At 59.3% G+C, this 57,671-nt stretch carries 48 protein-coding genes and 4 tRNA genes (1 of these 52 running past the window's edge); 32 read left to right on the forward strand and 20 right to left on the reverse strand.

Features of this window, described 5'->3' with window-relative positions; translation table 11 throughout:
* Positions 1–450: 450 nt before the first annotated feature.
* On the reverse strand, positions 451–927 hold the full coding sequence (locus K3G63_RS18705) for a DUF4293 domain-containing protein (RefSeq protein WP_220615667.1): 477 nt from the start codon (positions 925–927) through the stop codon (positions 451–453).
* Positions 928–1,018: 91 nt separating this feature from the next.
* Between K3G63_RS18705 and K3G63_RS18710 the strand changes: the two genes are divergently transcribed.
* From K3G63_RS18710 to K3G63_RS18730, 5 genes are all read left to right on the forward strand, one after another.
* A complete protein-coding gene (locus K3G63_RS18710; protein WP_220615668.1) occupies positions 1,019–2,218 on the forward strand; it encodes an acetyl-CoA C-acyltransferase in 1,200 nt (399 codons plus the stop codon).
* Positions 2,219–2,260: 42 nt separating this feature from the next.
* Positions 2,261–2,800, forward strand: coding sequence for a GNAT family N-acetyltransferase (locus tag K3G63_RS18715; RefSeq protein ID WP_220615669.1), 540 nt, complete (start codon positions 2,261–2,263; stop codon positions 2,798–2,800).
* A 98-nt stretch (positions 2,801–2,898) separates the two neighbouring features.
* The gene (gene truA, locus K3G63_RS18720) at positions 2,899–3,690 is read left to right on the forward strand and encodes a tRNA pseudouridine(38-40) synthase TruA (protein ID WP_220615670.1); all 792 of its coding nucleotides are present in this window, start codon (positions 2,899–2,901) and stop codon (positions 3,688–3,690) included.
* A gap of 114 nt (positions 3,691–3,804) precedes the next feature.
* A complete protein-coding gene (locus K3G63_RS18725; RefSeq protein ID WP_220615671.1) occupies positions 3,805–5,577 on the forward strand; it encodes an ABC transporter ATP-binding protein in 1,773 nt (590 codons plus the stop codon).
* Positions 5,578–5,651: 74 nt separating this feature from the next.
* On the forward strand, positions 5,652–6,176 hold the full coding sequence (locus tag K3G63_RS18730) for a hypothetical protein (RefSeq protein WP_220615672.1): 525 nt from the start codon (positions 5,652–5,654) through the stop codon (positions 6,174–6,176).
* A 136-nt stretch (positions 6,177–6,312) separates the two neighbouring features.
* On the opposite strand, the gene K3G63_RS18735 is transcribed toward K3G63_RS18730, so the two are convergent.
* Both K3G63_RS18735 and K3G63_RS18740 read right to left on the reverse strand, forming a co-directional pair.
* Positions 6,313–6,386: transfer RNA gene (locus K3G63_RS18735), tRNA-Pro, on the reverse strand.
* 115 nt (positions 6,387–6,501) lie between these two features.
* Positions 6,502–6,575 (reverse strand) — tRNA-Pro (locus tag K3G63_RS18740).
* Between the two features lie 294 nt (positions 6,576–6,869).
* On the opposite strand from K3G63_RS18740, the gene K3G63_RS18745 reads away from it, so the two are divergent.
* A complete protein-coding gene (locus K3G63_RS18745; protein WP_220615673.1) occupies positions 6,870–7,277 on the forward strand; it encodes a T9SS type A sorting domain-containing protein in 408 nt (135 codons plus the stop codon).
* Positions 7,278–7,407: 130 nt separating this feature from the next.
* Here the strand turns inward: K3G63_RS18745 and K3G63_RS18750 are convergent, their stop codons facing one another.
* Positions 7,408–9,192 (reverse strand): ABC transporter ATP-binding protein, encoded by a 1,785-nt coding sequence (locus tag K3G63_RS18750; protein ID WP_220615674.1) that lies wholly within the window; start codon positions 9,190–9,192, stop codon positions 7,408–7,410.
* A 545-nt stretch (positions 9,193–9,737) separates the two neighbouring features.
* Here K3G63_RS18750 and K3G63_RS18755 point away from each other — a divergent pair.
* The 8 genes from K3G63_RS18755 (at position 9,738) to coaE (ending at position 16,627) form a co-directional block, all read left to right on the forward strand.
* Positions 9,738–10,829: a Glu/Leu/Phe/Val dehydrogenase dimerization domain-containing protein gene (locus K3G63_RS18755; RefSeq protein ID WP_220615675.1), complete on the forward strand. Its 1,092-nt coding sequence runs from the start codon at positions 9,738–9,740 to the stop codon at positions 10,827–10,829.
* A 99-nt stretch (positions 10,830–10,928) separates the two neighbouring features.
* Positions 10,929–12,113 (forward strand): transcription antitermination factor NusB, encoded by a 1,185-nt coding sequence (gene nusB / locus K3G63_RS18760; RefSeq protein ID WP_220615676.1) that lies wholly within the window; start codon positions 10,929–10,931, stop codon positions 12,111–12,113.
* 128 nt (positions 12,114–12,241) lie between these two features.
* On the forward strand, positions 12,242–12,553 hold the full coding sequence (locus K3G63_RS18765; protein WP_220615677.1) for a YtxH domain-containing protein: 312 nt from the start codon (positions 12,242–12,244) through the stop codon (positions 12,551–12,553).
* 250 nt (positions 12,554–12,803) lie between these two features.
* Positions 12,804–13,808, forward strand: a complete 1,005-nt coding sequence (locus K3G63_RS18770) for an isocitrate/isopropylmalate dehydrogenase family protein (RefSeq protein ID WP_220615678.1) — start codon at positions 12,804–12,806, stop codon at positions 13,806–13,808.
* Positions 13,809–14,027: 219 nt separating this feature from the next.
* Positions 14,028–14,552: a DUF1573 domain-containing protein gene (locus K3G63_RS18775; protein ID WP_220615679.1), complete on the forward strand. Its 525-nt coding sequence runs from the start codon at positions 14,028–14,030 to the stop codon at positions 14,550–14,552.
* Positions 14,553–14,657: 105 nt separating this feature from the next.
* Complete coding sequence (gene yajC / locus K3G63_RS18780) at positions 14,658–14,978, forward strand: preprotein translocase subunit YajC (RefSeq protein WP_220615680.1); 321 nt, start codon at positions 14,658–14,660, stop codon at positions 14,976–14,978.
* A 62-nt stretch (positions 14,979–15,040) separates the two neighbouring features.
* Positions 15,041–16,003 carry a hypothetical protein gene (locus K3G63_RS18785; RefSeq protein WP_220615681.1) on the forward strand — a complete coding sequence of 321 codons (963 nt, stop codon included), beginning with the start codon at positions 15,041–15,043 and terminating at the stop codon, positions 16,001–16,003.
* A 30-nt stretch (positions 16,004–16,033) separates the two neighbouring features.
* Positions 16,034–16,627: a dephospho-CoA kinase gene (gene coaE / locus K3G63_RS18790; RefSeq protein ID WP_220615682.1), complete on the forward strand. Its 594-nt coding sequence runs from the start codon at positions 16,034–16,036 to the stop codon at positions 16,625–16,627.
* A 161-nt stretch (positions 16,628–16,788) separates the two neighbouring features.
* Here coaE and K3G63_RS18795 read toward each other — a convergent pair whose 3' ends face one another.
* Together K3G63_RS18795 and K3G63_RS18800 are read right to left on the reverse strand one after the other, a co-directional pair.
* Complete coding sequence (locus K3G63_RS18795) at positions 16,789–17,961, reverse strand: GNAT family N-acetyltransferase (protein WP_220615683.1); 1,173 nt, start codon at positions 17,959–17,961, stop codon at positions 16,789–16,791.
* 71 nt (positions 17,962–18,032) lie between these two features.
* Positions 18,033–19,670 carry a hypothetical protein gene (locus K3G63_RS18800; RefSeq protein ID WP_220615684.1) on the reverse strand — a complete coding sequence of 546 codons (1,638 nt, stop codon included), beginning with the start codon at positions 19,668–19,670 and terminating at the stop codon, positions 18,033–18,035.
* Between the two features lie 75 nt (positions 19,671–19,745).
* On the opposite strand from K3G63_RS18800, the gene K3G63_RS18805 reads away from it, so the two are divergent.
* Entirely contained in the window at positions 19,746–21,035 is a 1,290-nt protein-coding gene (locus K3G63_RS18805) for a hypothetical protein (RefSeq protein WP_220615685.1), read from the forward strand.
* Positions 21,036–21,218: 183 nt separating this feature from the next.
* Here the strand turns inward: K3G63_RS18805 and K3G63_RS18810 are convergent.
* A tRNA-Val gene (locus tag K3G63_RS18810) sits at positions 21,219–21,293 on the reverse strand.
* A gap of 23 nt (positions 21,294–21,316) precedes the next feature.
* Positions 21,317–21,391: transfer RNA gene (locus tag K3G63_RS18815), tRNA-Val, on the reverse strand.
* A gap of 204 nt (positions 21,392–21,595) precedes the next feature.
* Between K3G63_RS18815 and K3G63_RS23105 the strand changes: the two genes are divergently transcribed.
* Both K3G63_RS23105 and K3G63_RS22920 read left to right on the forward strand, forming a co-directional pair.
* Positions 21,596–24,061, forward strand: coding sequence for an AsmA-like C-terminal region-containing protein (locus tag K3G63_RS23105; RefSeq protein WP_220615686.1), 2,466 nt, complete (start codon positions 21,596–21,598; stop codon positions 24,059–24,061).
* Positions 24,062–24,241: 180 nt separating this feature from the next.
* Positions 24,242–25,147: a TerB family tellurite resistance protein gene (locus K3G63_RS22920; protein ID WP_259404569.1), complete on the forward strand. Its 906-nt coding sequence runs from the start codon at positions 24,242–24,244 to the stop codon at positions 25,145–25,147.
* Positions 25,148–25,240: 93 nt separating this feature from the next.
* Here K3G63_RS22920 and K3G63_RS18835 read toward each other — a convergent pair whose 3' ends face one another.
* Positions 25,241–26,386 (reverse strand): mechanosensitive ion channel family protein, encoded by a 1,146-nt coding sequence (locus K3G63_RS18835; RefSeq protein WP_220615687.1) that lies wholly within the window; start codon positions 26,384–26,386, stop codon positions 25,241–25,243.
* Between the two features lie 107 nt (positions 26,387–26,493).
* On the reverse strand, positions 26,494–27,723 hold the full coding sequence (locus K3G63_RS18840; RefSeq protein ID WP_220615688.1) for a Glu/Leu/Phe/Val dehydrogenase dimerization domain-containing protein: 1,230 nt from the start codon (positions 27,721–27,723) through the stop codon (positions 26,494–26,496).
* Positions 27,724–28,054: 331 nt separating this feature from the next.
* Between K3G63_RS18840 and K3G63_RS18845 the strand changes: the two genes are divergently transcribed.
* Positions 28,055–28,363 carry a helix-turn-helix transcriptional regulator gene (locus K3G63_RS18845; protein ID WP_220615689.1) on the forward strand — a complete coding sequence of 103 codons (309 nt, stop codon included), beginning with the start codon at positions 28,055–28,057 and terminating at the stop codon, positions 28,361–28,363.
* Positions 28,364–28,475: 112 nt separating this feature from the next.
* On the opposite strand, the gene hemA is transcribed toward K3G63_RS18845, so the two are convergent.
* Positions 28,476–29,747, reverse strand: coding sequence for a glutamyl-tRNA reductase (gene hemA / locus K3G63_RS18850; protein WP_220615690.1), 1,272 nt, complete (start codon positions 29,745–29,747; stop codon positions 28,476–28,478).
* A gap of 276 nt (positions 29,748–30,023) precedes the next feature.
* Between hemA and K3G63_RS18855 the strand changes: the two genes are divergently transcribed.
* Positions 30,024–31,211, forward strand: a complete 1,188-nt coding sequence (locus K3G63_RS18855) for an ATP-binding protein (protein WP_220615691.1) — start codon at positions 30,024–30,026, stop codon at positions 31,209–31,211.
* A gap of 87 nt (positions 31,212–31,298) precedes the next feature.
* On the opposite strand, the gene K3G63_RS18860 is transcribed toward K3G63_RS18855, so the two are convergent.
* The 3 genes from K3G63_RS18860 to K3G63_RS18870 form a co-directional block, all read right to left on the reverse strand.
* Complete coding sequence (locus K3G63_RS18860) at positions 31,299–32,438, reverse strand: carotenoid 1,2-hydratase (RefSeq protein WP_220615692.1); 1,140 nt, start codon at positions 32,436–32,438, stop codon at positions 31,299–31,301.
* Between the two features lie 51 nt (positions 32,439–32,489).
* Complete coding sequence (locus K3G63_RS18865) at positions 32,490–33,245, reverse strand: carboxypeptidase-like regulatory domain-containing protein (RefSeq protein ID WP_220615693.1); 756 nt, start codon at positions 33,243–33,245, stop codon at positions 32,490–32,492.
* A 130-nt stretch (positions 33,246–33,375) separates the two neighbouring features.
* Positions 33,376–34,089, reverse strand: a complete 714-nt coding sequence (locus K3G63_RS18870) for a carboxypeptidase-like regulatory domain-containing protein (protein ID WP_220615694.1) — start codon at positions 34,087–34,089, stop codon at positions 33,376–33,378.
* A 291-nt stretch (positions 34,090–34,380) separates the two neighbouring features.
* Between K3G63_RS18870 and K3G63_RS18875 the strand changes: the two genes are divergently transcribed.
* Positions 34,381–36,144: an amino acid permease gene (locus tag K3G63_RS18875; RefSeq protein WP_259404570.1), complete on the forward strand. Its 1,764-nt coding sequence runs from the start codon at positions 34,381–34,383 to the stop codon at positions 36,142–36,144.
* Between the two features lie 97 nt (positions 36,145–36,241).
* The gene (locus K3G63_RS18880; protein ID WP_220615695.1) at positions 36,242–40,930 is read left to right on the forward strand and encodes a DUF3320 domain-containing protein; all 4,689 of its coding nucleotides are present in this window, start codon (positions 36,242–36,244) and stop codon (positions 40,928–40,930) included.
* 175 nt (positions 40,931–41,105) lie between these two features.
* On the opposite strand, the gene K3G63_RS18885 is transcribed toward K3G63_RS18880, so the two are convergent.
* The 3 genes from K3G63_RS18885 to dusB form a co-directional block, all read right to left on the reverse strand.
* Entirely contained in the window at positions 41,106–41,480 is a 375-nt protein-coding gene (locus K3G63_RS18885) for a hypothetical protein (protein ID WP_220615696.1), read from the reverse strand.
* A gap of 404 nt (positions 41,481–41,884) precedes the next feature.
* Positions 41,885–42,844, reverse strand: coding sequence for a DMT family transporter (locus K3G63_RS18890; RefSeq protein WP_220615697.1), 960 nt, complete (start codon positions 42,842–42,844; stop codon positions 41,885–41,887).
* 87 nt (positions 42,845–42,931) lie between these two features.
* Entirely contained in the window at positions 42,932–43,921 is a 990-nt protein-coding gene (gene dusB / locus K3G63_RS18895; protein ID WP_220615698.1) for a tRNA dihydrouridine synthase DusB, read from the reverse strand.
* Positions 43,922–44,043: 122 nt separating this feature from the next.
* Here dusB and K3G63_RS18900 point away from each other — a divergent pair, with 122 nt between their 5' ends.
* From K3G63_RS18900 to K3G63_RS18915, 4 genes are all read left to right on the forward strand, one after another.
* Positions 44,044–45,072, forward strand: coding sequence for a CPBP family intramembrane glutamic endopeptidase (locus K3G63_RS18900; RefSeq protein ID WP_220615699.1), 1,029 nt, complete (start codon positions 44,044–44,046; stop codon positions 45,070–45,072).
* Positions 45,073–45,116: 44 nt separating this feature from the next.
* Positions 45,117–46,061, forward strand: a complete 945-nt coding sequence (locus tag K3G63_RS18905) for a phosphatidate cytidylyltransferase (protein ID WP_220615700.1) — start codon at positions 45,117–45,119, stop codon at positions 46,059–46,061.
* Positions 46,062–46,386: 325 nt separating this feature from the next.
* Positions 46,387–47,676 carry a Glu/Leu/Phe/Val dehydrogenase gene (locus tag K3G63_RS18910; protein WP_220615701.1) on the forward strand — a complete coding sequence of 430 codons (1,290 nt, stop codon included), beginning with the start codon at positions 46,387–46,389 and terminating at the stop codon, positions 47,674–47,676.
* A gap of 255 nt (positions 47,677–47,931) precedes the next feature.
* Positions 47,932–48,612: a phosphatidylserine decarboxylase family protein gene (locus tag K3G63_RS18915; RefSeq protein WP_220615702.1), complete on the forward strand. Its 681-nt coding sequence runs from the start codon at positions 47,932–47,934 to the stop codon at positions 48,610–48,612.
* 102 nt (positions 48,613–48,714) lie between these two features.
* Here the strand turns inward: K3G63_RS18915 and K3G63_RS18920 are convergent, their stop codons facing one another.
* The 3 genes from K3G63_RS18920 to ribD form a co-directional block, all read right to left on the reverse strand.
* A complete protein-coding gene (locus K3G63_RS18920) occupies positions 48,715–49,284 on the reverse strand; it encodes a dihydrofolate reductase family protein (RefSeq protein ID WP_220615703.1) in 570 nt (189 codons plus the stop codon).
* A gap of 111 nt (positions 49,285–49,395) precedes the next feature.
* Entirely contained in the window at positions 49,396–49,878 is a 483-nt protein-coding gene (locus tag K3G63_RS18925) for a GAF domain-containing protein (protein ID WP_220615704.1), read from the reverse strand.
* A 130-nt stretch (positions 49,879–50,008) separates the two neighbouring features.
* The gene (gene ribD / locus K3G63_RS18930) at positions 50,009–51,049 is read right to left on the reverse strand and encodes a bifunctional diaminohydroxyphosphoribosylaminopyrimidine deaminase/5-amino-6-(5-phosphoribosylamino)uracil reductase RibD (RefSeq protein WP_220615705.1); all 1,041 of its coding nucleotides are present in this window, start codon (positions 51,047–51,049) and stop codon (positions 50,009–50,011) included.
* Between the two features lie 108 nt (positions 51,050–51,157).
* Here ribD and prmC point away from each other — a divergent pair, with 108 nt between their 5' ends.
* The 7 genes from prmC to rfbA form a co-directional block, all read left to right on the forward strand.
* On the forward strand, positions 51,158–52,030 hold the full coding sequence (gene prmC, locus K3G63_RS18935; protein ID WP_220615706.1) for a peptide chain release factor N(5)-glutamine methyltransferase: 873 nt from the start codon (positions 51,158–51,160) through the stop codon (positions 52,028–52,030).
* A 123-nt stretch (positions 52,031–52,153) separates the two neighbouring features.
* Positions 52,154–52,750 (forward strand): acyltransferase, encoded by a 597-nt coding sequence (locus K3G63_RS18940; protein ID WP_220615707.1) that lies wholly within the window; start codon positions 52,154–52,156, stop codon positions 52,748–52,750.
* A gap of 75 nt (positions 52,751–52,825) precedes the next feature.
* Complete coding sequence (locus K3G63_RS18945) at positions 52,826–54,121, forward strand: nucleotide sugar dehydrogenase (protein ID WP_220615708.1); 1,296 nt, start codon at positions 52,826–52,828, stop codon at positions 54,119–54,121.
* Between the two features lie 123 nt (positions 54,122–54,244).
* Positions 54,245–55,270 (forward strand): UDP-glucose 4-epimerase GalE, encoded by a 1,026-nt coding sequence (gene galE, locus K3G63_RS18950; protein ID WP_220615709.1) that lies wholly within the window; start codon positions 54,245–54,247, stop codon positions 55,268–55,270.
* A 91-nt stretch (positions 55,271–55,361) separates the two neighbouring features.
* The gene (gene rfbB, locus K3G63_RS18955; protein WP_220615710.1) at positions 55,362–56,414 is read left to right on the forward strand and encodes a dTDP-glucose 4,6-dehydratase; all 1,053 of its coding nucleotides are present in this window, start codon (positions 55,362–55,364) and stop codon (positions 56,412–56,414) included.
* Positions 56,415–56,524: 110 nt separating this feature from the next.
* Complete coding sequence (locus K3G63_RS18960) at positions 56,525–57,532, forward strand: SDR family oxidoreductase (protein WP_220615711.1); 1,008 nt, start codon at positions 56,525–56,527, stop codon at positions 57,530–57,532.
* A 92-nt stretch (positions 57,533–57,624) separates the two neighbouring features.
* Positions 57,625–57,671: the start of a glucose-1-phosphate thymidylyltransferase RfbA gene (gene rfbA / locus K3G63_RS18965; RefSeq protein ID WP_220615712.1), read on the forward strand. The gene runs 832 nt beyond the window's last position; the window shows 47 of its 879 coding nt (coding positions 1–47); it begins with the start codon at positions 57,625–57,627; the stop codon falls past the right edge of the window.

A 57,671-nucleotide genomic window follows, 5' to 3' on the forward strand; every position in this document is an offset into this window, starting at 1 on the left:
GTTAAGCCCCGGTGCGCCTATGGTACTGCCTTCATCGGTGGGAGAGTCGGTCGCCGCCAACCCTATGCCTTCCACGGCCCCCCGCGACTTCGTGCTGCGGGGGGCCGTGTTGCGTTCCCCCCCCCCCCGGCAGCGTGGCAGCGCTCAGGCTCTAAGGGGCCCCTCCTGGCCCGGCCGCAGCCTCCGGCCTGGGAGAAGCCTGCATATATTGTTTATTAGTACAGGTAGTTATTGCAGGCTTTAATAACTGCTGACAAGCTAAAGTCAGCCTATATATAGGCTGACTTTGTAGAATCAGAATATGCCCCCATACTGCGGCTAATAAATGCTTCCATAATACCTTCGCTTCGTAGCTGTAGGAACTGGAACCAGTCTATCCCAGCATTAAAAAAGCCCTTTCCTATACATTATATGGAGAGGGCTTTTTTAATGCTGGGATAGAGCAGCAAATTACCGTAATCGGTCCATGCTACGGACTAGTTGCTCGTCGCGACGGATGAAACGATTAGCTAGAAGGTTGAGTAGCAGAGCCAAGGTAGGGAGGTAGAAACCGGCTTCGAAGTTGCCGGGTATCTTCACATTAAGAAGACGCTCCCCAATCCCGGAGTAATAAAATCCTGCCCCGATGCTGCCTACTATTAGAAGAAAGTTTACCATGCCAAGCTTAAGCTGGTTGAATCGGTTGCGGTACTGAAAAATTTCCAGGAGTGCTACCACCGCAGACAAAGCTGATAAGGCCGCAATAGGCCAGGAGTTAATAGGAACTGACCTGCCAGCACCAGACCCGGCATAGGAGAGTTTGGTAGCAGTCAGGACAAGTGTTTGCTGGCTAGCTGGGTCAGTTTTGCTCCAGATGGGGAGGAACAGTACGCTTAGCATAGCCAAGGCCAGCAACAGAAGGAACACGCTTTGGATTCTTTGTATCATCTTTGTGTTTTGCAAGTTCTGCCCACCATTACACTCGCTGGCAGGTGGGCAAAAGTAGCCAACAACAACCGGAAAAACCGCATTCTATACAATGCCTACTGCATACATCGTGGACGCCGTCCGCACCCCGATTGGTAAGTTTGGCGGCGCTTTAAGTAGCGTCCGTCCCGACGATATGGCTGCTCACGTGCTGCGTGAACTGTTGCGTCGGAACTCTTCTCTTGATAAGACAGCTATTGAAGATGTGCTGATTGGCGCTGCAAACCAAGCCGGGGAAGACAACCGCAATGTAGCCCGAATGGCTGCCTTGTTAGCCGGGCTGCCTATCACGGTGCCTGGAGTAACTCTCAACCGCCTTTGTGCCTCAGGGCTACAGAGCATTATGGACGCCGCGCGAGCCATTAAGGCTGGTGAAGGGGAGGTGTATCTGGCCGGAGGAGCCGAAAGCATGACGCGGGCACCTTTTGTGATGGCAAAGTCGGCTACGGCTTTTGCGCGTGATTTTACGGCGCATGATACTACCCTGGGATGGCGCTTTGTGAATCCGAAGCTAGCCAAGATGCACCACCCTTACGCTATGGGGGAAACGGCTGAGAACGTAGCGCGGAAATATGGTATCAGCCGGGAAGAGCAGGATCAGTTTGCTTTCAACTCGCAGCGCAAGTACCAGCGAGCATTCGAGAAGGGGCGGTTCCGGCGGGAGATTGTGCCCGTTTTCATTCCACAGCCTAAGGGGGATACGGCATTATTCGACCAGGATGAGCCACCACGGTTATCTAGCTTAGAGAAGCTAGCTACACTTAAACCAGCTTTTCAGGTGGATGGTACCGTAACGGCAGGCAACTCGGCGGGCATTAACGATGGAGCCGCCGCCGTATTGCTGGTTGACGAGACGGCGTTAAAGCAGTATAACCTGAAGCCTCTGGCACGGGTAGTAGCGTCAGCAGTAGCGGGCGTCGATCCGGCGTATATGGGGCTAGGTCCGGTGCCGGCCACACGCAAGGTATTACAGCGAGCAGGCCTGACTCTGAATGACATTGATCTTATTGAGCTGAATGAGGCATTTGCAGCGCAAAGCATTGCCTGTATCCGAGACCTAGAGCTTAACCCTGATAAGGTGAACGTGAACGGTGGCTCTATTGCAATTGGTCATCCGCTCGGGGCAAGTGGCTCCCGAATTACTGCTACGCTGCTACACGAGATGCAACGCCGCGATGATGTACGCTACGGGCTGGCTACCATGTGCGTAGGGGTAGGGCAGGGTGCCGCCGTGATTTACGAAAAGCTGTAAGTAAGACGCCACGTTGGGCCTGGCCCAATGCTGCGCTTTCCTATGTCAGCCTCCGTACTCGCGCCCGTGCTTCCCCTGCCTCTCAGCAGCGCCCGACTGCGCCCCTGGAGGCCATCGGATGCAGCTGCTCTGGCGCGTTATGCCAACGACCGAAAGATCTGGCAAAACTTACGTGATACCTTCCCGCATCCTTACACGGCCGAGGATGCAGCCTACTTCCTCGCGCTGGTGGCTGATAATCATCAGGATCTGCATTTAGCCATTGACGTGGCGGGCGAAGCTGTTGGAAGTATCGGAATACACTTCAAAACGGACGTGCGGCGACGCTCAGCCGAAATAGGCTACTGGCTGGCCCGAGAGCAGTGGGGGCAAGGCCTCGCCACGGCGGCAGTCCGGGTGCTGAGTGACTATGTGTTGGCGCATTTTGACATCTGTCGCCTGTACGCGGTTGTGTTTGCTTCTAATCCAGCTTCCGGGCGTGTGCTGGAAAAGGCGGGGTATGAGAGGGAAGCCTGCATGAAGCGCAGCATTGTAAAGAACGGGCAGATGCTGGATTCTTTTCTGTACGCACTGGTAGTATAGAAAACCTGCGCTGACGTAGTTGCCTATCGAAGCCGCTTTCCGGCAGATCCCAATACGCCTAGCTCATTACTAGTTCTTCTTACCCTCTACGTACCCACGTGCGCTATTTTCTTCATTTGGCTTACGATGGCACCCAGTATCACGGCTGGCAGATTCAGCCTGGCGTTATAACGGTGCAGCAGCAACTGGACCGTTGCCTCTCCCAAGTATTGCGGCAGCCGGTGTACTCCCTAGGCAGTGGCCGCACTGATTCCGGGGTTCATGCCAGCCATCAGGTGGCTCATTTCGATGCAGAGTTGGCATCTGAGCTCGATGTGCCTACGCTTCTGTACCGCCTCAACCGGGCCTTACCCCGCGACATTCGGGCCCAAGCCCTGCACCCCGTGCCGATTAATGCGCACGCCCGCTTCGATGCGGTGGCCCGAACCTATGAATACCACGTGCGGCTCACGCCCGACCCATTTGCACCCAACTTCAGCCTTTATCTGGACCGGGCCCCCGACGTAGCGGCCATGAACGAGGCAGCGGCGCTGCTCCTGGGCACCCACGACTTTACCAGCTTCTCGAAGGTGAAAGGCAGTGAGAAGCACTACATCTGCACGTGCTTTGAAGCGGGCTGGCACGAGGTACCCGGTGGTCTGGTATTCCGAATCCGGGCTAACCGTTTTGTGCGAGGCATGGTGCGGCTCGTGGTCGGAACGCTGCTTACAGTAGGCCGCGGAAAGATGAGCCCTGAGGCATTTGGAGAAACGTTTCGCAGCCTCAACCGGGTGCATGCCAGCGGCGCCGCCCTCGCCAACGGGCTATTTCTCTGCCGAGTGGAATACCCGGCGGAACTGTTGCAGCATGTAGCACTACCTGCCGGTTTGCCGTACTTCTCACAAGTATAGGCCTCCAAAGCCGATAAGAGCGGCGCGGCTGGATTAGTTACCACTAACTCCTAGCGCCTTAGTACAAATGCGCTTCTAGCCTGTTACTACCTCACCCACCTCCTCTCACACTATATGGAGCAAGCTACAACGGCTACTAAAAGCGGTAATATCTTCGACTGGCAGGTACTGCGCCGGCTAGTGGCATACGTGCGGCCGTATCAGAAAATTTTCTACTTCCTGATCTTCCTCACAGTGGCCACGGCCGTGCTGGGTACGCTACGGCCCTTCCTGATTCAGCGGATGGTTGACGTGACGATTGAGCAGGGCGACTGGGCGGGGCTAAACCGCATGTTTGGGCTGCTGTTGGTGCTGCTGGTGGCTCATGCCATTGTCAGCTACCTGCAAACTTATTTCGGCGGCTGGCTGGGGCAGTACATCGTACGTGACATTCGCGTGGATCTCTACAAGCATATTCTGGACCTGCGGCTGAAATTCTTCGATAAAACTCCCATCGGGGTTCTGGTAACGCGCAATATTTCCGACGTAGAAACCCTTTCCGACGTGTTTAGCGAGGGGCTGGCCGCCATGATTGGCGACATCCTGCAGCTGGTATTCATCGTGTCGTTTATGTTCTACATTGACTGGCGCCTGACGCTGGTGAGCCTGTCGGTAATTCCTCCCTTGCTGTTCAGCACCTACGTGTTCAAGGAAAAGGTAAAGAAATCGTTTCAGGAAGTACGCACGGCCGTGGCTAACCTGAACTCCTTTGTACAGGAACACCTGACGGGCATGAACGTGGTACAGATCTTCAACAACGAGGAGCGGGAGTTGCGTAAGTTCAAAGCTATTAACCAGGAACATACGCGGGCCAACATCCGGTCCGTGCTGTACTACAGCATATACTTTCCTGTGGCCGAGGTGCTGGCCGCCGCCGGTGTTGGACTCTTGGTGTGGTATGCGGCGCAAGGGCAGATAGAAGGCACTATTTCCAAGGGGGCCCTCATTGCCTTTATCATGTACAATGCGCTGTTCTTCCGGCCTATCCGCCAAATTGCCGACCGGTTCAATACCCTGCAGCTAGGGCTGGTGAGCACAGAGCGTTTGCTAAAGCTGTTGGATAGCAAAGAGCTGATTGCCGATAATGGCACGTATACCCCCACCAACCTGCGCGGCGACGTAGATTTCGAGCACGTGTGGTTCGCGTACAACGACGAGGAATGGGTACTGCGCGACGTCAACTTTTCTATCAAAGCCGGCCAGACGTATGCCTTTGTGGGAGCTACCGGGGCAGGTAAAACCAGCATTATTAATCTGCTGAGCCGCTTTTACGAAATCAACAAGGGGACCATTCGTATTGATGGCCTCGATTTGCGCGAGTATGATCTGAAGGATCTGCGGCGCCATATTGGAGTAGTGCTGCAGGACGTCTTCCTGTTTGCCGGTACCATCCGCGACAATATCACGCTGGGCAAAACTGACATTACCGATGCGCAGATCTGGGAAGCGGCCGACTTGGTAGGAGCCCGCCGCTTTATTGAGCGCCTGCCCGGGGCTCTCGACTATCAGGTGATGGAACGCGGGGCTACGCTTTCTGTGGGACAGCGCCAGCTCATCAGCTTCGTGCGGGCTATGGTGTATCAGCCGCGAATTATCATTCTGGACGAAGCGACGTCCTCTGTTGACTCTGAAACTGAAGAGCTGATTCAGGAAGCCATTGACAAACTCATGCAGGGCCGCACTTCTCTGGTAATTGCTCACCGCCTGAGCACGATTCAGAAAGCTGATCAGATCATTGTGCTCGATAAGGGTGAAATCAAGGAAGCAGGCACGCACGAGGAGCTATTGCGCCATCAGGGATTTTACGCTACCCTCTATCAAATGCAGTACAAAGGAGTGCTGTCGTAGGCAAGTGAGGCAGGTGTATTCTGATACTTATCTTTGGGAGTACTCTTTACTCCATTGGTCTTCTCTTCAACTGCATGAATAAGATTTTCCTGGCGCTGGCCCTTGTATTGGTTGTCGGTTTCTCGGTAGCATATTGGAAGATGGGCGGCCTTAAGGCGCCTACTATTGCCGTAGAAACCACCACGCAGCCTTACTTCCTGGCGGGCCGCTATTACGAAGGCCCCGCTAATGATGAAGCTTTCGGCGACCTGACCCGCCAAGCTTATCAGCTGCGCAAAGAGGGTAAGCTCCGGGGCGACTTTGGGAATATCTTTTATAACAGCCCTGAAACATCCCGCGATGCAGCCAAGGTGTTCGTGGGTATTGTGGTGGCCGATACTGCTTCGCAGCAACTGCCTGCTGACTACCGTTACCGAACCTTTGCGGCAGGGCAGAAGGTAGTACACGCCCAGATCGATGCTAGCTACCTAGTGGCTCCCGACAAGCTGTACTCAGGCATTAAGGAATACGCGGCGGCTAATAAGCTTACTCTGCAGAATGTGTACCTGGAGCGTTTCCCCGAAAAAGGAGAGCCCGAAGTACTAGCGGTTGTGAAGTAGTAGTTCCCAATACGTACCCGTCCGTTCCGTATCTGTTGGGATGGGCGGGGTTCTAACAAGGAGCCGGTGAGGGCATAAAAAAACCGCCTGCCGAACCAGAGTTCCGCAGGCGGTTTCAAAGAAGAGAATACCAGTGTCGGGGTGGCAGGATTCGAACCTACGGCCTCTACGTCCCGAACGTAGCGCGCTACCGGGCTGCGCTACACCCCGAAATTCTGCGCTAGCCTGTGCGCAGACGAGGTATTCTGTTTGTTTTTCAGCTTAGCCGCCTAAAAAAGCCGCCGAACCTAAGTTCAGCGGCTTTCCCGGACAGTAAACTGTTCCGTCGGAGTGGCAGGATTCGAACCTACGACCTCCAGCACCCCATGCTGGCGCGATACCAGGCTACGCTACACCCCGATAGAATTGTGGCACAAATGTAAGCAAGCCATCAACGTTTTTGCAAGCTTTGCATTACTTTTTTCTTTTAACGGGCAAATCATTTTTAGTTTCTATGTGGGCTAAAAAGAGTACTGGCTTATCTTTGTGCTAGTTAAGTGGAAGTGGGTGCGGACGGCTTATACACTAAAAAATTGGCTGGCGCGCTTCTTGCTTCTGCCGTACCACGGCTGGGTGCGTCTTAGCCCGGGTTGGAATGGGGCTGCGTGCTTTTGTAGGCGGCGTATCGATTACAGTCTTTTATTAGAAACGCGTATGAAAACTTTTACTTTCTGGGGGGGCTTGCTGATACTGCTTGCTTTCGGGCAGCGTGCTGCACACGCGCAAACCAAAGCAGCGGCCTCTGCTACGGCTGTTACAGCCGCTACGCCGCCAGCCCTTATCACGGATAAGATGGCTGACCCAACACCTAATACCGAGGCATTAAAAGTACGGGCCGAAGCCAACCCGCTTACCAAACGACTAACGGTGCGTACTAATGCTACCGGGCCAACCCGGATAGAGCTCAACGGTACGGATGGACGTCCCATCATTACCCGCGACTTGATTTCGGGCGAGGACGCGGCCGTATTGGATGTGAGCGGCTTATCGGCCGGGACTTACATTGTACAGTGCACCTCCGGCGAGCGGCGGGGGCTGAAACGAGTAGTAGTAGGGCAGTAGAACACCCGTTGTTGTGAAGCCAGGCTCTTAGCAAACAAAGCCCCCGCGTGCAGTGCGGGGGCTTTGTTATAGGGTAGCTGGGCTTCTATTCCTGTCCCGGCAAGTTGCTGGTAACTTGCGCCATGCCAGCTTACGCTTCCTCGTTTTGCAACTGCCGTTCGTAGAGTGCCCGGTAAAGGCCGTTCTCGTTTTGCATCAGGGCTTCGTGGGTGCCGTGCTGCACAATCTGGCCATCGTCGAGCACCAGGATTTCGTCGGCGAGCTTCACGCTGCTGACCCGATGCGAGATTATAAGGCTGGTACGGTTGTGCATAATGCGCTGCAGAGCACCCAGAATGGCGTTTTCGGTATTGGTATCCACCGCCGACAGGGCGTCGTCCAGAATCAGGATTTTGGGCTCCTTTACCAGAGCCCGGGCGATGCTCACGCGTTGCTTCTGGCCACCGGAGAGGGTAATGCCCCGCTCTCCTACTTTCGTATCGAAGCCTTCGGGAAAGCGCGCAATGTTTTCGTACACGTTGGCATCTTTGGCGGCCTGGAGCATTCGTTCCTCGTCCGGTGCATCGAGGCCGAAGTTAATATTGTTGCGGATGGAGTCGGAAAACAGAAACACATCTTGGGGCACGTACCCAATCTGGCTGCGTAGAGAGTGAAGCGACAAGTCGCGCACATCTATTCCATCAACCAGGATGCGGCCGCTGGTCACGTCGTACAGGCGCGATAATACTGCGGCCACGGTGCTTTTGCCGGCACCGGTGTTGCCAATAACAGCCAGTGTTTGCCCCGGTCGGATGCGGAACGATACGTCGCGCAGGGCCTGAATACCGGTATCGGGATAAGTGAAGGTAACGTGGTCGAAAACAATGTCGCCCTTAAGGTCCAACTCCAGATTCTGGCGTGATACAATATCGGTTTGCTGGTGCATAAATTCGTTGATGCGCGCCTGCGAGGCTTCGGCGCGTTGCACCAGGGAGCTGGTCCAGCCCAGGGCAGTTACGGGCCAGGTAAGCAGGTTTACGTAAATCAGAAACTCGGCAATGCTGCCAGTAGTGATAGTGCCGCGAATCACTTCCTGCCCGCCCAGCCATACTGTAAAGATGGTGCTCAGGCCAACCAGAAACAGAATCAGGGGAAAGAACAGCGAGTTCACGAAGTTCAGGCTCAGCGACTTTTCCTTATAGTGCTCCGACGCCTCGGCAAACTGCCGGTGCGAGTCCTCTTCCCGCACAAACGACTTCAGCACCCGAATGCCTGAAAAGGCCTCCTGCACGAACGTCGTCATGGAAGCCAGAGAACGTTGAATCTCGTCCGACTTCTTTTCGATCAGGTTATTGACGTAAAATATGCTCACGCTCAGGATGGGTAGCGGTAGCAGCGTGTAAATAGTCAGGCGTACGTTCACCATGAACATCAGCGGCACAATGAGCACGAACAGAATCACCAGCTGCATGAAATACATCAGGGCCGGCCCGATATACATGCGCACCCGCCCGACGTCCTCCGAAATCCGCGACATCAGGTCGCCGGTGCTGTGGCGGCGGTAGAAGCTCAGGGGCAGACGCTGGTAGTGCTGGTAGATTTCATTTTTCTGGTCATTCTCTACGTGCCGGCTCATCACAATGAGGGTCTGGCGCATGAAAAACAGAAAGATGCCTCGCAGCAGCGCCATTACCAGAATCAGCACTCCGTAGAGCAGCACATTGCGCCCGAATAGCTCGTACACCTCGCTTTGGGCCCGGGTGCCGGCGTAGAGGTGATAAAGGTCGATGCCTTCGCTTACCAGATCAAAAGCATAACGCACAATCTGGGCTGGGAAGATGGCGAGCAGTGTGCTCAGCGCCACAAACAGCACCCCACCCAGGAAGTGCCATTTATAGCGCAGCAAGTATACGTTGGTAGCGGAAAGGGCGCGCACAGAGCAGAAAATTAGAAAGTGGAAAGACAGCCGACCGGCGTCTGGCGTTGCGGGAGGGGTAGTGCCTCATCTCACTGACGGAAACCAGGGCCCGATGGCTACTACCAAACAGATTTGTAATAACCCGAGCAAATGAATAGGAGTTTGGCAACTAGTAAGTTAAAATACTAGGCAAGGGGTTTGGTGGGGCCATGTGTACCCGTCTAACCTATTCGTTGCCAAAGTTCTAAACTCCCGGAAAAGACGGTTTACGGATGGTTGAAGTCGGAAAATCGGAGTACTTTTGCACCCGCATTGCGGGAAGCCTCTACGGAAAAGAAGCTGCGTACGTACCATTGCACAACGAGGAAACAGCCACTGAGAGCCGTCATTCGTTTAACGTACTACACAGCAAGGTTTTCGGGGGCTGCTGCAAAGGTACACTTGGTGAGGTGCTGAAACAGGGCAACAGGAAAGTTTGCGTGGCAATAACGCAAACGGGACCGTTGAGACACCGGCCTCGCCAGCGCACTATTTCTCCTCTTCACCACCTCACCACCCAAGGCATGGTAGAAACGAAAGTGTTGACCGAAACGTCGGTCTTCGGGCAAGTTGCCGAGTATCAGCATGAGCAAGTCGTGTTTTGTCATGACCACGAGACGGGCCTGCGTGCCATCATCGGCATCCATAACACAGTGCTGGGCCCGGCCTTGGGCGGCACGCGCATGTGGCACTATACCTCCGAGGCAGAGGCCCTGAACGATGTGCTGCGCCTTTCGCGGGGCATGACGTACAAGGCCGCCATTTCGGGTCTGAACCTAGGTGGGGGCAAGGCCGTTATCATCGGCGACGCCAAGACTATGAAGACCGAGGCCCTACTGCGCAAGTTTGGCCGCTTTGTGCAGAACCTCAACGGAAAGTACATTACGGCCGAGGATGTAAACATGACCACCAAGGACATGGAGTACATTCGCATGGAAACCAAGCACGTGTCGGGCTTGCCTGAGAGCATGGGCGGCAGCGGCGACCCCTCGCCCGTGACGGCCTACGGGACCTACATGGGCATGAAAGCCGCCGCTAAGAAAGCCTTCGGCTCCGACTCGCTACAGGGCAAGCGCATTGCGGTGCAAGGCGTGGGCCACGTGGGTACCTACCTGCTGGAGTATCTGCAGAAAGAGGGCGCCCAACTAGTGCTAACCGACTACTACGAAGACCGCGCCCTGCAGGCCGGTGCCCGCTTTAGTGCCAAAGTGGTGGGTCTGGACGAAATTTACGACCAGGAAGTGGACATCTACTCGCCCTGCGCCCTGGGTGCTACCCTCAACGACGACACGCTTCGCCGCCTGAAGTGCCAGGTAGTAGCGGGCTGCGCCAACAACCAGCTGGCCGATGAGAACGTGCACGGCCCTGCTCTGGTAAAGCAAGGTATCATCTATGCTCCCGACTTCCTCATCAACGCCGGTGGCCTGATTAACGTGTGCTCCGAGGTACAGGGGGGCAACCGCCAGTCGGTGATGACTCAGACCGAGCGTATCTACGATATTACCACCCAGGTTCTTGCTAAAGCTGAGCAGGAAGGCAGCCACCCCCAGGCCGCCGCTACCCGCCAGGCTGAGGAGCGCATTGCCGCCATTGGCAAGGTTAAATCAACATACTAAACAGCGAGTGAGTGAATGAGTGATTGAGTGCAGTGGTTGTTCCCATACGCTATTCGCTACCTCACTCATTCACTCATTTACTCATTCACTTCTCACAGAATGCTCAACCGTCGCACGCTTCGCATCAAGGTCATGCAGGCCCTGTACGCCTACCATCAGGCCGTCGGGTCCGATTTTTCATTGGCTCTTGACCAGATTGCGGATGCCTTCGCGCCCGATTTGAACTCACCAGAGCCGCAGGACCGCAAGCAGTTGCAGGGCCAGCGCAAACTGGCTGAGGTCATTTTTAAAGAGTGGCACAAAACGGGAGCGGACCCCGAAAAATCCGACGACGCGGACGTAGACGCCGCCGTGCAGGACGCCATTACGTTCTACCAGAAGGCCGTAGCCAAGGACGCTTCTTACTACGGCGGGCAGATGGTGCACGCGGCCGAAAGCATTCACGACCAATACCTGCACCTGCTCAACATTCCGGAAGCCCTGCTGCAGGTAATTGAGGAGGAGAAAATCCGTGACTCGCGCCGCTTTACGGCGGCCAAGGAGCCTCTGCTGGATACCACGCGCCTGCAGGAAAACCCGGTGCTGGAAAAGCTCATGAACAACCGGCAGCTGCAGGACCTGACGATCCGCCGGTCCGTGAAGTGGCACGGCGAGGACGAGTTGGAAGCCCTGCGCAACGCGTGGCGTAATGAGATGAAGCAGGATCCGGAACTGCTGAGCTATCTGGCCGCACCCGCCGGCAACTACCAGGAGGACCAGGAAATTCTGAAGCACCTCTACAAAACCTACGTGTTCAAGGGGGAAAGCCTGCCGGCCTACATTGAGGAGGACGACCTGAACTGGGAGGAAAACCGCCCCATTGTGAAAAACCTGGTGGTGAAAACCATTAAAATGCTCGATGAGTCGGCCGACGAGAATCTGGTGCTTATGTCACTGTCCGCCAACTGGCAGGAAGACAAAGAGTTTGCCGAGAGCCTGTACAAGCAAACCCTACAGGACGACGAGAAATACGAGAAGCTGATTGCCGAATCAGTGCAGAACTGGGATGTGGAGCGCGTGGCCCTCACCGATAAGATCCTGCTGAAAATGGCCCTCTGCGAGATGCATCTGTTCCGGGCTATTCCGGTGAAAGTGACCATCAACGAGTACATCGAAATTAGCAAGATGTACTCCACGCCCAAGAGCAAGCAGTTTGTGAACGGGATTCTGGATAAATTGGCGCAGGATCTGACGGCCAGCGGAGCCATCCGCAAATCGGGCCGCGGGCTGCTGGACAATCAGTAAGCTCACGGACCGGGTGAGGTAGGAGAAGCAGATAATATTCTGAATTTTCTATATCCTGCGCCCTCGTTCTACGTATTTATCTCGACTCCCTACCTTCTTTTCCACCCTCGTACTCATTTCTCTCCATCATGGGTAGCAAAACCACCACCGGCATTCTATGCTTCGCCGGCGGCGCCCTCACCGGGGCCGTTATCGGACTTCTGTACGCCCCTGAAAAGGGCCGTGAAACTCGCAGCTGGCTGAGCTACCAGTTGGAGAAATACCGCGAAACCCTCGCCGACCTGACCGAGAACCTAGTGACCAGCCGCGCCGACCAGGGCCCCAGCTCCGCCAAGAGTGAAGGCCAGCGGGTAATTCAGGACGCCAAGAGCAAGGCCGAGCAGTTGCTGGGTGATGTTGATCAGCTTATTAACCAGATCAACTCGCGGAAAACGATTTAACCAAATGCAGTAACGTACGGATGTGCTGATGCGCTGATAGGCAGGTAGCTGCCGGCAGCACATCAGCACATCTTCATTTTTAGTACCCGCCAAGGATGGGTACCTTTGCGCAACATGGTGGGACGCCAGTACCGGGTAGCTTTGCGGCCGGCTGGCGGTACTGAAAGAGCGTGCCTGCTACCTTCAGCAGCGGCCCCTAACTTCTCAGTTTGCCTGCCCCAGATTAGCCCATTAACCCCAACTCAATAGAATGCATCTCATCACTCTCATTCCCGGCGACGGCATTGGCCCCGAAATCACGAAAGCAGTAACCGATATTTTCGCGGCGGCGCAGGTGCCGGTGCAGTGGGAGGAGCAGAACGCGGGCCAGACGACCTTCGACCAGTCGGGCGAGCTGCTTCCGCAGGCTTTGCTCTCGTCCCTGGAAAAGAACAAGGTAGCGCTGAAAGGCCCCATCACTACGCCCGTAGGCAAAGGCTTCCGCAGTATTAACGTAACGCTGCGCCAGAAGTACGACCTCTACCAGAACGTGCGCCCCTCGAAAACCACCGAGGGCATCCAGACGCGCTACTCGGGCATCGACCTGGTGCTGTTCCGCGAGAACACCGAAGGCCTGTACGCCGGCCTGGAAGTGTGGGATGAGCACAACGGCATTGGCGACTCTATTGCCCGCGTAACCGTGGCAGGCGCCCGCAAAATCTGCCGCGCCGCCTTTGCCTACGCCGCCAAGCACGGCCGCAAAAAGGTAACGCTGGCTCACAAGGCTAACATCCTGAAAGTGCCCGGCAAAATCATGCTGGACGCTGCTCAGGAAGCCGCCCGCGAGTTTCCGCAGATTCAGTACGAAGACAAGATCATTGACAATATGTGCATGCAGCTGGTCGGTAAGCCCGAGCAGTTTGATGTGATTGTGACCACCAATCTGTTCGGCGATATTCTTTCCGACCTGTGCGCTGGTCTGGTGGGTGGCCTGGGGGTAGTAGCCGGCGCCAACATCGGCGACGAGATGGCCATTTTTGAGGCTGTGCACGGCTCCGCGCCCGACATTGCCGGCCAGGGCAAGGCCAACCCCACTGCCCTGCTGCGCTCGGCCCTGATGATGCTGCACCACATTGGGGAGCATGAGCACGCCAACAACATCGAGCGGGCCCTGGAAGCTACCCTGAAGGACAAGCAAAAGTGCACCGGCGACCTGGGCGGCTCGGCTTCGACCAGCGAATTCGCGCAGGCTATCATCGAAAACCTGAACAAATAAGACCCCAGATTCAGCGGTTGAGCTAAACGGACTAGACGGATAGGAGAACAGATAGAAAGAAGCCCAAGGCCACCTGCTATAGCGCCTATCCGTTCTATCCAGCAAGGTATCCGCTGTATCTGTGGGCTATCTGCGGTTAATGCCGTACTTTCACGAACGGTAAACGTCTTTTGTAGTAAGCGACTGACCTGCACACGTCAGCGCCTTTTTCTGACCACCATGAAACGCAATCTGTTTTCAGCTTTTCTGTTCTCTGGCGCCCTGCTGCTAGGGGCTTGCAACAATAACAAAGGTGAAGTTGGCGCCGAGGGCATGAATGCCGCCGCTGCCAACGCCAACGAGGCCGTGGCGAACCCCGTGGTGGACAACCCGAACGTGACCAACGAAACCGAGGCCCCTAACCCGAATGCTCCGGTAATGACCTTCGCCGTAGCCGACCACGATTTCGGCGACATCAAGCCCGGCGAAGTGGTAAAGCACACGTTTGAGTTCACTAACACCGGCAAGTCGCCGCTGCTGATTGAAAACGCCACGGCTTCTTGCGGTTGCACTACCCCCAACTGGACGAAAGAGCCCATTGCCCCCGGCGCTAAAGGCACCATTGATGTGCAGTTTGACTCGCACGGTAAAATGGGCATCCAGAACAAGGAAGTGGCTATCCAGGCCAACACCCAGCCCAGCATCACCAAAGTAGTTATCAAAGCCAACATTCTTTCCGACGGCCAGAATGGCCCGACTCGCTAGGTCTGGCCTGCCCGTAACAGAAGTTAGAAAGTAAAGCAGGAGCTGGCGCCGCTAGCCGGGCTTTATCTTTCTAACTTCTTTGTTTTCCCGCTGATATTTCTGCTCATGTTTGCCACCCTTCTTCTCCAAGTCGCCCCTTCTGCTACCAGCGGCCTGATTTCCTACCTGCCCCTCGTGGCTATGGTAGTAGTAATGTACTTCTTCATGATCCGGCCTCAGCAGCGGCGCTCCGCCGAGGCCAAGAAATTCCGCGCGTCGCTGGGGAAGGGTGCCAACGTGGTAACCATTGGCGGCCTGCACGGCAAAATCGTGGACGTGAGCGAGGAAACCGTAACGGTAGAAGTAGACAAAGGCGTGCGTCTACGCTTTGATCGGGCTTCCATCGCCCGGGAGGTGGTTAGTAAGAGCCCGTCTCCGGCCGCCTAACGCCTCGTGTCGGGATGCCGCCGCAGCCGGCGGCCGATTTGTTCACTTTAGCTGCTTGCCTTGTGCCATCTGTTCGTCCGGGCCGTGTACTGCGCTGGTTTATGTACCCGTTCTACGGGCAGGAGCGGAGCTATTGGCGGGCCGTTACGGTGTGTTTTCTGGCGGCCAGCACCTTCTGGCTGCTCAATGCTCTGAATAAAACGTACACTACCCGCATTACCTACCCCCTGGCCTGGCGCTACGACGAAAGCCGGTTTATTCCGGTACAGCCCTTGCCCCGGGAGGTGCCCGTGAACGTTACGGGGCGGGGCTGGAAGCTGCTGCGCCGCCAGCTGATGCTGGACGTGAAGCCGGCCGAGCTGACCCTGAGCACGCCCACCACCACACGCTACGTCACGGCGCGCACTATTCGGCCGGCGTTGCAGCAGGCCATGGAAGGACTACAGTTCAACTACCTGCTTTCCGATACGCTGTGGGTAGAGCTAGACCGCCTCATCAGCCGGCGGCTGCCACTGGGCCTGAGCCCCGCCACCGATGGTGCCGCTCTGCCTTATGCTGCCCGCTTTGAGCCCGCCAGCGTGGTGTTCCGGGGGCCGGCCAGCAAAGTGAACACGCTGCCGGCTCCCTACCCGGTACACTTACCCCAGGCCCCAGCCGGTTCCTCCACCGGAGATATTCGCGTACCCATCGGAGGCCCCGACCTGGTGCAAACCAACGTGCAGGACGTGCGCGTGCGCCTGCTGCGCCGCCCCGTGGTAAATATTCCCGTGGACGTAATCCCCGAGCTGCTGGACGCGCCCGTTGGCCGGCAGTATCGCTTCGCGCCCGCTACGGTGCGGGTGCGGTTGCAGTTTTTCCCCGAAGACACCGTTGGTTTCCAGCGTGAGCAGGTGCGGGTGCAGCTGCACTACGGCCAGTTCACCAACCGCGACTCCAGCCTACAGCCGTTTTTGTCGGAGAAACCCGCCCGCGCCCGGGGCTACCTGCTGCTGACGCGCGGTGTGCGGGTACAGCAGGTAGAGTAGCCGCACATCCCCCGTCTTATCAGAAAATACATGCGAACCATTGGAATTACGGGCGGAATTGGCTCGGGGAAAAGCGTGGTATGCCGCCTGTTTCAGGTGCTGGGCGCGCCAGTGTACGACTCGGATGCCCGCGCCAAGTGGGTTATGGCCCACGACCTCCAGCTCCGCGACGAGCTGCGGGCCGCCTTCGGCGTGGAAACGTTTGATGCTCAGGGCCAGCTGAACCGGACTTACTTGGCCCGCGTGGCCTTTCCTGATCCGGTTCAGCTGGCCCGCCTCAACGCTCTGGTGCACCCCCACGTAGGCCGCGACTTCGCCGACTGGACGGCGGCCCGCCGGGCGCAAGGCTACCCCTACGTGCTCAAGGAAGCCGCTCTGCTCTACGAATCCGGCGCCTACCAGCAGTTAGACCGGATCATCACTGTTTTCGCCCCGCTGGAAATCCGGCAGGCGCGGGTGCTGCGCCGCGACCCGCACCGCACGCCGGATGATATTCAGAACATCATCGGCAAGCAGATGAGCGAGGAAGAAAAGATGCAGCGCGCCGACTACATCATCCGCAACGATGAGCAGCACCTGCTCATTCCGCAGGTGTTGCAGTTAGATAAAGAGTTTAGAAGCTGAGCAGTGATACGGTGAGGTAATGCTTGAGTGAGTTGCTGGGCTGGCACGACGAGGACGCAGGACGCGCCAGCCTAAGAAAGTCATAAGCCCTTGACGTTGGCGCGTCAAGGGCTTATCACATTTCTGGGGGTACTACCTCACGAAGGCGCTACCTGAGCAAATCACCGAATGATAGGGCTGCGCTCGAAGGGACGGGTACGGTCAAACTGGTAGCGGTAGGTGATGTGAGTTTTGTAGATGCGCGCCCCAATGGAGCGGGTCACGGCCAGCATACGGGGGTTAAAGTCGCCAATCCAGTTCATCTCAATGTCGGTGTAGCCGGCGCGCATGAACTGGGCCCGGGCGTGTACCATCAGTGCCGATTCAATGCCCTTCCCTTGCCACGCGGGTACTACCCCGAAGATGACGCCAAACATTTTCTTGTCGGGGCGCTGGTCGTACTTGCGCTTTTCCCACAGGAAGCGCAGCTTGCCCCACAGGTTGAAGTGGCGACCTACGTGCTTGAAAATCTGGTTTAGCTCGGGCAGGCTCACAAAAAAGGCAATCGGCTCGTCCTGGTGGTAGGCAAACCAGAGCAGCCGCTCATCCACCACGGGCTTCATCTCGCGCACCAGGTCGCGGGCCTTGTCCAGAGACATGGGATTGACGCCGCTGTGGTTGGCCCAGGCCAGGTTGTAGACGTGGTGAAAGTCGCGGGCCAGCTTTTCGGCGTCGCGTTTGCGGGCGTGCTCAAAGCGGAAGGCTGGGTACTGCTGCGCGTATGTGGTGGCCGCCCGTCCGAAGCTTTCGTGCAGGGGCACGGCTACCTCCCGGTAGCAGGTGTACTGCTTGAAATAAACCTGAAAGCCGTAGTTTTCAAATAGGTGCTGGTAGTACGGCGCGTGATAGAACATGCCGTAGTTGGGCTCAGTGAAGCCCGCCGTCAGCAGCCCCCAGTACCGGTCCCGCTCGCCGAAGTTGATGGGGCCATCCATGGCGGCCAAACCGCGGGCCAGCAGCCACTGCCGGCTGGCTTCAAACAGCTCGTTGGCCGCGGCTTGGTCATCGATGCACTCGAAAAAGCCCATGCCGCCCACGGGATGAGCCGGGTCAGGCTGGGGCGTTGCGTGGTTGATAAAGGCCGCTACCCGTCCGACTACTACCCCCGCACCATCTACCAGAATCCAGCGGATAGCCTCTCCGTGGGCAAAGTTATGGTTGCGCTTGGGGTCGAACACAGCTTCGATTTCGTGGTCGAGGGGAGCAATCCAGTTGGGGTCGTGCTGATAGAGGCGGGCGGGCAGATCCAGGAACTGACGAATATGCTGGGCGGTGGTAACTTCAAGCAGGGGCATTCGGGGGAGAATAAGCAGAGTTCAGGAAAAGGGTGCTGCCAGGCTAGCCGCTGGCAGCCAAGTGGAAGGCGTTACAACCCGGGGCGGCGCAACACGGAAAGGATAAGTATTCCATCGACGCGCCGGCAATATACCTCCCGGCCGATAGTAGTGGGGTAGGGGCTGGGGTGCCAGCGGTAAGTAGTCAGGAAATAGCGGGCCTGCGCCAGAGGCACCAGCCGCAAGCGGGCACGGTCGGCGGGAGAGAGCAGCAATTGGGCGTTGTGCAGCATCAGGCCCGTGCGCGGGTCGGTGGCAACGGGTACGCGGGCACTGGTGTCGTGGCGCAGAATCCACTCCAGCCCTTCCCGGCCCGAGAGGCCCCAGTAGTCCCGCTCGAACAGCCGGCCGGCCGCGGCTCCGGGCAGGAAGCTGTAGTACAGGTTCTGGTAGGGATGGTCGGCGGCCATGCGCCAGAGCGTGTGGCCTACCCCCAGCGCCAACAGGCCAGCTACCCCGTACCCGAGGCGGCGCGGGCCTGGCCGCGCCGTGGCGCGCCAGGCCCGCCAGCCCGCTTGCAGGCCGCGGGCCGCCAGCAGCAGCAGGGCCGGGTACACAAAATACAAGTGACGCCACCCATCATACAGCACCGAATGCAGCACAATGACCGCTAGCAGAGGCCCGAAGAACCACGCCAGCAGCAGCAAATCGGTTCGCCCGACCGCTGTAGCCAGCCATGCCCAGGGCCGGCGGATGGCTTGGGTAGCTACTACCCCCACGCCCAGCCCGAAGAGGAGCAGGTAGGGTAGGGGGGTAGTGACTACCAGCCATACCGGCGCGTAATGCCAGGGCAGGGCCCGGATGGAAATTTCCTCGCCTAGATAGAGCGTGAGCATATCAGCGCGGTAGCGGCGGAAACTGTTAAAGGCTTCTAGAAAGTGGTCGAGGGGGTGCTCCCACAGGTAAGGCCAAGCCAGCACTACCACCGCGGCAGTTAGGGGAAAAAACAGGGCCAGCGTCTGAAGTAGCGGGCGGCGCAGGGCAGGACGAAACCAGGCTTCCAAGCTGGCAACCCCCAGCGTCAGGCCCAGCAGCAGCACGCCCATGGTCCGTACGTCGATGGCTGCTCCGGTGGCCAGGGCGTGCAGGGCCGCCGTGCGCCAGGTCGGCTGCCGCCGCCACCGCAGCAGCGTGCCCACGCCCAAGGTGAAAAACCCGAGAAACACGGGGTCTTTGTAGTTGTAGAACGATTCGGCAAAGAGCCGGGGCGTGAGCACCAGCGCGGCGGCCACCAGCAAGCCCCAGCGCCAACCGCCGAGGTAGCGGGCCGCTACCCGGTAGAGGGCGTAGGTGCCAGCCACGCAGGTCAGCCAGATAACTAGGTGCCGCAGAAAATACACCTCGCGCGAGTCCTCGGCCCCCACCACTTTCTCCAACACCACCAGCGGCAGCTGAAACAGCACTCCGTGGTCGGTGTCCTGGTTTTCGCTCATGCTGGGAATCTCGGCGAAGGTAGGCTGGCGGCGGGCCAACTCCGGAGCCAGGCGCAGGGCCACGTACTTGGCATTGATAACGCCGTTGAGGCGGTCAAGCTGCTCATCCCAGCCCACCCCATAGTCGCGGTGCAGGGCCGCGCCCAGCACCACCAGCAGCCCGAAAAAAGCTCCTACCGTCCAGCGTCCCCGAGGGCTGGCAGCGCGGACCGCACGCGGAGAAGCAGGAGTTGGCATGAGGGGCAAGGGTAGGAAAGCGGAAAACGCAGCTAAATTCGGCAAATCATTTTCAACTCTCTATTTCCGACTGCGGTGCTGCGTTCCATCCCTCGCGTTATCTGGCTGGTAGCTGCCCTGCTGCTGGCCTTGCGGCTGGCCCTGAACCTGGGCCTGAACCCGGGGTTGGAGTGGAACTACGACGAACGCCGCAACGGCCGCATTGCCGACAACTACCTAGCCGGCCGCGGCTACGTTAGCATCGACCCTGAACGTAAGCAACTGCGCCCCGATTCGTTTCACGCAAGCTTTCCGGTGCTGCTGTACGTGGGCTGGAGCCGGGCCGGACTGCCGCGCCACTACTTTACCCTGCTAGTCTACGCGGTGGCGGCAGGCTGCTACCTGCTGGGCGGACTGTACGTGCAGCGCACCCTGCGCTACTTCGGGCTGGCTCCCAGTGCTGCCTGGGCCGGCGCCGGGCTTTGGGCCGTGTCGCCGGGGGTGGTGTACTACGTGGGAGCCTTCTGGTGGTACGAAAACATTGCCCTGCCTCTGCTAATTGTGGTCATGTATAAGCTGCTGCGCCTGCACGGCGGCCGGCCCCTGCGCTGGCTTGATGCCATCAGCATCGTAGGGGCCGTGGTGGTGTCGTGTCTGCTGCGGGGCTACCTGCTGGCGGTGTACGCAAGTTTATTTGCCGTCTGGCTGGGACTTATGCTGCGGTCCGCCGCTGCTCCGCGCCGCAGGGCCTGGGGCTTGAGCTTGGCAGTGCTGCTGGCCCTGGGCATGGCGCACGTGCCCATTCTGCGCAAAAATTACCAGCAGTTCGGAGCCTACATTCTCAGCAACCAGGCCGGGTTTGAGCTTCTGCAAGGACATAACCCCGTAGCTCAGGGCCGCTTTATGTTCGACTGGGACGATCGGACGCGGCCCTTTGACCAGTACGTACGCGCCGCCATTCCCGACCTCGACTCCCTAGACCAGTACCAGGAAAGTCAGGCCCGGGCCCGGCTGGCCCGGCGCTGGGTAGCGGCTCATCCCAGCGAGGAACTACGGCTGTGGGGGCGCAAAACCCTGCTGTTTTTCTCACCCGAAAACTTTGTGGCCGATGCGCCGCGCACGTCCTGGCACCCGTTCACGGCCCTAGTGCACCTGGCCTTTTTCGTGGCGTTGCTCCTGACAGCGGTGCGCTACCGAGGCCTGCGCTTCCAGGCCCCCGACGCGCTGCTGCTCACCCCGCTGGTGGCTACCTGGGTGCTGAGTCTGGTATTTTTCGTGGGGTTTCGGTGGCGGTTCTTTGCCGAGCCGGCTCTGCTCTTATTTCCCCTGGTGGTGGGATACCGGCTGCGCCATCGGCTGACCCTCGGCCCGTCGAAAAATGGATAGCACCCGGGCCCCGTTCGCTTGAATGATGAATACTTCTACCCCCACGCTAGCGGTCTGCGGCGGGGTGCGCCGGTAGGCCGTAATGAAGTAGCGACCAGCCGCCGTGGGGTAGGGCTGCCACTGCTGGTCGGTGGCACCCAGACTAAAAACAAAAAAGGACAGCCGTTACCGACTGTCCTTTCGTGGGAGATACTGGGTTCGAACCAGTGACCCTCTGCTTGTAAGGCAGATGCTCTGAACCAGCTGAGCTAATCTCCCGTGGGGTACGCGTAAAAAAGAAGTGGGAGATACTGGGTTCGAACCAGTGACCCTCTGCTTGTAAGGCAGATGCTCTGAACCAGCTGAGCTAATCTCCCATGGGCGTGTCCCGTTTGGGATGGCAAATATGGGAGGTCATTTTCGAATACGCAACACTTTCCCCCATCTTTAGGCCAAGAAATTTCGCTGGTTACCCCCGGTAGCAGGGAAAACTACTTGCCAGTCAGAAGTTTCGGGGAGAAAATACGGTGAGCAGATTTCTTAAAATTTCTTTTCTGACCCTGGTTGCGCTACTCGGTAGTGTGATAATAGGAGTGTGGCTGGGGCAGGAGCACATCATTGCCTTGTTCGTGCAGGCCCTGAACCGCCACTTGCAGGTTCCGGTGCAGGCCAGCCGCCTGGAAGTGTCGGTGCTGGACCAGTTTCCGCACCTGTCGGTCACGCTGCACGACGTAGTGGTGGCTGGCTCAGTGCCTGCTGATACCATGAAGCTGGCCCGGGCCCGCCGCCTGTACTGCGCCTTCGACGCCTGGGACCTGCTGGCTGGACGTTACCGCATCCGGGCCGTAACTCTGGCCGATGCCCAGGTGCGGGTGCGCCGCAACGCCCAGGGCTTGGGCAACTACCACGTGCTACGCCCCGATACTACGGCCCCTGCCATGGCGGTGCCGTTTGATCTGGAACTGCAGCGCGTGCAGCTGGAGCGGGTGCAAGTGCTTTACGAAGATGCGGCCCGGAAGCAGCACTTGAGCCTGCGCACGCCGGCGCTGCGGGCCGCGTTGGTTATCACGGATACGCAGGTGGATATCGTGGCCCAGGGCACCGCCCAGGTGGAGGTGCTGCGGCTAGGTTCGGATGCGTATTTCCAGCGTAAAGAGGTGGTCGTAAGCACGCGGCTAGTGGTCAATCGGCCCGCGCAGCAACTCACTATTTCTTCTTCGCAGCTGCACATCGGGCCGGCGGCGTACACCGTGGCGGGCACCATTGACTACCGGCGTGCCGCTCAGCTTAACCTGCGGGGCGAGGCCGTCGGCGCCGATGTGCAGTCGGTACTGGCCCTGCTGCCGCCCCGCCTGGCTCGGCCCCTGACCGACTACCAGAGCCGGGGACAGGTTTACTTCGGGGGCACGGTGCGCGGGGAGCTTTCCGGGCGGCATAATCCGGTAGTGAGCGTGCAGTTTGGCTGCCGGGAAGCATCTTTTTTTCACCCCCGCTACCGACAGGCGGTTGACCACGTGAGTCTGCGCGGCTCCTTCACCAACGGCGCCGCACATTCGGCCTCAACGGCCTTGCTGACGCTCAGTGGGGTGCAAGGCCAGCTCAGTGGGCGGCCGTTCAGCGGCAGCCTGCGGTTGGAAAACCTGCGGGATCCTTCCGTGCGGCTACAAATGCAGGCCGATGTGGACGTGGCTCGCGCGCTACGCTTCTTGCCGGTGGCGGCGGTGCGAGCGGCCCGTGGCACGGCCGTGGTGCAACTGCAGCTGAACGGCCGGCTGCGGGAATTGCGCCAGCATCCCACGTCCGCTCAGGCCGCTGGCCAGCTGCTGCTGCGGAATGTGCACGTACAGCTGCGTGACTTCCGACACCCCTTCTCGGACCTAACCGGCCGGTTGCAGCTGCAAGGAACCGACGTAGCGGTGCCGGCCTTGCGCGGCCGGTTGGGCAACTCGGACTTCCGTGGCCGCGGCACTCTGCGCAATGCCACTAGTTGGCTATTGGGTGCCCGGCAACCCCTGCGCTTGGAAGCAGTAGTAGCCAGCCATGTACTGGACTTTAACCAACTGCTCTACACTTACCAGCCAGCGGGTGGTGCCGGGACGGATAACAGGAGGGATGCTTCCGGCGGGCTGCGCGTACCAGCCGGCATTGCCTTCAGCGTGCAGGCCACCGCTAACCAGCTTCGCTTCCGGCGGTTACGCGGGCGTCAGCTGCGCGGTAGTGTGCGGCTGCAAGGACAAGTGTTCAGCTCGTCGGGACTGACGCTCTTGGCGGCCGGAGGGCAGGCCAGCGTGCAGGGTACAGTAGATGCTCGCCAGGCCAACTTGCTGAAAGCTAGTACGGTAGTGAGTTGCCAGCAGGTGCCCCTCGACAGCCTGTTCTACGTGTTCGAAAACTTCGGGCAGGACTTTATAACCCAGCGCCACCTGCGCGGTAGCCTAACGGCCCGGGCCGAAGTGGACTCGTACTTCGACCAGCACCTGACCCCGCTTACCGACCGCCTGGAGGCTGAAGTGCACGCCACCGTGCGCAACGGAGAGCTGCTCAACTTCGAGCCCCTGCAGAAGCTGAGTTTCCTGGCCAGCCGCGCCACCCTGCGGCACCTGCGCTTTGCCGAGCTGCAAAACCGCCTCTACATCCAGAGCCGCACCGTGTACGTACCCGAAATGGATATTCGCTCCAATGTGAAAGCCGCTTCCCTGATTCGGGTTACGGGCACGCATACCTTTGACCAGCAATTAGATTACCACGTGCGGATTCCGCTGTTGCCGGGGCTGTTGCCAACGGTTGCCGCCCGCGCTGAAGGGCCTACACTGCGGTTAGCTATTAAGGGCGATGAACAGAATTTTACCGTTCGCTACGAGCGAGGCGTGCGCGCGCCCGCAACGCCGGCCGAGGCTGGTTCGGGACGGGTGCCCCCGGCCGCGGCCGCTCCGGCCTCGGCCGCGGAAGCGGCTACGCCCGCAGCGGTACCCAAGCCCAGCTTCCAGCTCAAGAAACCCGTTAGAAAGCCCGCGCAGCCCCAGACCGGCGAGTACTTCGATTTTTAAGCGTTAAGGGCGGCACTTGTAGAATGAGCAGAGACAGCGCCGTGACTATCAGGGGAGTACGGGGGCGTAGGCAGGACCGCAGGGCAGCCTCGTAGGGCAGGGGGCAAAGACGGGGCTAACCAATCCGAAGAGCTTGCGTTAAGGGTACCTGGTTTATTTCCACCTACTTTCCTTTCTGTTATGAACGATACCCCACTCCTGCAGAACTATTCCGACCAGGAAAAAGCCGCTTACCTGAGCGTTATCGCCAGCCTTGCTTCTGCCGACCGCGAAGCCTCGGCCGCTGAAATAGAATTTTTGCAGCAGCTCTCGCACCAGGCTGGCCTAAGCGGAGGTGCTACCCAGCAAGTGCTGACGGCGGCCAAGGATGCCACCAACGAAAGCATCAAAGGCAACCTGGATGCCCTGCGCGGCAGCGACCTACGCTTCTCGCTGGTAACGGACCTTATCAGCTTTGCTCGAGCTGATGGCGCTTACTCGAACACAGAGGAGGAGATGGTCAACAAAATTGCTGCCTATCTCGGCATTAACCAGCAGCAAACCCAGGCGCTAGAGCAGGTAGTCGACCAGGCGGCTCAGGTTCCGCACGATGCCAACGACCCCGCCAAGCAAAGCTTCTTCGGCGGTATTACCGACAAGCTTTCCAGCGTGGGCATTCCGAAGGGGGCGCTCATGGCCGGCCTATTAGGGGTAGTAGCGCCTATGGTAATTTCTAAAGTAATGAACCGCGGTGGCGGAGCCGGCATGCCCGTCGGTGGCGGTATGATGGGAGGCATGGGCAGCGGCTCGTTGGGCGGTCTGCTCGGCGGGGCCGCCCAAAGTGGCATGGGCGGTTTGCTCGGCGGCTTGTTGGGCGGTGGCTTGCTCGGTGGCATGATGGGCGGTGGCCAGCAAAGCTCCTACGGCAACTATCCGCAGCAAGGCTCACACGTAGGCAGCGGCGGTTTAGGCTCCCTGATGTCCATTCTGGGCGGCCTGGGCGGGCAACCGAACATGCAGCCCCGTAGCGCCGGCGGTGGTGGCCTGGGCGGCCTGATGAGCGGGGGCATGGGCGGCCTGCTCGGCGGTCTGCTTGGCGGCCGTTAGGAGTTCGGAGCCTGCTTGCAACTGCAGCGCAGCATAACAGAAAGCCGGCTTCTCCGCGAGGAGAAGCCGGCTTTCTGCGTTAATAAGCCCCCGCTATACTACCGGGGTGCTTGTCGGATTCAGGCCGTCGAGGCGGCCGCTACCGGCGAGCTGTACTACGGTGGTGCCGGTGCTGGCGAAAACGCCGCCGGCGGCTTCTACTACCTCTACCAAGCGGTAGTTAAGCTGTTCTTTCACCTGCAAATACTCGTCGTAGTTCGTGGTTTCCACGAAGTATTGCACTGTTACTTCCTTAGCCGCCGGGGTGAGGGCCGCGAACTGCACCTGTACCTCCTTGGTCACCAAGGGGTTTTCTTCCAGGGCCTGCTTGCCCTCTTCCACAATGCGGTGCAATTGCTGACTGGTAGTTGTATGGCTCAGGGCCAGCGTGAAGCTCACGCGCCGGGCCGTACGTAGCGAAAGGTTGTCCAGCGGCTTGTCAATCATGGCCTTGTTGGGTACGGTCACGTAGCTCTTTTCGGCTGTGCGCAGGCGGGTGCTCCGGAAGCCCACTTTCTCCACGGTGCCCGTAACAGTGCCTACCTCTACCAGGTCGCCCACGGCAAAGGGCCGGTCGAGGAAGATGGTAAAGGAGGCAATTAGGTTTTCCAGGCTTTCCTTGGCGGCGAAGGCCACGGCCAGCCCCCCAATACCCAGCCCGCCAATCAGGGCCGTTACGTTCACCCCGAACACTTTGCTCAGCATCACCAGAAAAGTCAGGGTGAGCACCAGTACCTTCATCAGGTCTTTAGCGAAGGGAATCAGCTGGTTGTTGAGCCGGGAAGGGGTAGCCTCTGCTCGGCGCTGAAATACAAGTACCAGAAAATCAATCAGCCGCAGCCCAATCCAGCCTATGCCCCAAATAACGGAGAGCTGAAATAGCCGAAACAAAGCCACCTGCGGCCAGGGCTCGTTGCGGGTAATATCGGCGCTGCGCACGGGGTAGTCGAGAACCTGAAAGGCGAAGTAGGCGGTAATCAGGAAAACCACCACCGAAATAGGCTGAATCAGCAGAGCCTGGAACTGCTGCTCGCTTACCCCCTCGGTGCGCTTGCGGATAAAGCGGAACACCAGCTTGGACAGCAGCCGGGAGAGCAGCGTCTTGAAGGCGTACCCAAACAGCAGGATGCCCAGGCACGTCAGGTAGGCGCCAATGTTGTTGCCGAGAAATCGAAAACGCAGAATTTCCTGAAAAGTCATGAAGGGAACGTGCCGAATATGGTTGAAATTGAGAAATGTGGAGGAGGAAGGACGCCGTTAGGAACTGCACATCCGCACATTCCTGCACCTGTCACCACATATTCTTCTTATATCAACTGCCGTAGCGCCATTTCAAACGAGGTCTGAGCAATGCCGATTGTGGCCTCGCTCTGGCGACGAGTGCGCTCCAACGCCGCCCGGATTACGCGGGACGTGTCCTGGAAGATGGCCTGGTCGGTGATTTCCGCGTTGGACTCCATCAGGTAGGCAAACACCCGGGCCATGCCGCAGTTGGCAATAAAGTCGGGAATAACGGAAGTGTGGGCGTCGGCAAACTCACCGGTCGGGCCGAAGAAGATTTCCGGGTCCTGGAACGGCACATTGGCGCCGCAGGAAATAACTTCCAGCCCGCCGGCTACCAATTGCTCTACCTGCTGGCGTGAGACGAGGCGCGAGGCCGCGGCCGGAATAAAAATTTCAGCCCCGCTGTTCCAGATGCGCTGGTTTACTTCCTCAAATGGTAGCAGATTATCGGCGGCCAGAGCGTTACCGTCGCGCTCCAGGAACAGCGTCCGGATTTCTTCCAGCGAGAAGCCTTCCTCGTTAATCAGGCCCCCGGCCCGGTCAATAATGCCGGTGATGCGGGCGCCCTGGATGGCCAGGTAATAGGCCGCCGCCGCGCCTACGTTGCCCCAGCCCTGAATAATGGCGCGCTTACCGGCCACCGAGCGGCTACCCCATAGCTCGTAGTAGTGGCGCACGGCTTCGGCCACGCCGTAGCCCGTAATCAGGTCGGCCACGGTGTACTTGCGGCTGAGGTCGGGGGAAAATGCCGCGTCTTCCAGCACCTTCACCACGCCCTGGCGCAATTGGCCCAGCTTCTGAATCTTCTGGGGCTCGGTGGCGCGGTAGTGCCCATTCACGATGCCTTCCTGAGGGTGCCAGAGGCCGTAATCTTCCGTAATTGGAATTACGTCGTGAATTTCGTCCACGTTCAGGTCGCCACCCGTGCCGTAGTAATTTTTCAGCAGCGGAATCACGGCCCGGTACCACCGTTCCAGCACGCCGCGCTTGCGCGGATCCTGCGGATCGAAGTTGATGCCCGATTTGGCCCCGCCAATGGCCGGGCCCGACACGGTGAACTTCACTTCCATAGTTTTGGCCAGGCTTTCCACCTCGCGTTTGTCGAGACCCTTACGCATGCGCGTGCCGCCGCCGGCTGCCCCGCCGCGTAGGGAGTTAATCACCACCCAGCCTTCGGCCTCCGTTTCGGCGTCTTTCCACTCAAAAACTATTTCGGGGCGCTTATTTTCAAAGGTAGCTAGCAGGTCTTTCATCGGGTTGGTACACTAAAGGGTGGGGTGAAGTACTCTGGAAGCAAAGGTACGCACCCCAATTACAGAGCCTCGCACCGACTGGCTGCCGGCCAGTGTGGAGGCCGCCCGGAACGCGAAAGAAAGAAAAGCTGTAATGTATTGGTTGTCAGATTGTATTCCTTCTGGTTCAGCTGCCCAACTGGCAGCTGCGTATAAAGACAGTACTGTACAATATTCCCGGATTTATAAATTTTTTCACTCGCCGGTACGTTAAGAAGGAACTATGCAGAGTCAGAATATCGTATTACGCATATTCCTGCACAGGCTCCCCCGTACACCGTTGTAACGACATATGAAACCATTGCTTTCAAGAGTAGAATCAAAGAAGGTTGACAAGGCCGCGGCTATGCTTAAGGTGTTAGCGCACCCCAAGCGCCTGGCCATTGTCGACTTGCTAGGCAAAGAAGAGAAGATGACCGTCACGGAAATCTACCGCTCCCTTGATTTGCCCCAGGCTATTGCCTCTCAGCACCTCATTACCCTTAAAGACCGCGGCATCCTGTCCTCGTTCAAAGTAGGTACCAAAATCTACTACTCCCTTTCCATCCCGAAATTGCTGGATGTAATTGACTCGCTGGAAGACTGCTGCGACGTGATGTAAGCAGTCAGCCCCTGGGTTATCCTTGGGGACGCATGGCGCCAGCGGTATCTGATTACGCAAAAGCCCACCTGTCAGCAGGCGGGCTTTTTTGCGTTTAGCGGGTAGCCAGAAACTAGGCTACGTCGGGCTGGCGCTCTAAATCGAAAAGGTCCGTGAGCACATCGATGAGCTGATCGGCTTCACCGCGCTTGCAGGCAGCTTTGAGTTGCAGTACGGGCTGCTTGAGCACCTTTTGCATCAAGGAGCGGGTTATGTCGTCCATGCGCTTGGCTTCCTCGGGGCTCATTTTTTTCTGGAAGCGGTCCATCTCCTCCAGCCGGATCTGCTCCAGGGCATTCTTAAGCTTCTGAATGGTCGGCGACACCATCATTTCCTTGGTCCAGTCCTGCAAACCGGCCAGGCTTTCCCCGATGATGGCCCGTACCTGCGGCACGGCCGCCAGGCGGCGCTCCAGCGCCGCCGAGGCTTTGCTGTGGATGGCGTCGATGTTGTACACCAGTACGCCGGGCACCTGCTCTACATCGGTGGCAATGCTGCGAGGCACCGACAGGTCGATGAAAAATTTGTAGCTCATCACGTCAAGGCGCTCCACCATGTCGCGGGTGAAGAAGGGCTCGTCGCGGGAAATGCTGCTGATGATAACGTCGGCGTCCCGGAGGCCAGGCACCAGGTCCTCGAAGTCAATTACCTTGAGGCCACATTCCTCGGCCAAAGCATCGGCTTTGGAACGGGTGCGGTTGCAGATGGTTACGTCCTGAAACAGCTTGCTGTCCCCGAGGTGGCGGCACACATCGGCCCCAATCTCGCCCAGGCCTACCACCAGCACGCGCGGGTTGGCCACGTCGGCGGTCAGCTCTTCCACCAGCTCCAGCGCCGCGTAGGAAGTGGAAGCAGCTCCGTCGCGGAAGGAAGTTTCCTGCTGTACGCGCTTGTTGGTAAAGAAGATAGTGTGCAGCAAGCGGTGCAGGAAGGGGCCAGCCGCATCGGCATCAGCCGACCACTGGTAGGCTTGCTTTACCTGGTTGCTGATCTGCATGTCGCCCACTACCTGAGCGTCGAGGCCCATGGCTACCTCGAAGAGGTGGCGCACGGCCTCAGTATGCTGGTCCAGAATATCAAAGTAGGGAAAGTACTCCGCCACTTCGGGCAGGTGCTTGAGCTGCCCCAAGGCCTCAATGATGGCCGGGCTCTGGTCGCGCTCAGCGGAATAGTACACTTCCGTACGGTTGCAGGTGCTCAGCACGAGCAGATCCGTAAGAGCCAACTCGTGGTGCAGGGTATGCAGGAAACGGCGACAGGCAGCCTCGTCCAATGCAATCAGCTCCCGAATTTCGAGGGGAGCTTTTTTAAAAGAGAGACTGACGGCCTTGAATGGATGGAGCATAGCTTGTGCTAGTGCGAAAATCAGAAGGCAAAAATACAGTACAAATTGCTAGCGTGAAAACAGTTGCTACAACCAGCAGGTTCGAATCAGGGTGTATTCGCGCCAAATACCCTGTTTCAACAGATTAAAGAGAGCTTCTTCTCGTTTAATCTGACAAAAATCATTTCGCTTACGTGCGGTGGCAGCCCTATAGGGGAGCTAGCCCCGTAGTGGGCTCGTATCTTCGCCGGGGTGCGGGCCGTATGCTGCACCTTGCCACCCGCTTGTTTTCCGCTCGTGCTGCCCATCCCGATTTACGACCAGAAGTCCCGCATTAAGCTCATCATTGTGGGCGTCGCCCTGCTGATTGGGGCTGCTACGGTCATTTATACCAACCTGCTGGTGCAGCGCCTTTCGGAGCGGGAGCAGAAGCAGATTGACTTGTACGCCAAAACCCAGCGCTACCTGATCAATACGGAGGAGGAATCGAACGTGTCCTTTCTCTACGACGAGATTATCGAGGCCAACACCACCATTCCCGTTATCTGGGCCGATGACAGCGGCTACCCCCTCGACGCCCAGAACCTGCCCGTGCCCAAGGGCCTGAGTGAAACGGCCCGGGTAGCCTACCTGCAGCAGGAAATGCTGAGGATGAAGGAGCAGCATACGCCCATTGTTATTGAAATCGGGGGTGGAGTGCGCAACTTTATCTACTATAAGGAGTCGGCCCTGCTGACGCAGCTGCGGTTTTACCCGCTGGTGCAGCTGGCCATCATCGGCTGCCTGGGCATTATTGCCTACTTCGCCTTCAGCTACTCGCGCCGGGCCGAGCAAAACCGGGTGTGGGTAGGCCTGGCCAAGGAAACGGCCCACCAACTGGGTACGCCCCTGAGCAGCCTGGTAGGCTGGCAGGCGTACTTACGCGAGTCGGAACGGTTTAAGGACGAGCCCATTGTGGAAGAGCTGGGCAAGGACATCCGGCGGCTGGAAATCATTACCGAGCGGTTCAGTAACATCGGCTCGGTGCCGGTGCTCAACGACGAGAACATCTACCGGGTCACGACCAATGCCATCAGCTACCTGCAAAGCCGGGTGTCGCGCAAGGTCAGCTTCGAGGTAAAAACCGACCTGCCCCTGGATACGCCCGCCCAGGTTAACATTCCGCTCTTCGACTGGGTGATTGAGAACATCTGCAAGAACGCCGTGGATGCCATGGACGGCCGGGGCAGCATCACTATTCACCTGCGCCGCCCCATGCGCAACAAGTCTCAGATTGCCATTGACATCACCGACACCGGCAAAGGAATCCCGAAAAGCAAGCTGGAAAGCGTGTTCCTGCCCGGCTATACTACCAAGAAGCGGGGCTGGGGGCTAGGGCTGGCTCTGGCCAAGCGTATTATTGAGAACTACCACCGGGGCCGCCTCTTCGTGAAATGGAGCGAGGTAGGGCGGGGCACTACCTTCCGGGTAATCCTGAATGGGTAATATAGAAGGCTGCCCAGCGGTAAGCTAAGCCTCTTCCAGCGCTAAGACCGCGCCCCTAGCTGCCTTCGCTCTGCGCGCGGGTAGCTCTTATTTTTGCTTCGGCTGGGAGCTAGGGGCGTCCTGCTGGGCGGCTACCGTTTCGGCCGCCTCCCGGGCTTTCCTGACTTCGGCGCGGTTGGTAATTTCCACGTAGCTGTTGCCTTTCACGGGCTTCCCGTGGTGGGTGCCCTCTACCCGGCACATGCCTTCCCAGTAGTGCATCTTGATGCCCGCAAACAGCTTCAGAGTAAGCTCCTGGTCCGGCATAACTGGGGTGATGGTTAGGTCGTAGCCCTGGCTGGGCAGGCGCAGGCGCCATTTGTTGGGGTAGCGCAGCTTAGAGTGCGGGCTGGTCCAGTAGGCCAGGGGCTCCAGTTGGAAGTCTTCCTGACCGAGGTGGATGTTCTGGGCCTGAGAGCCGTAGTGCGAGCCCCCGCCGATGCTTTGGCCGGTAGCCTTGTTGTAGAGTTGGTAGGCCATAATTTCCTCGCGGTGCTCATCGAGCTGAATGCTGAACCAGTCCCAGCCCAGGTCTTTGGTGGTCACGCTGTTGCAGTTCCACTGCCGGTCGTACCACAATTCGCCCTCTACCTGCCGGGGCTGGCCGTTTACTTCCACGGTGCCGGTGGCCTGCAGGCGGGGGTAGCTGTAGTAGCCAGCCGTGGCGGTGGGGCCGTAGTGCTCGTAGCCGGTGCCACTGTGCAGCAGCACGGGCTTGGCGGGGGTAGTGGTGAGGTTGATGGCCTGGCCAGGGTGAGCGGCCATGCGGGCCTGCAGGTGGTAGCGGCCTTCCTGGCCAGTAAGGGTCCAGCGCTGAGCCTGCTTTTGCACGCTCAGGCTCAGCGGCAGGGTAGGGGCCAGCAGCTGGGGCAGGCGCGTCACCTTGTAGTCGTAGCGAAACTGCTGCTGCTGCGGGTCGGTGAGGGCGAAGTTGACCATTTGCCAGTCCTTCTGGCCCGTGAGGTTGAAGTGGAAGAACACGTATTCCACCCCGAACATTTCGCCGGTGGCTTTGTCGCGCAGGTGGCCGGTGAAGTACCACCATTCCAGGGAGTTCTGCTTGTGCACGGCTTCTTCCTGGGGCAACTGGGCCCGCTCGGCCACTACATCGTACTTGTTGGTAGGTTTGAGCGCGCAGCCGGCGGTAGTGAGCAGCAGGGCGAGGGTAGCGAATAGCAACTTCTTCATACCCCGGAATAAGGATTTTGGGGCCCGAAAGGTTTGCTGGGCGGGGCTTTCTTACGGGCGGAAGGGCCGCGTCAGGCGCCACCACAGGTTGCGCGGGCTATACCACCGGGACGCACTGATGCCGCCCATTACCACCACCTCGCCGCTGAGCATCTGGCCATCGGGGGCCAACAGTACCTGGAGCGCGTTAGTCTGCGGCAGCGTTACCCGCTGTTCTTGCTTACGGTAGCCTACATCGGTGAACTGCAGGGTTACTTCCCGGGCCCCCGCTTCCGGCAGTTGCAGCTCAAACGTGCCATCCGTGCCGGTGGCTACCCCGATGGTGGTGCCTGCTAGTAGCACCGTAACTCCCGGCATTGGCTCTCGCGTAACCGAATTACGTACTACCCCGCGCAGGATGGGGCGGGGTAGGCTGGGCAGCGCAGCAGGCTGAGGAACTGTTACCATGCCCAGCGTAATGGTGTGCGGCGCCGGGGTAGGCTTGGCCGCTACCTGCGCCTGGGCAGCAGAAGTGGCGGCTGCCCCGAATCCTAGCAAGGCCGCCAGGGCGAGAACCGGCCGCCGCCAGCCCGGAGAGGCTGCGACTGGCACCGCCAGAGGCCGGTTTACTTGTTGGGCCCGGAACCGGCCGCAGGTAGTGCCCGCCGCTTGCCCCAGGTAGGCCAGCAGCTCGGCATCGGTCATGCGGGTGAAGTCCACGACTACCTTGTTGCAGGCGGCGCAGTGGCGGCCCTGGGCGGCGGGAGTCATGGCAGCCCAGCTTTCGGAGCAGGGCTGCGGAACCTGGATGGCAGGACGGAGCGACATGGGCAGCAGAGGTTGACGTTGACCTGGTAGATGCCAGCCCGGGCCAGATTCCACACGTCGCGCCGGAATTATTTTGCAAAAGGGCCCCGGTGAATAACCAAGACACCTCTTATGCCCGCCTTCGGCTGCGTTACAGAGGCGGCTTTTGGGGTGGGGCGTGCTGCACCACTCGGCCCATGATCTGCCCCCGACCGGGGCGCGACTTCAGGCGCACGGTAAGCGGCTGGGGTGCAGGCGACACGGCTACCTCTACCGTCTGGCTAGTGAATACGAACGGGCTGCCCTGCACCCGCAGGCTGACGTTGCCCTGCTGCACGGCCGCCCACTGCTGCTTCATGGTAAAGCTGAAGTTGCCCTGCTCGTCGGTAACGGCTCCGTACTTGGTATCGCCAATAAAGATTTCCGCTCCCGCTACTCCCACGCCAGTAGAGTCGTCGAGAACCCGGCCCCGGACGGTAACCTGTCCCTGCGGGGCTGCGGCCGTGGCGTCGGTTTGCTCCGTGGGGCGGGGGCCAGCCGCGTGCTGCGGGCTGGCCGTCTGACAGGCCGTAAGCAGGGGCTTTACGCTGAGCAGGGCCAGCCCCGTGAGCACCCAGCGCCGCCAGCGGGGCGCCGGTGAGCTAAGCACGACGGGCGGCGCGGCAGGCGGCGCGAACTGCTCGGGGGCAAAGAAACCGCACACTTTTCCGCTGGCCGGCCGGGCCAGCCAAGCCAGAATTTCGGGTTGCGTCATGCCGGAAAAGTCGACCACTTCGTGCTGACAGCTGCCGCAGAAGCGGCCATCGGGGGTAGGCGTCATGTCGGCCCAGGGCTGGGGGCAGGGCTGCGGAACGGAAAAGGCCATAAGGGAGAGTGAATGGGGTGAGACAGGTAGCCAGATGCAAAACCGGGCCAGATTCCATAGGAATGAGTAGAAACGTACTTCCACTGACTCCGCGGGGTAGGCTGAATGGCTGGTAGCCGGGGTACGGGCGCGCGTCCGGGTACCCCGGCAGCTTACTCAAACCTAAAAGGAGGGCGGGGGCTGCCCGGGAGGGTGAGGGGTATTGGATGGAAGCTAGGGAAGCGTAGCGGCAATATGCAGCCCCCGGCATTATTCTGTATCTTTTGCCCCTCTTAACCTCTCACTACTGCTTTGTCCACGCCCCTTCCTCCTACGCGCAGCAGCGGCCTGTTTCGCCGCAAAAGCCTCGACGATATTCTGCACAACCCGCCCGCCGACGCCGAGGGTCACGGCGGGGCCGGGGGGGGCTTAGCCCGCCACCTGACTGTCCGCGACCTGACGGCCCTGGGCATTGCTGCCGTTATCGGGGCTGGTATTTTCAGCACCATCGGCAACGCCTCCCACGACGGCGGCCCGGCCGTGTCGTTGCTATTCGTGTTTACGGCCGTGGCCTGCGCCTTCTCGGCTTTGTGCTACGCCCAGTTTGCGGCTACCATTCCAGTCAGCGGCTCGGCCTACACGTACGCCTACGCCTCCTTCGGGGAGCTGGCCGCCTGGATTATCGGCTGGGCCCTGATTATGGAGTACGCCGTGGGCAACATCGTGGTAGCCATTTCCTGGTCGGACTACTTCACCGGCCTGCTCGCGGGGGTAGGGGTGCACATACCCGTTTGGCTGACTATGGGCATGCAAAGCGCCTATAAGCACTACAACGAGGTGCTGGAGCTGATGCAAGCGGGCAAGCCCCTGGCCGAGGCTTCGGCAGCTCAGCTGGAAGGCTACCGGGCCTGGAGCGCAGCCCCGGAGCTGCCGGGCGGCCTGCGGCTGGTAATTGACCTGCCCGCCGGCCTGATTACCCTGGCCATTACGGCCCTGGTGTACGTGGGCATCAAGGAGTCGAAGAACGCCTCAAACCTGCTGGTCGCCCTCAAGCTGATTGTGGTGGCGGTAGTAATTCTGGTGGGCGCCTTCTACATCCAGCCCGCCAACTGGAGCCCCTTCGCCCCGAACGGCATTGGGGGCGTACTCAAGGGCGTGTCGGCGGTGTTCTTCGCCTACATTGGCTTCGATGCCATTTCCACCACGGCCGAGGAGTGCAAAAACCCCCAGCGCGACCTGCCCCGGGCCATGATGTACGCCCTGATTATCTGCACCATTCTCTACGTCATCATCACGCTGGTGCTGACCGGCATGGTAAACTATAAGGAGCTGGCCGTAGGCGACCCGCTGGCCTACGTGTTTAATAAAGTGGGCGTGAAGTGGCTGGGTGGCATCGTGGCCGTATCGGCGGTGTTTGCCATGGCCTCGGTGCTGCTGGTGTTTCAGATCGGGCAACCGCGCATCTGGATGACCATGAGCCGCGACGGACTGCTGCCGCCGGTTTTCTCTAAAGTACATCCCCGCTTTCACACGCCCTCGTTCAGTACCATCGTAACGGGCTTTTTCGTGGGGGTACCGGCGCTACTGCTCAATATGGACCTGGTTATCGACCTGACCTCCATCGGGACGCTGTTCGCCTTTGCGCTGGTGTGCGGGGGGATTCTGATTATTGACCCTTATGGCCAGAGCGAGGCCCGCTTCAAAGTGCCTTACATCAACGGGCAGTTTCTGGTGCCCCTTCTCCTTATACTAGGTGTGGTGCTGCTGCTCATCTACAACCAAGCTGGTATTCAGGAGTTTCAGCGGGCCCTGGGCAGCGGCTACGAGGAAGCCCGCCACTACATTCCGATGCTGGTGTTCTTTGGGTTCTGCCTGGCGCTGGCCTGGCTTTCCTTCCGTAAGCGCCTTTCGCTGCTGCCGGTGCTGGGGCTGCTCACTAACCTCTACCTGATGACCCAGCTGGGCATTAACAACTGGCTGCTGTTCTTTGGCTGGCTGATTATTGGCCTGGCCCTGTACTTCAACTATGGGTTCAAGCACAGCCGTCTGGGGCTGAAAAAGGCCGTAGCCCGCTAGCCGCTCCCTTCGTTACCTGTGTCACCAAACCCGCCGGCTACCGTTGCCGGCGGGTTTGGTGCGTAAATTGGCACCCCAACTTCTGTTGCTTTGCTTCATGGCCGCTGATTTTTCTGGTATTACGCTGGCGGCCCGGCTGCATGCCGCGCGCCAGCAACTGCTGGATCTGGGCCTGCGCAACCCGCTGCTAAACTACCGGGCTTCCAGAACGCGCGGGATGACGATGGTTGGTGCGGAGCCCGCAGCCCTGCTCCGCCAGCTGCTTGAGAAAAGCATCCCCCTGAACGTTGCGCCGGCGGCCCCAGACAATCTGCCGCCGGTTTTACCTGCTACCTGCCTGCGTGCGGAGGTAAGCCGGGGAGAGTTGGAGCGGCGCCTGCGTAACACCTACTACGCGGCCCGTACCAGCCTGGAGGAACAGGGCGTTCAGATTCTGTACTTAGCGTTAGGTCAGCTGCGCTGGTACGACGCGGCCGCCCCCACGGAAGTCCGCCACGCGCCCTTGGTGCTTGTGCCCGTGACCTTGGAGCGCACTGGAGCGCAGTTTACCCTCCGCTACACCGGGGGGGCGGTGGAAGGCAACCTCTCGTTGCAGGCCAAGCTGAAAGCCAGCTTCGGGCTGGCACTGCCCCTGCCGCTGACAGAAGAGCCGCTTGCCCTGGACGAGTACTTGATGGCTGTAGCTTCTGCCGTGGCAGGCCAGAGCGGCTGGGAAGTCGACGCCTCGCCTGTGGTGCTGGACTTGTTTTCCTTCGCTAAGCTGCTGCTCTACCGCGACCTGGACCCCAGCGCCTGGCCCGAACGCCACGGCGTGCTCGACCACCCGGCTGTAGCTGCCCTGCTTACTCCTGATACCGGCTTTGCCGAGCCGCTACCCACCGCCGACGACACCACCTTTCTGGATACTCACCGTCCGGATTCTGAGCTGCAGCCGGTATTTGAGGCCGATGCCTCGCAGCGGCTGGCGCTGCTAGCCGTGCGCGAGGGGCGCAACCTGGTGGTGCAGGGGCCGCCCGGGACGGGCAAGTCGCAGACCATTGCCAACCTGCTGGCCGAGGCCATTGGTGCCGGAAAGAAAGTGTTGTTCGTGGCGGAAAAAATGGCGGCGTTGGAAGTAATAAAGCGCCGTCTGGATGCTGCAGGCCTGGGCGCCGCGTGCTGGGAACTGCACAGTCATACCACCAACGCCCGCGCCGTGCACGAGGAGCTAAAGGCTGCGCTGCACCTAAGCCCGCCAGCATCCCCCCCATGCCCCAACCAAGTAGCCCAGCTGCCGCTCTACCGCGCCGACCTCAACGCCTACGCGCTGGCCGTACATACTCCCATTGGCCGCAGCCGCCGTACCGCCCAGCAGGTTGCCGGGGAACTGCTGCAAGTGCGGGCCGAGGTAGGCAGCACGGCGCTACCCCGGCTTCCGTTCCCGACCCTCTCTACCTGGACGGATGCTGAAGCAGCCCGGGCCGAAGCAGTGGCGGCTCAGCTGCAGGCTACCCTACTGAAAGTAGGAGTGCCCTCGCGCCTTGCGTTCTGGGGAAGCGAGCTAACCGTGCTCTTACCAACTGAGCAGGCCGCTCTGGTCGCGCAAGTGCGGCAGGCCCAGGGCGCAGTTGGCGAACTGCAAAACGCCGCGGCCGCCCTGGCCTCCTACCTCGGCTTGCCGGTTCCTCTTGAACGCACGGCCGCCGAGCAGCTACTACCCGCTGCCCGCCACGCGCAGCTAGCGCCCCCGCTGACCGGAGTAGCCGTGTTGCACCCAGGCTGGGAGTACGCCGGCAGCGCCTTGAATGAGGTGCTAGGTGCGGGGATGCAATACGCGGCCCTCCGCCGGCGCTACGAGGCCGTGTTGCTCCCCGAAGCCTGGAGCGAAGACCTGCGGGCCGAGCGGGCAGCCGTACTTACGGCCGGAGTGGCGTGGTGGCGTTTTCTGAGCCCGGCGTACCGCCGCACCCGCGCCCGGCTGCAGCAGCTGTGGCGGCAGCCCCTCCCCCCAGACCCCGCCACCATACTGGCTCCTATTGATGCGGTGCACGAAGCCCGCCACCATGCCCGCACTATTGCCCATGCCCAGGAGCAAGGGTCCGCACTCTTCGGGCCTCGCTGGCAGGGTGTCCACTCCGATTGGGCCGCGCTCCGCAAGAGTGCCGATTACCTGGCGCTTACATACCGGCGAATTGCGCAGCGCCAGCTTCCGGCCGCGCTGCTGCCCCATCTGCACACCTGCAGCCTGGCCGGCCTTCCTGCGTCCGAATCTGAACTTGACCCCCTACTGGCGGCGCTGGAAAAAGCCCTGCGGGTCCACCGCTCGGCCGTGCAGGCGGTGGTAGCTACCCTGCAGCTAAACGAAGCGCGCCGCTTTGGTTCGGCCGGCCGCTTGCAGTTTCAGGAGTTTACCGCCCAGCAGGCCACGTTATCGGAGTGGGAGGCCGCCCCGGAGGCGTTGGTTCCGCTCTTGGAGTGGAATAATGCAGCAGCCCGGGTGCAGGCTGAGGGCCTGGGGGACTTGCTTCTCGTGGCCGAGCAGTGGGAGCCCGCCCCCCGGCTGCTGGCGGCGGCCGTGCGCCAGACGTGGCTGGAGCTGCTGCTGCAGCAGGCGTACGCCTTGCACCCAGCCCTGCGGCAGTTTGAGCGGGAGGCGCACGAGGAAACCGTCACCCGCTTCCGCGCCGCCGACCTTGCCGCACTTTCCTACCACCGGGGCCGCGCCGCCCGCAAGCATTACGAGCACCTACCTCATCCGCAGGCCGGCGGGCAGGTATTGCTGCTCCGCCACGAGCTGGCCAAGAAAACGCGCCACAAGCCCCTGCGCCGGCTAATGCAGGAAGCCGGGGCCGCCATACAGGCTATCAAGCCAATTTTTATGATGTCGCCGCTGTCGGTAGCCAGCTTTTTGCCCCCCGGCGCGGTGGAGTTTGATATAGTGGTGTTTGACGAAGCCAGCCAGGTACGACCCGTAGATGCGCTCGGTGCCATTGCCCGGGGCCGGCAGCTTGTCGTCGTGGGTGACTCCCGCCAGCTACCACCCACTACGTTTTTCGATTCGCTGTTGGAGCAGCCCGACGAAGCAGCTGAGGAAAACGCCACGGCCGATGTGCAGAGTATTCTGGAGCTGTGCCAGGCCCGAGGGATGCCAGTGCAGCCACTGCGCTGGCACTACCGTAGCGCCCACGAGTCGCTGATAACCTTAGCAAACCAGCTGTTTTACGACAACAAGCTGGTGGTTTTTCCGAACCCGGGGCCGCCCGGCGAGCAGCTTGGGCTAGCCTACCGGTTCTTGCCTACAACGTATTACGAGCGGGGAACCACGCGCACTAACCCATTGGAAGCTAATGCCGTAGCTGAAGCCGTACTGCATCATGCCGCCACTACCCCTCACCTTACGCTGGGAGTTGTTGCCTTTAGTTCAGCCCAGCGGCAGGCCGTACAGGAAGCCCTGGAGAGACGCCGGCCGTTGTCACCAGTGAGTGAATTATTTTTCAGCCAACATCCGCACGAGCCATTCTTTATCAAAAGCCTGGAAAATGTGCAGGGCGACGAGCGGGATGTCGTCTTGATCAGTCTCGGCTACGGACGCACCAGGGAGGGAGTAGTCCCGATGAACTTTGGCCCCCTGAACGGGGTAGGTGGGGAGCGGCGTCTCAACGTGCTCATTACCCGGGCCCGGCGTCGGTGCGAAATCTTTACCAACCTCTCCGCCCCCGATCTTGACCTAAGCCGCAGCAACTCGGCGGGAGTCGCAGCCCTGAAAGCCTTTCTGCACGCGGCCCAGCACGGGCCGCCGCCCAGCGTTGCTGGTCTGTTCGAAGAAGCTCCCTTCGAGCAGGTAGTGGCTCAGGCCCTTACCGCGCGGGGGTACACCGTGCACCCCCGGGTAGGCAGCCCAGGGTTTCACCTGGAGCTGGCAGTTGTTGACCCTGAGCAGCCACAGCGGTACGTGTTGGGCATTACGACAGATGGGGCCATGTACCGAGCGGCCCGCACGGCCCACGACCGAGACCAGCTGCGCCAGCAGCTGCTGGCAACCCGGGGCTGGCGCCTGCACCACATCTGGAGCCCGGACTGGCTGCGTAACCCCGAGGCCGAGGCGGAACGGGCCGTGCAGGCTATTGAGGCTGCCCGCGCGGGGCGCAACCTGGCCCCGGCCCCTCTGCCGGCCACTGCGGTTACCGGGGCTGTACTTACCGATACAGCAGGGGTAGGGCGGCCCTCAGCCCTAGCCGAGCCCTACCAAGTGGCCCAGCTTCCGGCGGCTCTGAAGCACCGCCCTCTGCATCAACACAGCTTAGGGCAGCTAGCCACCTGGCTGGCCCTGGTAGTGCGCATCGAAAGCCCCGTGCACGTGGAAGAAGCTACCCGACGGCTGGCGCAGGCCAGTGGGGCCACGCAAATGGGGAGCCGCCTGCGCGCAGCAGGGCAGCAAGCCGCTGCATTGGCAGCGCACTTACACTACCTACGCCGGCAGGGCGACTTTCTGTGGGAAAACACCATGCAGCAACCACCCTTGCGCAACCGATGCCACTTGCCTGACCTCTCGCGCAAGCTCCGCTTTGTGGCCCCCGAAGAAATAAGCCGGGCCCTGCAAACAGTAATCATGCAGGGCTTTAGCTTACCTCGGGAGGTAGCTTACTTGCACGCTGTGCGGCTGCTGGGCTTCCGCCGTCTTACCGCCGATATGCGCCCCCAGCTTGATGCCAGGCTGGCTAGCCTGCTGGAGCGCAACGCGGTAGTAGAAGTGGGTGGAGTAGTAAAGCCGGCCGGCCTGCATAGCAAGTTGCTACCCGAAGAGTAGGCGTATAGCCTACCCTACTACCAGAAATAGCACGTGCCCGCTCGGGAAGTGAGCGGGCACGTGCAAGAAGAACCCGTACGTGTTAACTGGCAACCACTAGCTCTCTGTCGTTGCAGGCTGGTTATGGTGGCTACCAGGTTGGAAAAGTACGGAGTGGGCAAACTAGGCTGAAGTGCTAGCTGGCCGGTACAGAAGAAGGGTCTTCGGGCTCAAAGAAAGCCAACTGCGTGTGAAACACCTGAAGTTGCTCGGGCGTGGAAAATAAAAACCGGTACGCTTGTTTTCCTCCTTGCATTGTCCGGATGGGCTCCGTGTCAAAGCCGAAGATCTTTAGAATGCGTTGTACCAGCAGGGGCGTTTGTTTGGTGAGCTGAGAGTTTTTCAAATTCACCACCATCGTGTAATTCATGCCCTGACTTTCGGCCCAGGGCTTGAGGCCCCCGTGGGCAAACGCATTAAGCCGATGTTTGACATACCGAAGGCCGTCAGCATAGCTGACAATTAAGAGGGGGTCGGGGAAAGCCATTGCGGCCTGTGCGAAATCTGACATAGGTGTGAGTAGGCAAGTAGGGCATGGTGACAAGAGAGCTTATATGGATAATATACACAAAACTAGACAGAAGCATTACTGCTCTATAAAGTGCTGTCTATATAGTGTTGTGAACTTCTGTGTCTTAGCGGGTACTCTGTGGGCGTATGGGTAGGAGCACGAAGCTCCCAACCTCGGCGGAGCAGGCTCCCGAGTTCCCGTTTTTCAGGGCTGTGTACAAGTGCAGGCCCGGCCGCGGCACACGGTTTTCGGGCAGGAAAGCTGGGTGCGCCGCCGGCTTACCGGGCCCTGCTTGCTCCACCCCCTAACAGGCGAACAGCAGAAGCAGGCTAGGCGCTCTGTACTGGCCTGTTGCAGCCCGCCGGAGCATGGCCGAAGCGGCCCGCAAGCCTGGTAGCCTGCCGTTACCGGGCCCGATGAATAATGAACACGCTAAGCAGAATAATGCCCATGCCCAGCAAATGCCAGAGGTTGAAGCTCTCCCCATCGAGCAGGCCCCAACCCAGCGCCATGATGGGCACGAGGTACGTATTAGACGCCGCGAACAGAGCGGTAGAGCTTTGAATAAGCTTGTTGAACAGCACCATGGCCACAGCCGTGCTCATGGTAGCCAGTAGGGCAATGTAGCCGAAAGCCACCCACGCGCCGGGTGTGTGGGCCAGCTTGAACAAAAACTGGGTACCCACTAGTAGGTACGCCAGTGCCGGCCCCCCGATAAACAGCAGCAGCAGCCCCGTTACGGCCACCGAAGGGATGCCGTGCAAGCGGTTCTTTATCACGTTCACGCTCACGCCGTAGCCTAGGGTAGCCAGCACGATATAGAGCCCGTACCAGGCATTGCTTTCCCCGGAAGGGGTAGCGTCGCCGCCGCTGCCGCCCAGCAGAATAAGCACAATGGTACCGACTAGTCCCAGCCCAATGCCGAGCGTGCGCAGGCCCGTGAGTTTTTGCCCAAAAAAAGCCGCTCCCACTACCAGCGTAAACACGGCCGTCAGGGCGTTGAGTACCCCGGCCAGCCCTGATGCCAGCCGGGTTTCGGCATAGGCAAACAGGAAGGCCGGGATGAGTGTGCCCACCACGCCGCTCAGCAGCAGCCACTTAAACCGGCTTCGCTCTACCTTGCCGATGTGCCGAAGCGCGAAGGGCAGCAGCAGCAATGCGGCCACGCTTACCCGGGTAGCGCCTAACTCCAGCGGCGAAAACACCAGCAACCCCTTTTTCATCAGAATAAATGACGTGCCCCAGATGCTGGCCAGCAGCAACAGCAGCCCCCAGGCTGAGGCCGGCGTATGATTCGGTGGGGAAGGCGCAGCGGGCGGTTGGGTAGGCGCAGCCGTAACGGCGGGGGCAGGACTGGAAGGCATGGAGTGGGCCGGGTAGGAAGAAAGAAAAAGAACGCCATGCCGAGGCGGCTCCTCGGCATGGCGTTTACGGGATACCGTTAAGACAGCTTATCCCACCAAAACTGGCTCGGCGGCAATAATTTCATCCATAATCGTATGGATTTCCTCGGGGTCATTGCTTTCCACCAGGCGGGTGCGCCACTGCCGGGCCCCTTCCAGCCCACGGAAATACTGGGCGTAGTGGCGGCGCATTTCAAAGATACCGGCTCGGGGGCCTTTCCACTCCAGACTTTTCTCGAAGTGCATGCGGCAGGCCTGCACCCGCTCCTCCACGGTGGGCGGGGGGAGCAGCTCCCCGGTGGCAGCGAAGTGCTTTACTTCCCGGAAAATCCAGGGGTAGCCAATAGCGGCGCGGCCAATCATCACCCCGTCCACGCCATAGCGGTTCTTGTACTCCACGGCTTTCTGGGGCGAGTCAATGTCGCCGTTGCCGAAAATGGGAATGTTGATGCGCGGGTTGTTCTTGATGCGGCCAATCAGCTCCCAGTCGGCCTCGCCTTTGTACATCTGCACGCGGGTACGGCCGTGAATAGTCAGGGCTTCAATGCCAATGTCCTGGAGGCGCTCAGCCACATCCTCTACATTCTTGGTGGAGTCGTCCCAGCCCAGGCGGGTTTTTACCGTCACGGGCAGGTGGGTGGCCTTCACCACGGCTTCGGTCATCTGCACCATCTTCGGAATGTCGCGCAGTAGGGCTGCGCCGGCGCCGCGGCAGGCTACCTGCTTCACAGGGCAGCCGTAGTTGATGTCGATAAGGTCAGGGCCGGCTTCGGTGCTGATGCGGGCGCACTCGCCCATCGTTTCCACGTCGGAGCCGAACAGCTGGATGCCGATGGGCCGTTCGTAGTCGAATACGTCGAGCTTCTGGCGGCTTTTGGCGGCGGCCCGGATCAGGCCCTCCGAGGAAATAAACTCCGTGTACATCAAATCAGCCCCGCCCTGCTTACACACGGCCCGGAACGGCGGGTCCGATACGTCCTCCATGGGCGCAAGCAACAGGGGAAAATCAGGAAGGGATATATTACGGATGTGTACCACGGCAGTCTTCTAGTATTTTGCGCAAATTTACGACTTAGTGCTTAGCCAGAGAGTATCCAGCCGTTGCTATTCCTGGCACCTACCTTCAGCACTACCCCTCACGCTCTAAGCACAGATTCCCCATGAAAGGTTTCGTCTCCAGCCGGTTGCATCCTCTGGCTAATCTGGGGTTGCTGGTCGTGCTCTTGTTGGCAGCTTTCTGCATTACCAGCTTCCTGGTTATGGTGTTCAACTACCTGTTTTTTGGGGTGGGCATGCAGGAAATGGGCAATGTTACGCAGCGCCCGGCCGACTACGCCAACGGGTGGGGTGTTTCTATGTTAAGCCAAGGGGTGCTGCTGCTGGGAGGCCTTGGGGGCGCGGCCCTGGCGCTGGCCGCCCTCACGGGCAACAAACTGGCGGATTACTTTCTGCCCCGGCGCCCGGTGCCGGCTGGTTGGCTGCTACTGGCGGGGCTGCTGATTATCGTGAGCCTGCCGGCCATGTCGGGTCTGATTGCCTGGAACGCCAGTCTGGACCTGCCCGAGTGGGCTCTGGATAAGGAGGAGCAGGCCAAAGCCATTCTGAAGGTGCTAACCAACTTTTCTTCGCCTCTGCGCTTTGTAGTGGCCCTGCTGGTCATGGCCGTGGTGCCGGCCGTGAGTGAGGAGCTGTTTTTCCGCGGCGTATTGCAGCGCAACCTGGTGCAGTGGGCCGGCCAGCACGCGGGCATCTGGCTGGCGGCAGCTATTTTCAGTGCCATTCACTTGCAGTTCCAGGGATTTATTCCCCGTTTTGTGTTGGGGCTAGTGTTGGGCTACCTCTACGAGTGGAGCGGTAACATTTTGGTGCCCATGACCGCGCACTTTACCCAGAACGCTTTTCAGCTGGTTCTGCTGTATGCCCAGCAGCGGCAATGGTCGGCCGCTGACTTCGACCCTGATTCTACGGAAGCTATGCCCTGGTATTGGGTGCTGCTCTCCCTTGTGGCCTGCACGGCCGGCATGTGGTACCTCTACCGCCAGATGCAGCAACCCCGCCCCGATGAGCTGCCGACCCAGCTGCGTACCCTGGGCGCTACCGGCGTAGCCGTGCAGAAAGCAGGGGCAACCACCACCACCGCCCGCACCCTCAGCCACGACGGCATAGATGCTACCCGCTCGGAGGGGTAGGCTTAGCCACAGCTCGTTTTTATCTTTTATAATTCCCCTCTCCCTTGTCTACCTCTCCCGCCCCCGCCCCGCCCGCCCCTGCTGAGCCTTCGGCTGGCAAGCCTCCGATGTCGAACCTGGCCCAGCGCATCATTTTCGGCGTCATTGGGGCCGTGCTGCTGCTGGGTAGCGTGTGGTACAGTGCATGGACGTTTGCCCTCTTCTTTGGGCTGGTGCAGATGCGCATGCTGTGGGAGTTTTACCGCATGATGCGGGAGGTAGGCTACAAGCCGGCGGCCATGCTAGGGGGCGGTATCAGCATACTGATTTTTGCCGGAGTGCTCGGCGTGGTTGTAGTAAACAATACGGTAGATTCTATCGGGGAAGGGATGCACCACGTGGTGGGCGACGCCCGCTCGGCTGGCATCATTCTGACGGGGGTTCTGCTGCTATTGCCCGTCATTCTGATTCTGCGCGAAATGGCCGCCTGGCCCCGGGAGCAACAGGATTTCTCGCCGTTTTCCAATGTGGGCGTAGCCCTGCTAGGCCTGCTCTACGTGAGCCTGCCCATGAGCTTGCTGAGCGTGCTGGCTTTCACGGATACGGGCTACGACTACCGCCGCATCTTCGCGCTGCTGCTGCTGGTGTGGTCCTCAGATATTGGGGCCTACGCGGCCGGCAAAACCTTTGGCCGGCACAAGCTGGCGCCCAAAATCTCGCCCGGCAAAACCTGGGAGGGCGCCATTGGGGGCTTCCTGCTGACGCTGGGCATGGGCTGGGCCCTGGGCTACATGCTACCCGAACTCTCCCTGACCTACCGCTTGGTAGTGGCCGGCGTAGTAGCCGTGTTCGGCCCCCTCGGCGACCTGGCCGAATCCATGCTCAAGCGCAGCGTCGACATTAAAGACTCCGGCCGCATTATGCCCGGTCACGGCGGCCTGCTGGACCGCTTCGATGCCTTTCTGTTTATTCTGCCGGTGCTGGCCTTGCTGCGGCTAGTGCTGGAATAACCTCCTAGCGGCAGGGTAGTAACTACTGCAGAAAAGCCGGCCCTTGCTGCCAAGGGCCGGCTTTTGCGCTGAAAAAATACAGGCTTGATTTTAGAAATACGCACAGGTATTGTGGCCAGACGCTGCAAACCTTATAGCAAGAATCTTTACCCGGTAGGAAGATGCACAGCTCCCGCTCGCAAGCAGCCACGTACCCCGGCAGCGCTTCCTCCCGTATGGCATAAACCTACTACCTTTGACCACCCAAATTTTTCCCGTGCGCGACTCTAGCTCCCACCGCTTAGTCGCCAAGTAATTTTCTCACCCACCCCAACCCCAACCCCGTATGGCTGCCACCACGGTGTACAAAGAGCCGGCACCCCGCGTCGATGCCGAAAATCCCCTGGAATCCATGATGTCGCGTTTCAACGTGGCCACGGAAATTCTGGGCCTCGACGACGAAACCTACAACGTACTCAAAGCGCCCGACAAGCAGATCATCGTCCATATCCCCGTGACAATGGACAACGGCAAGGTGCGCGTGTTTGAAGGCTACCGCGTGGTGCACAACACCATCCTGGGGCCTTCTAAAGGCGGTATTCGCTATGATAAGAACGTGCACCTGGATGAGGTGAAGGCCCTGGCCGCCTGGATGACCTGGAAGTGTGCCGTGGTAGATATCCCGTACGGTGGGGCCAAGGGCGGCATCATCTGCGACCCGACCACCATGAGCGCCGGCGAAATTGAGCGCCTGACCCGGGGCTACACCCTGGCCATGAAGGATGTGTTTGGCCCCGACCGCGACATTCCGGCTCCCGACATGGGCACCGGCCCGCGTGAAATGGCCTGGCTCATGGATGAGTTCAGCAAGACGGTAGGTGCTACCTCGCCGGCCGTAGTGACCGGTAAGCCCCTGGTAATGGGCGGCTCCTTGGGCCGCACCGAGGCTACCGGCCGTGGGGTAATGGTATCGGCCCTGGCCGCCATGAAAAAGCTGAACATGGACCCTACCCAGGCTTCGGCTGTGGTGCAGGGCTTCGGCAACGTGGGCTCCTGGGCCGCCAAGCTGCTCAGCGAGAAGGGCGTAAAAATTAAAGGCGTTTCCGACGTAAGCGGCGCTTACTGGAACGAGAATGGCATCAACATCGATGAGGCCGTGGCGTACAAGAACGCTCACAAAGGCCGTCTTGATGGCTTCACCGGCGCTACCTTGATGGACAACGCCGACGACCTGCTGCTGGCCGATGTGGACCTGCTGGTGCCCGCCGCCGTGGAAGACGTCATTACCGAGCACAACGCCCACGAAATCAAAGCCAAGCTGATTGTGGAGGGTGCCAACGGTCCGACCTCGGCTTCCGCTGACCCCATTATCAACGAGAAAGGTATAATGGTAGTGCCCGATATTCTGGCCAACTCGGGCGGCGTAACCGTGTCTTACTTCGAGTGGGTGCAGAACCGCCAGGGCTTCAAGTGGAGCGAGGATATGGTGACCGAGCGCGCCGACCGCATCATGACGGAAGCCTTCGAGAAGGTGTATGCTACCTCCCAGAAGTATAACATCCCGATGCGTATTGCTGCCTACGTGGTAGCCATTGATAAGGTAGCCCAGACCTACAAGTTCCGCGGCGGCTTCTAAAGGGCCAGCGCCGGGCGAAGCCCTGCGCTAAAAATAGTGCGCGGGGCGCTAACCCAACAGGTGGTGCATTGCGTATTCGGGTGATATGCCCGGCCCTACTATATTTGTTCGCAGATAGCCCGAGCCGGTGGTTCGGGCTATCTTTGTGTAGTTTGGGTGGCAACGGTTTTCGCGCCGGAATTGTTAGACCCGTAGTTATTTTGGAAAAGCGCCTGACTCAGCACCCGAAGTCGAATCAGCGCAAATCAGCGATTCATGAAGATCCACAAAGAAGGACGACGTATTCTGTTCTTTACCCTGCTGGCCCTGCTGGCCGTGAACCTGCTGCTGTTTCGCTATAATGCCGAAAACGACGGTTTCAATAAGGTTTTCGCCGGTATCTCGGTGCTTGTTTTCCTGACGCTGCTGCAGTTTTTTCGTAGCCCTGCCCGGCGCTTATTTACGCACGAGGACCTAGTTATTGCCCCGGCCGACGGAAAGGTAGTGGTGATTGAGAATGTGCACGAGCCGGAGTATTTCGATGATGAGCGCAAGCAAATCAGCATCTTCATGTCGCCGATTAACGTGCACATCACCCGAAATCCCATTTCAGGCATTGTGCGCTACTTCAAGTACCATCCGGGCAACTACTTGGTAGCCTGGCACCCCAAAAGCAGCACCAAGAACGAGCGCACCACAGTAGTAGTGGAATCGGAAGCCGGTCCGTTTGTGCTCTTCCGCCAGATTGCCGGCGCCATGGCCCGCCGCATTGTGTGGTACGTGAACGAGGGCGACGAAGTAAGCCAAGGCGAGGAGTTCGGCTTTATCAAGTTCGGCTCGCGGGTGGATATTTTTGTGCCCCTGGACACGGAAGTGAAGGTACAGATTGGGGAGAAAGTGAAGGGCGGGCAGACTATCATTGCCCAGCTTAAAACGAATACTCCTTCGTTGTTCTAGAAAAGCATTCGGGGTTTAGCACCTGCATATACACCAACGCCCGGGGCGCTGCTTACTACTAAGCAGCGCCCCGGGCGTTTAGAAGGGAAGGCACGCTAGGGGCTAGCCCGCTACTGGTTCTGCGGGTGCGGCTGGCGCTTTCACAGCAACCGGCAACTGGTAGTGCAGCAGCGTAGTGCCATCGGGCCAGGTTTGGGTGCGTTGCAGCGAAAGAGCCCGGGGCCGGGGCTGCTCCCGCCACAGCGGTATGCCCGAGCCCAGCAGCTGAGGCACAATAAACAGCATCAGCTCATCAATCAGGCCCGCGGCCAGCAGCGGGGCGGCCAAGGTGCTCCCGCCAATCAGCCAGATGGTGCTGCCCGCTTCCTGCTTGAGCTGCGTGACAAACCGGGCTGGATCTTCGGTTACGAAATGCACCGATGGGTGTACGGGCTCTGCGGGTGGTCGGTGGGTGAAGACGTAGTTGGTAAGAGTAGGGTAGGGCCACTCGCCAAAGGTGAGCACCTGCTCGTAGGTAGCCCGGCCAAGGAGGGTAGCATCGGCAGTAGCCAGGAAATCAGCGTAGCCGTAGTCTTCGCCGGGGGGTGGGGTCGGCAGCCATTCTACGGAGCCGTCGGGAGAGGCGATGTAGCCGTCGAGGCTAGTCGCAATGTACAATACTACTTTACGCATTGGGTGGAGGTGGAGTGGGTTCGGATTATGCGGAGTAAGTTAGGCGCTCCGGCGTTCCGAACCACTACTAGCTCCGCAGATTCTCCGGCATCTGCTCACCCCATGCCCTAGCTAGAACCAGCTGGCTACCACGGGCATCAGCTGCTCCAGGGCCTGCTGGTCGTCCTGGTCAAAGTCGTTAAGCCGGTCGCTGTCCACGTCCAGCACGGCCACTACCTGTCCGTCTTTGAGCACAGGCACCACAATTTCCGACTTGGAGTCGGAACTGCAGGCAATATGCCCAGGAAACTGCTCTACGTCGGGCACAAGGATGGTGGCCGCCTGCTCCCAGCTGGCTCCGCAGACGCCCTTACCCCGGCGGATGCGGGTGCAGGCAATGGGGCCCTGGAACGGCCCCAGCACCAGCTCGTTACTTTTTACCAGGTAGAAGCCTACCCAGAAAAAGCCAAACGCCTGCCGCAGCGCGGCCACCGTATTGGCCAGGTTCGCAACTAAGTCGGGCTCCCCAGTGGTCAGAGCCGTGATTTGGGGCAAGAGCTGGCGGTATTGCTCTGCCTTGCTCAGGGTAGTATCGAGGTGCAGTTCTTCGGCCATAGGGCAGGGGAAGTAAACGTCAGAGAAGGTAGTAAGCCTGACAAGCAACTAGGCGTGGGCTTGCTCAGCAACGCAAAGGTACGGCTAGCGCGCCGGTTGCTCATTACCGGGGCAGCTTCTGGGCGCAGGGCTACCGCTGATACACAAATACCTCATCCTCACCCAGCCCGAACCGTTCGCGCAGGCCGGTTAGACCCATGCGGGGCGCGGTTACTCCGCCATGCAGGCGACGGGGGCTGCGAATCACGCGCGCTTCGTCCCAGAGGCCGTCTTTTAACAGCGAGTTTAGCACTGTCGGGCCGCCTTCTACCAGCACAGATTGCACGTTTTGTTGCTGGAGGTAGTGCAAAATCTGCGGAAACAAGTCTTCGGCTTCCGACAGGGTAACGTAGGTCAGGCTGTCTTTCGAAGCCCGTTCCCGGTAGGTAAAGACCACCGTAGGCTGGCTGCCGTCGAACAGGTAATGAGTAGGAGGTAAGCTCAGGTTTTTGTCAATAACCAGGCGGATGGGATTGGAGCCGGGCCAGGCCCGCACATTCAGGCGCGGATTATCGTGCAGAGCGGTGCGCGTACCCACCAGAATGGCGTGCTCCTCGGCCCGCCACTGGTGCACGGCTACCCGGGCTAGCTCCCCGCTAATAGCTACGGGCTGAAAGTAAGGGCCGGCCAGGTAGCCATCGGCTGTTTCGGCCCATTTCAGAACCACGTACGGGCGCTGCTGCTCCTGCACTGTAAAGAAGCGACGGTTTAGCCAGCGCCCTTCGGCCTCCAGGAGCCCGGTTTCTACCCGGATGCCGGCCTCCTGCAGCTTCCGGATGCCCCCACCCGCCACCAGCGGATTGGGGTCGAGGTTGCAGATTACTACTTCCGCCACGCCTTTGGCAATCAGCAGATCGGCGCAGGGCGGAGTTTTGCCGAAGTGGGAGCAGGGCTCCAGGGTAACGTACACGCGGCTTTGCGCCAGCAGCTCCGGCTGCCTAACGGCCGCCACGGCATTGACCTCGGCGTGGGGGCCGCCGTAGCGCTGGTGCCAGCCCTCACCGATAACGCGGCCCTCGTGGGTGATAACGCAGCCCACCAGCGGATTCGGGCGGGCGTAGCCGGTTCCCAGGCGGGCCAGGTCGAGGGCGCGGCGCATCATGAGTTCATCAACAGCGGAGAAAGTAGGCATGGGTGGGGCTGGTGGAAAGGAGGTGGGATGGTGAAGATACAGCTCCTACCGAAACGGGCGCGCGAAGATACGGCCCGGGGCCGGCCGCAAATCCCGTACTTTTGCCGTATGCGCACGCCTACGCTTCGCCAGCTTACGGCCTCTTTAGCTACTGATCTTGCGGTTCTCTACCCCGCCCCGGAGGCGGAAGCTATAGCCGGGCAGGTGCTGGAGCACCTGCTAGACCTCACGCCCCTGCAACGCCGGATGCAGGCCAGTGAGGTAATACCCGCCCCAATGCTGGCCGCCCTGGAGCCCCTGCGGGCCCGACTCCTACGCCACGAGCCCCTGCAATACGTGCTGGGCATAGCTTTCTTTGCCGGCATGGAGTTGGAAGTAACGCCCGCTACCCTTATCCCCCGCCCCGAAACCGAAGAATTAGTAGCCCTGATAAGCCGGGAGCAGGCTACGCGCCCGCAGTTGCGCGTGCTGGATGTTGGTACTGGCTCCGGGTGCATTCCGCTGGCCCTGAGCCGGCAGTTGGCAGTACCCCACCTGACGGCCATTGATGTTTCCGCCCAGGCCCTGGACGTAGCCCGCCGCAATGCCCTTACCTACCAAGTACCCATCGACTTTCAGCAGGTAGATATCCTGCAAAGCACCCCCCGGCTGGCTGGCCCGCTTGATGTGCTGGTAAGCAACCCGCCGTACGTACTGGAGCAGGAGCGCCCCTTGATGCGACCCAATGTGCTCGACTACGAGCCCGCCACGGCTCTGTTCGTGCCCAACGAGGACCCTTTGCTCTTCTACCGTCGGATTGCGGATCTGGGGCGCGGGTGGCTGCGCGCGGGCGGGGCCGTATACTTTGAAATCAATGAGCAGTTTGCCACCGAAACAGTTGCCATGCTGACGAACTTCGGGTACCATAAAGCCCAGGCTCTGCCTGATTTGTTTGGCAAAGCCCGGCTGGTGCGGGCTACCTGGCCGGGCAGTGGCGCGTAACATCACAAAACGATAATCAGGCAGGGAGTGGAGCACGGGGTGGAAGTGCCGCAATAAATTCTCAACAGACTTCTAAAACTGCTACCTTTGCCGGCTGAAATTCTGCTTACCAACTCTTTCGGCATGCCCGACACCTCCGGCTACTATGCGCACTCCACTGCCGTCCTGGACGAAGGCTGCCGCATTGGGGAAGGGTGCCGCATCTGGCACTTCTGCCACGTAAGCTCCGGCGCCGAGCTGGGAGCGGGTTGCTCGCTGGGGCAGAACGTGTTCGTGGCGGAGGGGGTAACTCTGGGCCGCAATGTAAAAGTGCAGAACAACGTGAGCCTGTACGCGGGAGTAGAGTGCGCCGACGACGTGTTCATTGGCCCGTCGGCAGTGTTTACCAACGTGCTGAATCCGCGCTCGGCCGTGCCACGCCGGGGTAAGGAGTATTACCAGCCCACCCGGCTGGCCCAGGGCGTTAGCATTGGGGCCAACAGCACCATTGTGTGCGGCGTCAGCCTCGGGGAGTACGCTTTCGTGGGGGCCGGCTCCGTAGTAACCCGTGATGTACCTGCCTATGCTCTGGTATACGGCAACCCGGCCCGCCCGCGTGGCTGGATGAGTACCCACGGACACCGCTTGGTATTTGACGAGGCTGGCCGCGCTACCTGCCCCGAAAGTCAGCAGCAGTATCAGTTAACCGATGGGCAGGTTTTTCGTATCAGCCCCGGCTAGCGCAGCGCCCAGTTTCAGTTTTTTAGCTTTTCGTAAGCCCCGACTCCAACGTCTTTACGTCCTAAATTTCCTATCGTGTACGAGCAACTTCTCCAGAAACAGGCCAAGCTGGCTGTCATCGGCCTCGGCTACGTAGGCTTGCCTATTGCCCTTGAATTCGCCCGCAAAATTCAGGTTATCGGCTTCGATATCAATGCTAAACGCGTTGAAATGATGCGCAATAACATTGACCCGAGCGGGGAGCTGGATGCCAAGGACTTTGAAGGCTGCGACATTGAGTTCACTGACTCGCTGGACGTGCTGCGGCAGGCTACCTTCTTCATTGTGGCCGTGCCCACGCCCATTGATGAGCATGCGCAGCCTGATCTGAAGCCGCTGCTCGGAGCGTCCTCTTCAGTCGGGAAAGTGCTCAAGAAGGGCGACTACGTGGTGTTTGAAAGCACCGTGTACCCCGGCTGCACCGAAGAAGACTGCATTCCGGTAATGGAGCAGCTCTCGGGCCTGAAGTACCCGGCCGACTTCAAAGTAGGCTACTCGCCCGAGCGCATCAACCCCGGTGACAAAGAGCACACGCTGTCCAGCATTGTGAAGGTAGTAGCCGGCTGCGACGCTGAATCGTTGGAGGAAATTGCCAAAACCTACGAACTGGTGGTAAAGGCCGGCGTACACCGCGCCAGCAGTATTAAAGTAGCCGAGGCTGCCAAAATCATCGAAAACACTCAGCGCGACGTGAACATTGCGTTGATGAACGAGCTGTCGATGATTTTTGACCGCATGCACATTAATACCTACGAGGTGCTGGAAGCCGCCGGCACGAAGTGGAACTTCCTGAAGTTCTCGCCCGGCCTGGTAGGCGGCCACTGCATCGGCGTGGACCCGTACTACCTGACCTACAAGGCGAAGGAGCTAGGCTACGACGCCAAGGTTATCCTCTCGGGCCGCACGACCAACGACAACATGGGGGCGTACATCGCACGCAAAACGGTGCAAACCATGATTAAGCAAGGGAAGGACGTGGCCAAAAGCCGGGTGCTGGTAATGGGCGCTACCTTCAAGGAAAATGTGGAAGACATCCGCAACTCCAAAGTAGCCGACGTTATTCAGGAGTTGAAAAACTTCTCCGTAAACGTTGACATTGTGGACCCGCACGCTGATTCCGACGAGCTGCACCACGAGTATGGCTTCCGGCTCACGCCCGAGAGTGAAGTTCGCAACGACTACGATGGTATCATCGTGGCTGTAAGCCACCAGCCCTATACGCAGCTGGACGAAGCCTATTTCAAGAGCCTCACCAACCAGCCAGCCGTGCTAGTTGACATCAAGGGATTGTTCCGCGACAAGATTCAGGACCTCGCCTACTGGAGCCTGTAGTGGTGAAATTGTGAAGTGTGAGTAGGGAAGTTATCGGGCTACCGTGCCAGCAAAGCCGATAACTTACCCAGACACTACCCTTACTTCACAAGCTCACTAGTTCACACTTTCACACTTTCATCCATGGAGAGAACCAAAATCCTCGTGACAGGCGGCGCCGGCTACATTGGCTCGCACGCTGTAGTTGAGTTGTACGAAGCAGGCTTTCAGCCCATCATTATCGATAACTTCAGCAACTCCGAAGACTCGTCGTTGCGAGGCATTGAAGAGATTCTCGGCGTGCGGGTGCCGGCTCACCGCGTCGATTGCACCGATGCTGAGGCTCTGCGGGCTGTGTTTGCTGAAGAAGGTAACCTGCGGGGGGTGATTCACTTCGCCGCCTACAAAGCCGTGGGCGAATCGTTGCAGAAGCCGTTGGAATACTACCAGAACAACGTGGGCTCCTTGCTGACGCTGCTACAGGTAATGCGCGAGTTTGGCGTGGAAGCCCTGGTGTTTTCTTCCTCCTGCACAGTGTACGGCGTGCCGGACGCACTGCCCGTTACCGAGCTGACGCCCACTAAAAAGGCCAACTCGCCCTACGGCGCTACCAAGCAGATGTGTGAAGACATATTGCGCGACGTAGCGGCGGCCCCTGGGGCGAGCATGCGCACTATTCTGCTCCGTTATTTCAACCCTATTGGGGCGCATCCCTCCGCTAAAATCGGAGAGTTGCCCCTGGGCGTACCCCAGAACCTGATTCCGTTTGTAACCCAGACGGCGGCGGGCATTCGGGAAAAGCTCACCATCTACGGCGACACCTACGACACGCCCGACGGAACCAATATCCGCGACTACGTGCATGTGGTGGACCTGGCCAAAGCGCATGTGGTCGCCGTACAACGGCTTCTCGATGGGCAGGGAGAACTCGTCGAAACCTACAATGTGGGTACGGGCCGCGGCAACTCTGTGCTGGAAGTAGTGCAGGCCTTTGAGCGGGCCACGGGCCAAAAGCTCAACTATACTATCGGCCCGCCCCGCCCCGGCGACGTGCCGGCTATTTACGCCGACGTAACCAAGGCTACCCAGGAATTGGGGTTCCAAACAACCTCTACTTTGGAAGAGGCCCTGGCCAGCGCCTGGAAGTGGCAATTGTCATTAAGTAACTAAGGGAATAAGCGAATGGGTGGGTTGGTGCGCTACTGAACTCGTTTGCTTTACACGCTTATCTTACTTATTCACGCATTTACGCATTCACCATATGAAAATCATCATCACCGGCGGGGCCGGCTTCATTGGCTCGCACGTGGTGCGCCTGTTTGTAACCAAGTATCCCGAGTATCAGATCCTGAACCTGGATGCACTGACCTACGCGGGCAATCTGGAAAACCTGCGTGATATTGAATCGGCCCCCAACTACCGGCTGGTGAAGGGCGATATCACCGACCAAGCCTTCGTCGACCAACTCTTCGCCACTGAGGAGCCCGACGCCGTAATTCACCTGGCGGCGGAATCGCACGTAGACCGCAGCATTACCGACCCATTGGCCTTCGTGAAAACCAACGTGTTGGGCACGGTGCATCTGCTCAACGCGGCCAAAAACCTGTGGAAGCCCCTGGGTTACGAAGGCAAGACCTTTTACCATGTGAGCACCGACGAGGTGTACGGTTCGCTGGAGATGGGCCCGGAGATGTTTACCGAAGACACCCCCTACGACCCTCGCTCACCCTACTCGGCTTCCAAAGCATCGTCGGACCACTTTGTGCGGGCCTGGCACCACACCTACCACATGCCCGTGAAGCTGAGCAACTGCTCCAACAACTACGGGCCCAACCACTTCCCCGAAAAGCTGATTCCGCTGGCCATCCACCGCATCCAGCACGGCCAGCCCGTGCCCGTATACGGCAAGGGCGAGAACGTGCGCGACTGGCTGTTCGTGAAAGACCACGCCACGGCCATTGATGCCGTGTTCCACAAGGGCAAAGTAGGGGAGACCTACAACATTGGAGGCGTAAACGAGTGGAAGAACATCGACCTCATTCATCTGCTCTGCGACACGCTGGACGAGAAAACCGGCAAGGAAAAAGGCACCTCGCGCCAGCTCATCACTTTCGTGACGGACCGGGCCGGCCATGATCTGCGCTATGCCATCGATTCCAGCAAGATTATGAATGAGCTGGGTTGGAAGCCGTCCGTAACGTTTGAGCAAGGCCTGTCTCAAACCGTAGACTGGTACCTGGAAAATCAGGAATGGCTTGACCACGTAACCAGCGGGGCCTACCAGACTTACTACCAGCAGCAATACAACCGCTAGTTCAAGCAAAAATTAAAAATTGAGGATTAAGAAGTGTGCCCATAGCCCCCAAAGACTGGTTGAGCACAGTTTAAACAGCCAATTTTTAATTCTCAATTCTCAATTAAAACATGTATAACACGCCTTTTCACGATCAGCCCCTTGATAATCTGGCCTTCCTGGTGACGGGCGGTGCTGGCTTCATCGGCTCGAACCTAGTTGAATATCTGCTCAAGTACGGCGCCAAAGAGGTGCGCGTGCTGGATAACTATTCCAACGGCTTCCGCAAAAACGTGCGCTTGTTTGAAGGCAACCCGGCCTTGCGCGTTATTGAAGGCGACATTCGGGACCGGCAGACCTGCCTTGATGCCTGCCAGGGCATTGATGTGGTGCTGCACCAAGCGGCGCTGGGCTCAGTGCCCCGCTCCATCAACGACCCCATCACGAGCAATGATGTGAACGTGGGCGGTTTCGTGAACATGCTGGTGGGAGCCAAGGAAGCAGGCGTGAAGCGCTTTGTGTACGCGGCCTCGTCCTCGACCTACGGCGACCACAAGGCCCTGCCCAAAGTGGAGGACCGCATTGGCAAGCCCCTCTCGCCTTACGCCGTGACCAAGTACGCCAATGAGCTGTACGCCGACGTGTTTGGCAAAACCTACGGCATGGAAATCATCGGGCTGCGCTACTTCAACATCTTTGGGCCCCGCCAGGACCCCAATGGGGCGTACGCGGCCGTAATTCCGTTGTTTATCGATGCGGTACTGGAGGGCAAGCGCCCCCGCATGAACGGCGACGGCGGCCAGACCCGTGACTTTACCTTTGTGGAGAACTGTGTGCAGGCCAACATAAAGGCGGCGCTGGTGCAAAACCCGGAAGCGGTAAACCAGGTGTATAACATTGCCGTCGCCGACCGCACTTCCCTTAATGACCTGTTTAACATTTTGAAGGAAGAAGCCGGCTCGGACATCACCCCGGAGTACGGCCCCGACCGTCCCGGCGACATCCGCGACTCGCTGGCCGATATCAGCAAAGCCCAGAACCTGCTCGGCTACAATCCTCAAATTCGTATTCGGGAAGGCCTGCAGAAAACGCTGGCGTGGTTTAAAGCCAACCAGGAGTTCATTACCGAGCGCAATTAGCGACAACCTGATAGAAACGCAACGTCAGGTAGAGACCTAGCCGAAGCCTGACGCTCTTCTATTCTCAAAAAAGAGACTTTAAGCCCCACTCCATGAAAGGTATTATCCTCGCCGGCGGCTCCGGCACGCGGTTGCACCC

Origin of the sequence: Hymenobacter sp. HSC-4F20 (assembly GCF_019599275.1) — a bacterium.
In the GTDB taxonomy this organism is placed as follows: domain Bacteria; phylum Bacteroidota; class Bacteroidia; order Cytophagales; family Hymenobacteraceae; genus Hymenobacter.

What these genes read in the sequence shown, in the direction of transcription:
- K3G63_RS18775 (WP_220615679.1), top strand. Translation starts at nt 14,028, where the DNA reads ATGAAACGCAATCTGTTTTCAGCTTTTCTGTTCTCTGGCGCCCTGCTG.
- ribD (WP_220615705.1), bottom strand. Translation starts at nt 51,049, where the DNA reads ATGCCTACTTTCTCCGCTGTTGATGAACTCATGATGCGCCGCGCCCTC.
- K3G63_RS18915 (WP_220615702.1), top strand. Translation starts at nt 47,932, where the DNA reads ATGAAGATCCACAAAGAAGGACGACGTATTCTGTTCTTTACCCTGCTG.
- K3G63_RS22920 (WP_259404569.1), top strand. Translation starts at nt 24,242, where the DNA reads ATGAACGATACCCCACTCCTGCAGAACTATTCCGACCAGGAAAAAGCC.
- K3G63_RS18730 (WP_220615672.1), top strand. Translation starts at nt 5,652, where the DNA reads ATGAATAAGATTTTCCTGGCGCTGGCCCTTGTATTGGTTGTCGGTTTC.
- K3G63_RS18880 (WP_220615695.1), top strand. Translation starts at nt 36,242, where the DNA reads ATGGCCGCTGATTTTTCTGGTATTACGCTGGCGGCCCGGCTGCATGCC.
- K3G63_RS18885 (WP_220615696.1), bottom strand. Translation starts at nt 41,480, where the DNA reads ATGTCAGATTTCGCACAGGCCGCAATGGCTTTCCCCGACCCCCTCTTA.
- coaE (WP_220615682.1), top strand. Translation starts at nt 16,034, where the DNA reads ATGCGAACCATTGGAATTACGGGCGGAATTGGCTCGGGGAAAAGCGTG.
- K3G63_RS18920 (WP_220615703.1), bottom strand. Translation starts at nt 49,284, where the DNA reads ATGCGTAAAGTAGTATTGTACATTGCGACTAGCCTCGACGGCTACATC.
- K3G63_RS18960 (WP_220615711.1), top strand. Translation starts at nt 56,525, where the DNA reads ATGTATAACACGCCTTTTCACGATCAGCCCCTTGATAATCTGGCCTTC.
- K3G63_RS18890 (WP_220615697.1), bottom strand. Translation starts at nt 42,844, where the DNA reads ATGCCTTCCAGTCCTGCCCCCGCCGTTACGGCTGCGCCTACCCAACCG.
- K3G63_RS18900 (WP_220615699.1), top strand. Translation starts at nt 44,044, where the DNA reads ATGAAAGGTTTCGTCTCCAGCCGGTTGCATCCTCTGGCTAATCTGGGG.
- K3G63_RS18870 (WP_220615694.1), bottom strand. Translation starts at nt 34,089, where the DNA reads ATGGCCTTTTCCGTTCCGCAGCCCTGCCCCCAGCCCTGGGCCGACATG.
- K3G63_RS18795 (WP_220615683.1), bottom strand. Translation starts at nt 17,961, where the DNA reads ATGCCCCTGCTTGAAGTTACCACCGCCCAGCATATTCGTCAGTTCCTG.
- K3G63_RS18860 (WP_220615692.1), bottom strand. Translation starts at nt 32,438, where the DNA reads ATGAAGAAGTTGCTATTCGCTACCCTCGCCCTGCTGCTCACTACCGCC.
- K3G63_RS18910 (WP_220615701.1), top strand. Translation starts at nt 46,387, where the DNA reads ATGGCTGCCACCACGGTGTACAAAGAGCCGGCACCCCGCGTCGATGCC.
- K3G63_RS18770 (WP_220615678.1), top strand. Translation starts at nt 12,804, where the DNA reads ATGCATCTCATCACTCTCATTCCCGGCGACGGCATTGGCCCCGAAATC.
- K3G63_RS18865 (WP_220615693.1), bottom strand. Translation starts at nt 33,245, where the DNA reads ATGTCGCTCCGTCCTGCCATCCAGGTTCCGCAGCCCTGCTCCGAAAGC.
- K3G63_RS18835 (WP_220615687.1), bottom strand. Translation starts at nt 26,386, where the DNA reads ATGACTTTTCAGGAAATTCTGCGTTTTCGATTTCTCGGCAACAACATT.
- K3G63_RS18745 (WP_220615673.1), top strand. Translation starts at nt 6,870, where the DNA reads ATGAAAACTTTTACTTTCTGGGGGGGCTTGCTGATACTGCTTGCTTTC.
- K3G63_RS18940 (WP_220615707.1), top strand. Translation starts at nt 52,154, where the DNA reads ATGCCCGACACCTCCGGCTACTATGCGCACTCCACTGCCGTCCTGGAC.
- K3G63_RS18705 (WP_220615667.1), bottom strand. Translation starts at nt 927, where the DNA reads ATGATACAAAGAATCCAAAGCGTGTTCCTTCTGTTGCTGGCCTTGGCT.
- K3G63_RS18925 (WP_220615704.1), bottom strand. Translation starts at nt 49,878, where the DNA reads ATGGCCGAAGAACTGCACCTCGATACTACCCTGAGCAAGGCAGAGCAA.
- hemA (WP_220615690.1), bottom strand. Translation starts at nt 29,747, where the DNA reads ATGCTCCATCCATTCAAGGCCGTCAGTCTCTCTTTTAAAAAAGCTCCC.
- prmC (WP_220615706.1), top strand. Translation starts at nt 51,158, where the DNA reads ATGCGCACGCCTACGCTTCGCCAGCTTACGGCCTCTTTAGCTACTGAT.
- yajC (WP_220615680.1), top strand. Translation starts at nt 14,658, where the DNA reads ATGTTTGCCACCCTTCTTCTCCAAGTCGCCCCTTCTGCTACCAGCGGC.
- K3G63_RS18800 (WP_220615684.1), bottom strand. Translation starts at nt 19,670, where the DNA reads ATGCCAACTCCTGCTTCTCCGCGTGCGGTCCGCGCTGCCAGCCCTCGG.
- K3G63_RS18725 (WP_220615671.1), top strand. Translation starts at nt 3,805, where the DNA reads ATGGAGCAAGCTACAACGGCTACTAAAAGCGGTAATATCTTCGACTGG.
- K3G63_RS18710 (WP_220615668.1), top strand. Translation starts at nt 1,019, where the DNA reads ATGCCTACTGCATACATCGTGGACGCCGTCCGCACCCCGATTGGTAAG.
- K3G63_RS18840 (WP_220615688.1), bottom strand. Translation starts at nt 27,723, where the DNA reads ATGAAAGACCTGCTAGCTACCTTTGAAAATAAGCGCCCCGAAATAGTT.
- galE (WP_220615709.1), top strand. Translation starts at nt 54,245, where the DNA reads ATGGAGAGAACCAAAATCCTCGTGACAGGCGGCGCCGGCTACATTGGC.
- K3G63_RS18755 (WP_220615675.1), top strand. Translation starts at nt 9,738, where the DNA reads ATGGTAGAAACGAAAGTGTTGACCGAAACGTCGGTCTTCGGGCAAGTT.
- nusB (WP_220615676.1), top strand. Translation starts at nt 10,929, where the DNA reads ATGCTCAACCGTCGCACGCTTCGCATCAAGGTCATGCAGGCCCTGTAC.
- K3G63_RS18715 (WP_220615669.1), top strand. Translation starts at nt 2,261, where the DNA reads ATGTCAGCCTCCGTACTCGCGCCCGTGCTTCCCCTGCCTCTCAGCAGC.
- K3G63_RS18765 (WP_220615677.1), top strand. Translation starts at nt 12,242, where the DNA reads ATGGGTAGCAAAACCACCACCGGCATTCTATGCTTCGCCGGCGGCGCC.
- K3G63_RS18845 (WP_220615689.1), top strand. Translation starts at nt 28,055, where the DNA reads ATGAAACCATTGCTTTCAAGAGTAGAATCAAAGAAGGTTGACAAGGCC.
- rfbB (WP_220615710.1), top strand. Translation starts at nt 55,362, where the DNA reads ATGAAAATCATCATCACCGGCGGGGCCGGCTTCATTGGCTCGCACGTG.